This is a genomic window from Caldimonas hydrothermalis, assembly GCF_056746695.1.
Map to the genome: position 1 here is coordinate 1 of NZ_JBWQXA010000012.1, position 54,458 is coordinate 54,458.

A 54,458-nucleotide genomic window follows, 5' to 3' on the forward strand; every position below is an offset into this window, starting at 1 on the left:
TTGACAGCACCAGCAGCGCCGTCGTCTCGGCCAGCGCCTTGTCCTTGCGGCGCACCTCGCGCTCGAGTTCCTTGATGCGCCGCCGGTCTTCCTTGGTGGCCTGCGGGCTCGCGCGTGCTTCCTCGGGCTCGGCCAGCGCCTGCGTGGCGCTGTCTCGCCACTGCTGCAGCTGCTGCCGATACACACCATGCTCGCGGCACCAGGCGTTCTTGGCCGCCTCGTCCATGGCCGCAGTGGCGATCACCGCCTCCAGTCGAGCCGCCGCTGTCCAGCCCCGCTCTCGAGCAGGCCTGGACAGCGCGTCCGCCCGCCAACGCTGCAGCGTGTCGATGCTCACCCCCATCTCACGCGACACCACTTCCAGCGGCGCGCTCTCCGGCGGCAGCAGCCTGGCCACCGCCCGGTCCTTGAATGCTTGTCCGTATCGAGCCAACTCGTTCTTCCATCCTCGCCCCCAGGTTCATCGTTCTATCGGGGCGACAACTATTCTGACGCAGGGGGTCGGCCATGGGCTGCGCGATGTGCTTTCCGGCACTGGCCAGCATCGGCGCGGCTGTCGGCTTGGGTTTTCTGTCCCAGTGGGAGGCGGTTTTTGTCGGTACCTTGTTGCCCTTGTTTGCCGTCATTGCCTTGCTGGCGAATGCCTTGGGCTGGTTCAGTCACCAGCAATGGGATCGCAGCGTGCTGGGCATGATCGGCCCGATCCTGGTGTTGATCGGACGTTACACCTTCGTCAGTAGCGTGCTCTACGTGGGACTTGCATTGATGCTGGGCGTGGCGGTCTGGGATCTGCTATCGCCAGCAAAACGTCGCTGCGGGCCGGATGGCTGCGGACTGCCGGCAAAACGTGGCTGACGTTTCGAGCACACGCCATTTGAAGAGTAAGAATTCATGGCACATTTGAAAATCACCGGCATGACCTGCGACTCCTGCGCCGCTCATGTCAAAGCGGCGCTGGAAAACGTCCCGGGCGTGCGGGCGGCCGAAGTCTCCTATGCCCAGGGCAGCGCCTGGCTCACGATGGAGCCCAACACGTCAACCGAGGCCCTGATTGCCGCCGTCACCGGACTTGGCTATCGCGCGACGCTGGCTCATGCCCTCTCTAGTCCCGCAAAGAGCGGACTGCTCAACCGCGTGCGGGAATGGGTTGGCGGCGGCGGTAAGGTCGGCCACGACAGCGGACTGCATATCGCCGTCATCGGCAGCGGCGGTGCCGCGATGGCGGCGGCGCTGAAAGCCATCGAGCAAGGCGCGCGGGTGACGCTGATTGAACGCAGCACCATCGGCGGCACCTGCGTCAACGTCGGCTGCGTGCCCTCGAAGATCATGATCCGCGCCGCCCATATCGCCCACCTGCGCCGCAAAAGCCCGTTCGATGCCGGCCTGCCGCCCACGCCGCCGGCGATCCTGCGTGAGAAGCTACTGACCCAGCAGCAGGCGCGCGTCAATGAGCTGCGCCATGCCAAGTACGAAAGCCTCCTCGATGGCAACCCGGCGATCACAGTCTTGCAAGGCGAAGCGCGCTTCAAGGACGGCCATAGCCTCACGGTGCTTTTGCCCGATGGCGGCGAGCGCGCCGTGAGCTTCGACCGCTGCCTGATCGCCACCGGCGCGAGCGCGGCCGTGCCGCCGATTCCCGGCCTCAAGGACACACCCTACTGGACGTCGACGGAAGCGTTGGTGAGCGACGCCATCCCCGAGCGGCTGGCCGTGATCGGCTCGTCGGTGGTGGCGGTCGAACTGGCGCAAGCCTTTGCCCGGCTGGGGAGCCGGGTCACGATCCTGGCACGCAGCACGCTGTTCTCCCGCGAAGACCCGGCCATCGGTGAAGCACTGACGGCGGCGTTCCGCGCCGAGGGCATCGAAGTGCTGGAGCACACGCAGGCGAGCCAGGTTGCGCATACGAATGACGAGTTCGTGCTGACGCTCCCGAGCGGTGAACTGCGCGCCGACCGGCTGCTCGTCGCCACCGGTCGCGTACCCAACACCCACAGCCTGAACCTCGAAGTGGCGGGCGTCGCGGTGAACAAGCAGGGGGCCATCGTCACGGACCAGGGGATGCGTACCAGCGCACCGGACATCTACGCCGCCGGTGACTGCACCGACCAGCCGCAATTCGTCTACGTGGCAGCGGCGGCTGGCACGCGCGCCGCCATCAACATGACGGGCGGCGATGCGATGCTCGACCTCACCGCCATGCCGGCGGTGGTGTTTACCGATCCGCAGGTGGCCACGGTGGGCCTTTCCGAGCAGGAAGCACATTTGAAGGGCATCGAAACCGACACCCGCCTGCTCACACTCGACAACGTGCCGCGTGCGCTCGCCAACTTCGACACGCGCGGTTTCATCAAGCTGGTGATCGAGGAAGGCAGCCACCGGCTGATCGGCGTGCAGGCGGTCGCGCCGGAAGCTGGCGAACTGATCCAGACGGCGGCGCTCGCCATCCGGGCGCGGATGACGGCGCAGGAACTGGCCGAACAGTTGTTCCCGTATCTGACCATGGTCGAGGGCCTGAAGCTCGCGGCGCAGACCTTCAGCAAGGACGTGAAGCATTTGTCCTGCTGCGCGGGATAGGGCGAGGAAGTAGGTGTCTTTTGTGAGCACCTACACGGTATCGAAGCTGGCCCAGGACGCGGGCGTCAGCGTCAGCCTGATGCGCGACCATGTGCTGCGCTTCGTGCGCGCCCTGTTCGAGGCCGGGATTGGTCTGGGTGAAACGGTGCCGGCGTTATGCCCCGTCAATTGGTGCAGCCGTCTTCTGAAAACGATATCAGCGGCGTCTGGCCTGCCGCACGCCCGGGACCTGGGCCACCACGCCCAGCACCTGGGCCAGGCGCGCGGAATCGGCCACCTCCACGGTGAAGGTCATCCACGCCGTGCCGCGCACGGTCTGGGTGTTCACGCCGATGACGTTCATCTTCTCCTTGGCGAACACTTCGGAGATGTCGCGCAGCAGCCCCTGACGGTCGATGGCCTCGACCGCCACGTCCACCGGATAGACTGGGATCCTGTCGCCAGTGGGTTGGCCCCAGGTCACCGCGATCACCCGCTCCGGGTGACGCCCGGCAATCTGGCGGAAGGTCGAGCAGTCGGCGCGGTGCACCGCCACCCCTTTGCCCTTGGTGACGTAGCCGCCGATCGCGTCGGGCGGTGCGGGCTTGCAGCAGCGCGCCAGCGTGGTCAGCAAGGACTCCACGCCCACCACGAGCACACCGCCCTTGCCGCTGCCGGAGTCGCTGCGTGGCTTGCGCAGGGCAATCTGGTCATCGGCCGTCGTTGCGGGATCGGACGGACGCAACAGGTTCTCGATGTGGCGCAGCGAGTACTCGTCCTTGCCGACCACGTCGAACAGGGCATCGGCATTGCGAAAGCCCAGTTGCGTGGCCAGGTCCTCGAGCTTGATCGCAGTGCGCCCCTCCCGCTGGAGAAGCTTTTCCACCAGCTCGCGTCCGCGGGCGATGGTCTGCTGCTGGGCCAGGGCGTTGAACCAGGCCCGCACCTTGGCCTTGGCCCGCGCGCTGCGCAGGTAGCCCAGCTCGGGGTTGAGCCAATCCATCGACGGGCCACCTTCCTTGGCCGCCACCACTTCGACGGTCTGGCCGCTTCGCAGGGGCGTGTTCAGCGGCACCATGGCGCCATCGACCCGGGCGCCGCGACAGCGGTGGCCCAGGTCGGTGTGCACGGTGTAGGCGAAGTCCACCGGCGTGGCACCGGCGGGCAGCTCCACGATGGCTGCCTGCGGCGTGAAGACATAGATGCGGTCGTCGAAGACCGCGCCCGAGGTCTGCGTGGCCTGGCCAACGAAATCGCGCTCCCAGGCCAGCAACTGGCGCAGCACGGCCTTGCGGGCCTCGGCCACCTGGGCTTCGAAATCGCCGGCCGCGCTCACGCCCGCATAGCCGCGGGTACCGGCCTCCTTGTAGGCCCAGTGGGCCGCCACGCCGTGCTCGGCATGCTCGTGCATCGCCTGCGTGCGGATCTGGATCTCCAGGCTGCGCCCTTGTTCGTCGTAGACCACGGTGTGCAGCGACTGGTAGCCGTTGGGCTTGGGTTTGGCGATGTAGTCGTCGAACTCCTCAGGCAGCGGCCGGTAGAGCTCATGGACCAGGCTGAGTGCGGCGTAGCAATCGGGCACGCCGGGCACGATGACACGCAGGGCCCGCAGGTCGTAGACGTGGTCGAAGTCGAGCTGCTTGCCCCGCATCTTCTTCCAGATGCTGTAGATGTGCTTGGGCCGGCCTTGCACCTGTGCGGCGATGCCGTGCTCACGCAATTGGGCGCTCAGGCGCTGACGGGCCTGCTCCACGACCTGCTCGCGCTCGATACGCTTTTCGTCGAGCTGTCGGGCAATCGCCTTGTACTGCTCGGGTTCGAGGAAGCGGAAAGACAGATCCTCGAGCTCCCATTTGATCTGCCAGATGCCCAGGCGGTTGGCCAGCGGCGCGAACACGTGCAGCGATTCGCGCGCCAGCACCAGCGGACATTCGCGTTTGGATTGGGCGTAATAGCGCAGCGTCTGCAGGCGCGAGGCCAGGCGGACCAGCACCACACGCAGGTCGCGCGAGAACGCCAGCAGCATCTTGCGCACACGCTCGGTCTGCTCGGCGCGCATCTCCTCGTCGATCAGGGCGTCGCGGGCGTTGCGCTGGATCTGCACCAGCTTGCGCGTGGCCGCCACCAGGCTGGCATACGATGCACCGAAGGCCTTGCCGATCACCTCCTCGGGCTTGTTCAGATATTCGCCCACGTAGACGAGGTAGACCGCCGCGAGCAGCGAGGGCGAGGCGCCGATGGAGCGCAGGATCGAGGCCACGCCGGCGGCGTGGTCCAGCGCATCCTCGCCGGTGTCGAGCCGCTGGCCGGCCAACAGGGGTTCGGCAAAGGCGCGCGCGCGCTCCAGGCGCGCCGTCTCCTGGGCCAGGGCCTCGGCCATGCCGGGCCCGCGCAGCGAAGCCGCCGCGGCGGGCGAGTCCATCTCGCCGGCCAGTTGCACGATGGGCGCGGCCACCTCGGCCGCGTCCTGGGACATCGTCTTCATGCTGTCGTCAGAAACTCCCGGACCACGGCCACCTGGGCCGGATCCACCAGCGTGGGTGCATGGCCCACGCCTTCGAACTCCACCACGGTTGCCCGCGGCCCGCGCTCGGCCATGGCCTGCGCCGTCTGCGCCGTGAGCAGGTCCGACTGCGCGCCGCGGATCACCAGCGTGCGGGTGCGCAGGCTGTCATAGCGCTGCCACAGCAGGGCCTGCGCGGCCGCTGCCATCTCGGGCGTGGCCGCATGGAAAGGCACGGCGATCTTCGGATCGTAGTGCGGGATGTAGGCCACGCCCCGTTCGTCCTCGATCCGGCGCAGCATCGGCCGTGTCAGAGCGAGCCACTGCTCGTGCGTGTGCGGGCCGAAGCCTTCCGAAATCGAACGGAAGTAGTCGGCCGCGGCCTCCACGGTGTCGAAACGAGGGAGCTGCCCCAAATAGGTGCCGATGCGCTGCAAAGCCGCCGGCTCGATCGTGGGCCCTACGTCGTTGAGCACCAGGGAGCGCACCGGAGCCCCCTTCAGCGAGGCCAGGCCCAGACCGATGAGTCCGCCCATCGAGGTGCCCACCCAGTCCACCGTCTCGGCCCGCACCCGCGCGAGCAGGGTGACCATGTCGGCCACATAGGTCGGGATCTGGTAGCCCATCGGGTCGTCGAGCCAGTCCGAGCGGCCGCGGCCCACGACATCGGGGCAGACCACGCGGTAGTGGTCGCACATCGCCTGGGCCAGCACGTCGAAGTCGCGGCCCTGGCGCGACAGCCCGTGCACGCACACCAGCACCCGGCCGTTGGACGGGTCGCCCCATTCCCAATAGGCCATGCGGTGCAGGCCGTGGGGGTCGAGGCATTGCACGAAATCCAGGCGCGGCTGCGTCATCGGGGCCCTCCTCTCTGATAATCCAGGGGCTTGTCGCTGATTCTCCCTGAACCTTAGCAAAGAGGACTCCATATGTTGAAAGGCAAGACCGCCCTGGTCACGGGTTCGACCAGCGGGATCGGCTTGGGGGTGGCCCTGGCACTGGCACGCCAAGGTGCCGACGTGGTGCTCAACGGTTTCGGCGACGTCGAGGCGGCCAAGGCCGAACTGGCCCGGACCGGCGTGCGGGTGGGCTACCACGGCGCCGACATGAGCCAGCCGGCGCAGATTGCCGAGCTGATGGCCTATGCCGCCCAGGACTTCGGCGGCGTGGACATCCTGGTCAACAACGCCGGCATCCAGCACGTGGCCCCGGTGGAGGACTTCCCGCCCGAGAAGTGGGATGCGATCATCGCGATCAACCTCAGTTCGGCCTTCCACACCACCCGCCTGGCCCTGCCCGGTATGAAGCGACGCAACTGGGGCCGCGTGATCAACATCGCCTCCACGCACGGCCTGGTGGCCTCGGCGCAGAAATCGGCCTATGTCGCCTCCAAGCATGGCATCGTGGGTTTCACCAAGGCCGTGGCGCTGGAGACCGCCACCACCGGCGTGACGGTCAACGCGATCTGCCCGGGCTGGGTGCTCACCCCCCTGGTGCAAAAGCAGATCGATGCCCGTGCCGCCCAGGGTGGCATCTCCTTGGAGCAGGCCCAGCGCGAACTGCTGGGCGAAAAGCAGCCCTCGCTGCAGTTCACCACGCCCGAGCAACTGGGCGCGCTGGCCGTGTTCCTGTGTTCCTCCGCCGCCGACAACGTCCGCGGCGTGGCCTGGAACATGGACGGCGGCTGGGTGGCCCAGTAAGCCATCGAGCCAGCAGGCGCCGAGCGTGCGGCCCGGCCCCTGCGCGGGCCGGGCGGGTGGGTGGCAGCGCGAAACGCGCAGGCCCTACTTCAGCACCACGCTGCCACTGACCGTCACCGTCACGAGCGCCTTGCCGGCCTCCACCGGCAGGGGAGCCGCCTCGGCGGCCATCACATCGGCTTTGGCGCGCATCATCAGGGGCACCGGGATCACACCGGGCTCCTGGGTCGAGACGTTGATCTCGCGCAGCTCATAGCCGCCGAAGCCGAAGAGCTTGGCCAGTTCCTGCGCTTTGGCGCGGTACTGGGCCACGGCCTGGGCCTGCACGGCGGCCTCATGTTTCTCGCGGGCCTGGCGTGACAGCCCCTGCGACACGCGCGCCACGCTCAGCGTCTGGATGCGTGCGGCCGTCTGGGTGATGCGCGCGATGTCCGTGCCTTCCAGCACGACCTCGGCCGTGCCTTGCCAGCCGGAGATCCGCCCCTGACTGGCATAGCGCGGGTAGACCGAGAAGTGGCCGGTGCGTACTTCCATCGCGCCAGGCTGCGCGGCGGGCCGGGCCTGGACCAGGGCGGCCTCCACCGCCTGCTGCAGCGCCTTCTGGACCGTGGCGGCATCGCCGGCTTCCCGCGTGGTGTTCAGCGTCAGGCTCAGGAAATCCTGCGGGACTTCCACGCTGGCGCTGGTGGCAAAACTCACCACGTTGGCCGCCGCCGGCTGGGCCAGGACGGAAGGAGTTGCCAACGCGGTAGCAAGGCACAGACCGGGCAGAACGAAGCGTCGCTTCATGGGATCCTTTCCTGAGGTAACAAGAGGCTCGACGTGACAGGCTAACGCAAGCCCGCGTCGAAACGACGACGGCCGGTGCCGCCTTTGCCCAGGCTTTACATGCGCTTCACCCGTCTTCACACGGGGATTTGCGGCCTCGGGCCCCGAGTGGCAATATTTGTAACACTTGGTCAAAACGACCGTTTTCGGCGGTTGCTCACCCGCACAATCCCGCGTTGTTACAAATTCGGGAGTCCCCATGACCACAGCCCCCCAGACCCCCGCGCCGCGCCCCGACCAGATCGTGGTGGTGGACGATGATGCCCGCATCCGCGACCTGCTGCGCCGCTACCTCACACAGGAAGGCTTCGAAGTCTTCCTGGCCGAGGATGCCAAGGCGCTGAACCGGGTGCTGACGCGCGAGACCGTCGATCTGATCGTGCTCGACCTGATGCTGCCCGGCGAGGACGGCCTGTCGATCTGCCGCCGGCTGCGCGCGGCCAACGACCAGACACCCATCATCATGCTCACCGCCAAGGTCGAGGACGTCGACCGCATCGTGGGCCTGGAGGTGGGCGCCGACGACTATCTGCCCAAGCCTTTCAACCCCCGCGAGCTGCTGGCGCGCATTCATGCGGTGCTGCGCCGCCGCCCTGCGATGGAGGCCCCTGGCGCCCCCACCAAGGAGCCGCAGACCGTGGTGTTCGGCCCCTTCGAATTCGACCTCGCCCAGCGCCGCCTGACCCGGGACGGCGAAGCCATACCGCTGACCACGGGAGAGTACTCGATGCTCAAGGCCCTGGTGCGCCATCCGCGCCAGCCGCTGTCGCGTGACAAGCTGGCGCAACTGGCCCGCGGCCGCGAGTTCGAGCCCTTCGACCGCAGCCTGGACGTGCAGATCTCGCGCCTGCGCAAGATGATCGAGCCTGACCCCGCCCAGCCCCGCTATATCCAGACGGTGTGGGGCGTGGGCTATGTCTTCGTGCCCGACGGCGCGACCTGACCCCGCCCGGCCGGACGCTGCGCGCCAGACCCCCGGGTCTGGCGTTTTTTCATCACCGATGACGCTGTCCCGCGCCTGCGGGCGGCATACTGCGGGGCGCATCCAGCCCCTGCCCTGTCCGACAAGCCCCGATGGTCCGCAAACGTGTCACCCTGAGCCTGTTCTGGCGCACCTTCATGCTGCTCGGGGCCTTGCTGGGGTTTGGCATCTTCGCCTGGGTGCAGACCTTCCGCGCCCTGGAGTTCGAGCCCCGGGCCGTGCAGGCGGCCCAGCAACTGGCCAGTCTGGTGAACCTCTCACGGGTGGCACTGCGCTACACCGACAGCATCAACCGCGTCACCCTGCTCAAGACCATCACCGAGCAGGAAGCCATCCGCGTGCAACCGCGCGAACCTGGCGACGCCTACGTGCCCTTCGACACCGACCGCTTCTCGCGGCGCATCGCCGAGGAATTGCGCACCCGCCTGGGCCCCACCACCGTGGTGGCCTCCAGCGTGAACGGGCGGCCGGGCCTGTGGATCGACTTCGCCATCGAGACCGACCGCTACTGGCTGCAGGCCGATCCGCAACGCCTGGAGCCCGTCACCGGCAAGACCTGGTTCGTCTGGGTGGGCATCGCGCTGCTGGCCACCGTGATCGGCTCGGCCACCGTGGCGCGGCTGATCAACCAGCCCCTGCGCCAGCTCTCGTTCGCCGCCAGCCGCATCCGCGAAGGCGAGTACGAATCCCGCCTGGACGAGAACACGATGACCAGCGAGATCCGCGAGGTCAACAAGGGCTTCAACCGCATGGCCCGCGAGCTGGCCAAGGTGGAGGAAGACCGCGCCGTGATGCTCGCCGGCATCTCGCACGACCTGCGCACGCCGCTGGCACGTCTGCGCCTGGAAGTCGAGATGAGCGTGCAGGACGAGGAGGCCCGCCGCTACATGGCCGCCGACATCGACCAGCTCGACGCCATCATCGACAAGTTCATGGACTACGCCCGCCCCAGCGAAGTCAAGCTGGTGCCGGTGCACCTGTCGGGTGTGATCGACCGGGCCGCCGCGGCCTTCCGCGACGCCAGCCAGATCCGCATCGAGTCGCGCGTGGCCATCGACACCATGGTGCTGGCCGACGAAACCGAGCTGGGCCGCGTGATCGGCAACCTCTTCGAGAACGCACGCCGCTATGGGCGCAGCAGCGACACCGGCATTGCCCTCGTGCAGGTGACCTATGCACGCACCGGCCCGTGGGTGATCATCAGCGTGCGCGACCACGGGCCCGGCGTCTCGCCCGAGAAGCTGCCCCAGCTCACCACGCCCTTCTTCCGCGGCGATGCGGCGCGCACCGCCGCCACCGGCGCCGGCCTGGGCCTGGCCATCGTCGAGAAAACCATCATCCGCATGGGCGGCACCTTCGAGCTGAGCAACGCGCCTGCGCCCGACACGGGACTGATCGCCCGCATCCGGCTGCGCAAAGCCCCCTGATCAGGCGCGCCGCAGCAGGCACACCGCGCGCGCCTCGATCGATTCCTGCCGGCCCACGGGCCCGAGCTTCTCGGCCGTCTTGGCCTTCACGTTGACCTGCTCCACCCCGCACCCGAGGATGGCGGCAATGCGCTGGCACATGGCCGGGATGTGCGGCGCCATCCTGGGCGCCTGGGCGACGATGGTGGCATCCAGGTTGACGAGCTCGTAGCCGCGCTCGCGCACCCGGCGCATCGCCTCGGCCAGCAGCACCGAGGAATCGGCGTCGCGCAGGCGCTCGTCGGTGTCGGGAAAGTGGCGGCCGATGTCCCCCAGGGCTGCCGCCCCCAGCAGTGCGTCGGTGATGGCATGCAGCAAGGCGTCGGCATCCGAGTGGCCCTGCAGGCCCAGATGGTGCGGGATCTCCACGCCGCCGAGGATGAGCTTGCGGCCAGCCACCAGTGCGTGCGTGTCCCAGCCTTCTCCGATGCGGATGTCCATCAGCGTATCCTCAGCAGTCGCTCGGCCAGGACGAAGTCCTGGGGATAGGTGATCTTGAAGTTCTCCAGCGCGCCAGGCACCAGCTTGGGCCGGTGGCCCAGGGCCTCGACGGCGCTGGCCTCGTCGGTGACCGTCTCGCCCGCATGCACCATCGCGCTGTGGAGCAGGCCCAGGCGGAACATCTGCGGCGTCTGGGCCTGCCATTTGGCGCGCCGGTCCAGCGTCCCCGCGCAGCGGCCCGCAATCTCTTCCTTGAGCGTGTCGGCCACCGGCAGGGCCAGCAAGCCGCCGACCTCGTCATTGAAGCAGGCCTCGATCAAGGCCTCGACCCACTCGGGGCGCAGCAGGCAACGTGCGGCGTCATGCACCAGCACCCAGTCGTGCGGCTGAACGCCGCGCTCGCGCAGCGCGACCAGGCCGGCTGCCACCGACGCCGCCCGGCTGGGCCCGCCCACGCGGGCCACCCAGCCCGGATAACCTGGAGCCGCCTGCTCGAACTGCGTGTCGTCGGGGGCCAACACCACCAGGGTGCCGGCCAGCCTCGGTACGGCGGCCAGGGCCGCCAGCGTGTGCGCCACCACGCTGCGCCCGGCCACGAGCTCATATTGCTTGGGGCCGGCGGCCCCGGCGCGGGCACCTATCCCTGCGCAGGGAACCAGCGCATAGCAGCGGGGAGCCTCGAAGGAGATCTGCATGAAAGGCCGGGCTATGGGGAAGCGGATTCTATAATCCGGGCATCCGTTCGCCCCGGGGGAGCGCCCTTTCGGGGCGATTTGCTTTTGCCAGGCCGCCTCTCATGCAGATCCCGTCCCTGTCCCCCGGCAAGCGCTACACCCTGCCCCGGCCGCCGGGTTCGGCCGATGCCTTGCTGCTCGCGCGTTTCGCCCGTGAACAGACTCAGGCCGGACGCCTGACGGCCGTCATCACCGCCGAACCCGCCGATGCCCAGCGGCTGCACGACGAGATCGCCTTCTTCGACCCGGCCTTGCGCTGTGCGGTGTTCCCCGACTGGGAGACCCTGCCCTACGACACCTTCTCGCCTCACCAGGACCTCATCTCCGAGCGCCTGGCCACGCTATGGCGCGTGCTGCGCAAGGACGTGGACGTGGTGCTGCTGCCGGCCTCCACGGCCTTGGTGCGCCTGGCGCCGCCGTCGTTCCTGGCGGCCTATACCTTCCACTTCAAGCAGAAGGAAAAGCTCGACGAAGCCTCGCTGAAGGCCCAGCTGACCCTGGCCGGCTACACCCATGTCAGCCAGGTGGTCTCGCCGGGCGAATATGCCGTGCGCGGCGGGCTGATCGACCTCTTTCCCATGGGCTCGCCGGTGCCCTACCGCGTGGACCTCTTCGGCGACGAGGTCGATTCCATCCGCACCTTCGACCCCGACAGCCAGCGCAGCCTCTACCCTGTGCCCGAGGTACGCCTGCTGCCCGGGCGCGAGTTCCCGATGGACGAGGAGGCCCGCGCGAAGTTCCGCGCCCGTTGGCGCGAGCGCATCGAGGGCGACCCGAGCAAGGCGCGGGTCTACAAGGACATCGGCAACGGCATCGCCACCGCCGGCATCGAGTACTACCTGCCGTTGTTCTTCGACGAGACGTCCACAATCTTCCAATACCTGGGCGAGGCCGCCGTCCTGGCCCTGCATGGCGAGATCGACGAAGCCCTGAAGCGCTTCTGGAGCGACACCCGCGAGCGCCATCGCTTTTTGCAGCACGACCCCGAACGCCCGCTGCTGCCGCCCGAAGACCTCTTCCTGCGCCCCGAGGACTTCTTCAGCCTGGCCAATGCCCATGCCCAGCTCGCGCTGCGCGGCCACGAGCCGGTGGACTGGGCCCGCCCCCTGCCCGACCTCTCGGCCGAACGCGGCGCCCCCGAGCCGCTGAAGCGGCTACAGGTGCATGTGGGCACCACGCCGCACCGCGTGCTGATCGTGGCCGAATCGCCCGGCCGCCGCGAAAGCCTGCTGGAGCTGCTGCGCGACAACAGGATCGAGCCGCCCACGATCGATTCGCTGGCCGCCTTCGAGGCCGGTGAGGCCCACTTCGCGATCACCGTGGCCCCGCTGGCCGGTGGCTTTCACTGGGCGCGCCCCGAGCCCGCCCCGGCCATCCAGTTCGTCACCGAGACCGAGCTCTTCGCGGTGGCGCCCACGGCACGCCGCCGGCGCAAGCAGGAGCAGGTCAGCAACGTCGATGCACTGATCAAGGACCTGTCGGAGCTGAAAGTGGGCGACCCGGTGGTGCATGCCAACCATGGCATCGGCCGGTATCAGGGCTTGCTGAACATCGACTTGGGCGATGGTCCGAGCGAATTCCTGCACCTGGAGTATGCCGACAAGGCCACGCTCTACGTGCCGGTGTCGCAGCTCCACCTCATCAGCCGCTACACCGGTGTGAGCTCCGACGAGGCGCCGCTGCACCGCCTGGGCTCGGGCCAGTGGGAGAAAGCCAAGCGCAAAGCGGCCGAGCAGGTGCGCGACACGGCGGCCGAGCTGCTGAACCTGTACGCCCGCCGCGCCGCGCGCGAAGGCCATGCCTTCCGCTTTTCGCCGCACGATTACGAGGCCTTCGCCGCCAGCTTCGGCTTTGAGGAAACCCCCGACCAGAACGCCGCCATCCACGCCGTGATCCAAGACATGGTGAGCCCGCGCCCCATGGACCGCCTGGTGTGCGGCGACGTGGGCTTCGGCAAGACCGAGGTGGCCCTGCGCGCGGCCTTCGTGGCGGTGACGGGTGGCAAGCAGGTGGCGCTGTTGGCGCCCACCACCCTGCTGGCCGAGCAGCACTACCAGACGCTTTGTGACCGCTTTGCGCAGTGGCCGGTCAAAATCGCCGAACTTTCGCGCTTTCGCACCGGCAAGGAAGTGCGCCAGGCCCTCGACGGACTGGCCGACGGCACGGTGGACATCGTCGTGGGCACCCACAAGCTGCTCTCGCCCGACGTGAAATTCGCCCGCCTGGGCCTGCTCATCATCGACGAGGAGCACCGCTTCGGCGTGCGCCACAAGGAGGCCATCAAAGCCCTGCGCGCGGAGGTGGACGTGCTCACGCTCACCGCCACGCCCATCCCGCGCACGCTGGGCATGGCGCTGGAGGGCCTGCGCGACCTGTCGGTGATTGCCACCGCGCCGCAGCGGCGCCTGGCCATCAAGACCTTCGTGCGCAACGAAAGCAGTGGCGTGATCCGAGAGGCCGTGTTGCGCGAGCTCAAGCGCGGCGGGCAGGTCTACTTCCTGCACAACGAGGTCGAGACCATTCAGAACCGCCGCGAGAAACTGGCCGAGCTGCTGCCCGAGGCCCGCATCGCCGTGGCCCACGGCCAAATGCACGAGCGCGAGCTGGAGCGCGTGATGCGCGACTTCGTGGCCCAGCGCTACAACGTGCTGCTGTGCTCGACCATCATCGAGACCGGCATCGACGTGCCCACGGCCAACACCATCGTCATCAGCCGTGCCGACAAATTCGGCCTGGCCCAGTTGCACCAGTTGCGCGGCCGTGTCGGCCGCTCGCACCACCAGGCCTATGCTTACCTGTTGGTGCCCGATGTCGAAGGCCTGACCAAGCAGGCTGCGCAACGGCTGGAAGCCATCCAGAGCATGGAGGAGCTGGGCTCGGGCTTCTATCTCGCCATGCACGACCTGGAGATCCGGGGCGCCGGCGAGGTGCTGGGCGACAGCCAGAGCGGCAACATGCAGGAAGTGGGCTTCCAGCTCTACAACGACATGCTGGCGCAGGCCGTGCGCGACCTGAAGGCCGGCCGCGAGCCCGACCTGCTCTCGCCGCTGAACGTCACCACCGAGATCAACCTGCACGCCCCTGCGCTGCTGCCCGAGAGCTACTGCGGCGACGTGCATGTGCGCCTGAACCTCTACAAGCGCCTGGCCACCACCGAGAAGACCGACCAGATCGACACCCTGCTCGAAGAGATCACCGACCGCTTCGGCAAACTGCCCCCGCAGGGCCAGACCCTCTTCGACGTGCACCGCCTGCGTGTACTGGCCAAGCCCTACGGCGTGCTCAAGATCGACGCTGCGCCCACGGGCATGAGCATCACCTTCCGCCCCAACCCGCCCATCGATGCAATGCGCATCATCGAGCTGGTGCAGAAGAACCGCCACATCAAGCTGGCCGGCAACGACAAGCTGCGCATTGACAAGGCCCTGCCCGAACCCAAGGATCGCGCCCAGTTCATCCGCGACGTGCTGCGCTCGCTGGGCGCGCCGGTGGCAACCCCGGCCTGAGCCCGACGCAAGAGACTGCCCTCCCCTTCTCCTGCCATGACCACCTTCATCGAATACGCCCCCGGGCTCGTCATCCGCGGCTTCACCCCGCCGCTGCGCCTGGCTGACTACAAGGCCATCGCCTTCGACATGGATTCCACGCTGATCAACATCGAGTGCATCGACGAGATCGCCGACGCCGTGGGCAAGAAGGCCGAAGTGGCCGCCATCACCGAAGCCGCGATGCGCGGCGAGATCACCGACTTCAAGGACAGCCTGCGCCGCCGTGTGGCGCTGCTCAAAGGGGTGCCCGAAGACGCGCTGATGGAGGTCTACACCCAGCGCCTGCGCCTGAACCCGGGTGCGGCCGAACTCATCGCCGCCTGCCGCGCCGCGGGCTTGCGCACCCTGCTCGTGTCGGGCGGCTTCACCTTCTTCGCCGACCGCGTGCGCGAGCGCTTGGGGCTGGACCACGCCCATTCGAACGTGCTGGAAATCGAGAACGGCCGGCTCACCGGTCGAGTGGTGGGCGACATCGTGGACGGCGAAGAAAAGAAGCGCCAGCTCCTGGCCCTGTGCCAACGCCTGGGCTGCCCGCCCTCACAAGCCATCGCCGTGGGCGACGGCGCCAACGACCTCCTGATGATGGCCGCCGCCGGTCTGAGCGTGGCTTACCACGCCAAGCCCAAGGTGCGCGAGCAGGCGATGGTGGCGATCAACCTTGGCGGTCTGGATCGCTTGCTGGACGTGCTGCATTGAAGCGCCAAGCCCGCATCGGTTGGTCCGTGCGGGCTGAATGTCAGCCTCGTGCCGGCATCACCACGATGCCGTCTTCGTCGGCGAACAACCATTCGCCCGGACGCACCCACACGCCCTGCACTTGCACCGGCACATCGCGCTGGCCCTGGTGGCGGCGTTCGGTAGGCATGGGGTTGAGGCCCAGGGCACGGATACCGACGTCGCATGTGCGAATCTCAGCCAGGTCGCGCACGCAGCCGTTCACCACCACACCGGCCCAGCCGTTCTTCGCCGCCGCGGCGGCGATGTTGCCGCCCACCAGCGCGCGGGCCAGCGAGGCGCCGCCGTCCACCACCAGCACCTGGCCGTGGCCCGGTCCTTCCAGCAAGGCTTTCACCTCGGTGTTGTCCTCATAGCACTTCACCGTGCGCACCGGGCCGGCAAAGCGGGCCTTGCCGCCGTAGCTGTGGAACACGGGCGGCAACACGCGGAAGGCGCCGTCGGTGTCGGCCTTGTGCTCGTCGCACAGATCGCAGGTGGAGAAGGTCTCGAAGTTCATGCGTTGTCGATCTTCTTGATGGGCGGTTTGACGTCCTCGGGCCGGGCCGGCAGCATGGGCTGGTGCTCGCGCGCCGCGTTGAGGATGATGGAGGTGGAAGTTTCCGTGAGCAAGCAGAACTTCGTCACCACCGCATCGAGGTGGGCGACGTCGATCACCGCGATTTCCAGGATCCAACTGTCCTCGCCGGTCACGTTGTAGGCGTTGATCACCTCAGGCGTCTGCTGGATGAGCTTCACCACCCGGGCGTATTCGGCCCGCCCCACCCGCACGATGGCGCGGATGCCATAGCCCAGTTTGGCGAGGTTCACACTGGCGCGGTAGCCGGTGATGACGCCGGCCGATTCCAGCTTGCGCACGCGCTCGGTGACGGCCGGCTGACTCAGGTGCACGCGCCGGCCCAGCTCGGCCATCGACAGGCGGGCATCGGCCTGCAGTTCGGCCAGGATGCGGGTATCGTGATGGTCCAGTTCCAGGTTCAAAGTCAAGGCAGCTTCCTTCTTTGAGATTCACGGTGGATTGGCTTCATCTCCGTTGAATTCATCTTCATCGGCGCTTCAAGCTTTTCTAGCATAGCGGCTCAACACCTGACGACAACACGCTCATGTCCACCGCCACCTCTTCGCTGCCCTCCGCCCCCGCGCTCAGCCCGATGGTGATGCTCTGCCTCGCGGCCACCTGGCTGGTCTGGGGCTCCACCTACCTGGCCATCAAGTATGCGCTGATCAGCTTCCCGCCTTTTTTCCAGATGGGCACCCGCTTCCTGTTGGCCGGCGTGGTGCTGGCCGCCTGGATGCGCTGGCGCGGCGTGGCCTGGCCCAACGCGCACCAATGGCGCAATGCCCTGGTGGTGGGCACCCTGATGCTGGGCGGTGGCATGGGCGGCACGGCCTATGCCGAGCAGACCGTGGGCTCGGGCCTGGTGGTGGCCTTCATCGCGGTGGTGCCGCTGATGATCGCGGCCCTCAACCTGCTGTGGCGTGTGGTGCCCGCTCGCCTGGAGATGGCTGGCATCGCCGTGGGCCTGGCCGGCGTGCTGATGCTCACCCAGGGCGCCGGCTTCCAGGCCTCCCCCGCGGGGCTGGCAGCGATTGCGATCGCCTGCCTCACCTGGTCGCTGGGCAGCGTGCTCAGCCAGCGCAGCCTGCCGATGGCCCCGGGCGCGATGGGTTTCGCCAGCGAGATGATCTGCGGCGGGCTCGTGCTGATGGCGCTGGCCTGGGCTGCCGGCGAGTCGCCCGCCTGGCCGCCCGAGCCGCTGGCGGTGGGCGCGTGGTTCTACCTGGTGGTGTTCGGCTCGCTGATCGCCTTCAACGCCTACATGTACTTGCTGGCGAACACGAGCGCCGCGCTGGCATCGAGCTACACCTTCGTCAACCCGGTGATCGCGATGGTGCTGGGCGTGACGGTGGCCGGCGAGCACATCACCGGCCCCGAGTGGCTGGCCGCCGGCATCGTGCTCGGCGGCGTGGTGCTGATGCTGCGCGGCACGGCAGCGCGGCGTCGATGAAGACGCAGCATCCGTCGTACTACAATTCCCCATGTTGGTGCTCGCCCGGCGGTCCCGCCGGGCAGTTAAACGGGAAGCAGGAAGCGCCGTCGGCCCCGCCGGCACGCCAACCTGCGCTGCCCCCGCAACGGTAAGCAGACGGGCACGCCTTCGGGTGCGCTCAGCGCCGATCCTCAACCACTGGCCGAGTCCTTCGGGTCGCGGCTGGGAAGGTGATCGGTGTGGATCTGTCAGCCCGGATACCGGCCAACAGGGGAGCGCGTGCGCGCGCTCGATGGGTTCTGGCCTGCGGGGAAGTGGGCTGGAACGATCATTGCCGTTTCAACCATGTCTCTTGCCCGACCCCTCCGTCGCAGCGCGCGATGGATTCTTGCGCCTTCTTGCGCACTTGCGCCGCTGGCTGCCGCTGCCCAAACGCTGCTGGCGCAGGCCCCTACACTGGACACCGTCATCGTCACGGCCACGCGCGTCGAGCAAAGGCTCGACGAGGTGCTCGCAGACATGTCCGTGATCGAGCGAGACACCATCGAACGCAGCGGCGCCACCACGGTGGCGGACCTGCTCTCGCGCACGCCGGGCGTGGAGTTCTCGCGCAATGGCGGGCCGGCGGCCAATACCAGCTTGTTCTTGCGCGGCGGCGACAACCGCTTCACGGCCGTGTTCATCGACGGCGTGCGCGTCGATTCTCAGTCCACGGGGGGCGCCAGCTGGAACGCCTTGCCGGTGGAACAGATCGAGCGCATCGAAATTCTGCGCGGACCGGCCGCCGCCGTTTACGGATCGGACGCCATCTCCGGCGTGGTGCAGATCTTCACGCGCAAGGGCGAGGGTCCTGCCACGCCGAGCATTGGCCTAGGCTTGGGCAGTCACCGTACGCGCAAGGCCGACATCGGCGTGCACGGCAAGAGCGGTGCCCTCGACTATGCCCTGAGCGTAGGGCATGAAGACAGCAAGGGTTTCGACACCCGCCCGGGCGTGGGCTTCGCCGACCGCGACGGCTACGAACGCACCTCCGCCTCTGCCCGCCTGGGCTGGGCCGTGGCCCAAGGGCATCGCCTGGAAGCCTCGGCGCTGGTCAACGACCTCGACTCCCAATACGACGGCTTTGCCAGCACGGCCGACGACCGTGCCTTGTATGACGTTCAAACCCTGGGCTTGACATGGTCGGCGCAGTGGTCGCCAGCCTATCGAATGCGCTTGAGCGCCAACCAAGGGCGCGACCGTTACCGCACCCGCCCCTCGCCGTATCTCACCGACACCAAGGTCGACAGCTATCTGTGGCATCACGAATACCGCATCGGCGCACATCGCCTGACCGCGGCTTTGGAGCGCCGCAAAGACAGCCTGGAGAACTCCGGCCCACCGGCCCTGGACGCCTCGCGCTCGCAAAACGCGCTGGCCTTGGGTTACGGCTGGAGCGATCGCGGCCACACGGTGCAGCTCAATGCCCGCCACGACGACGACAGCGAGTTTGGAGGCAAGACCACAGGGGCCGCCTCCTATGCTTACGCATTCGCACCCGGCTGGCGGGCCACCGTTGCAGCGGGCACGGCCTTCCGCGCCCCCACGCTCTACCAGCGCTTCAGCCAGTACGGCGTGGCCGACCTGAAGCCGGAGTCCTCGCGCAACCTGGAAGCCGGCCTGCGCTACGCGCAGGGCAACAGCCAGTTCGGCGTGGTGGTCTTCCGCAACGAGGTGACGGACCTCATCAACTTCGGTGCCCCCGGCCCCTGCGCCAGCAGCTTCGGCTGCTACGAAAACGCCGGCAAGGCGATCCTGAAAGGCGTGACCCTCTCGGGCGCGCACCGCCTGGGCGCCGTCAACCTGTGGGGCTCGGTCGACTTCCAGAAACCGCTCAATGCCGACACCGACCGCCTCCTGGCCCGCCGCGCCCGCCGCCATGCGCAACTGGGCGCCGATGCCACGCTCGGCGACTGGACCGTGGGCGCCGACCTGAAGCTGGTCGGTGAGCGCTTCGACAACGCGGCCAACACCGTGCGCCTGGGCGGCTACGGGCTCGTGAGCCTGCATGCCAGCCGCACCCTGGCGCAGGACTGGACCGTGCTGGCCCGCGTGGACAACCTGGGCGACAAGGACTACGCGGTGGCCCGTACCTACGCCACCGGCGGACGCATGGTGTTCGTCGGCCTGCGCTGGTCGCCGCGCTGAGCCACTGCGCCTGAAGGCCCATGCGCTTCGTCCGCTCGCTGCCCCTGTTCTATGCCGTGCTGCTGGGCGGGGTGGCCCTCGCCTTGATGCTCGCTCTGGGGCTGGGCAGCCAGCGGCTGGACGCAGCCGAGGTGCTGGCGGCCGTGGCCGGCCGGCTCGAGGGCATCGGGGCGGACATCGTGCTGAATCTGCGCCTGCCGCGCGCGCTGTCGGCCCTGGCCTGCGGCGCCCTGCTGGCGCTGGCCGGCGCGCTGCTGCAAACCCTGCTGCGCAACCCGCTGGCCGACCCGTATGTGCTGGGCATCTCCAGCGGGGCCTCGGTGGGCGCGCTGCTGGCGCTGTGGGCGGGGGCCACCTGGGCCTGGGTCAACCTGGGCGCGGCCATCGGTGCGCTGGTGGCCACGGCGCTGGTCTTCCTGTTGGGCGCGCGGGCTTTCCGCCGCCAGGCCGACAGCACGCGCGCCAGCGTGCAGCTGCTGCTGGTGGGCGTGATCGTGGGCGCGGGTTTTGGCGCCATCGTGGCCTTCATCCTGTCGATCGCGCCCGAGGCACAGCTGCGCGGCATGATCTTCTGGCTGCTGGGCGACCTCAACGGCGCCGACCGCTGGGGCCTGCCGCTGGCCGGCGCTGCCGTGCTGCTGGCCCTGGCCCTCGTGCTGGCGCGCGACCTCAACCTCATGCTGCTGGGCGACGGCCCGGCCTATGCGCTGGGCGTGAACGTGCGGCGCTTGCGCCTGTGCGTGGTGCTGCTGGCCTCGGTGGCCGCCGGCCTGGCCATCACCGTGGCGGGCAGCATCGGCTTCGTGGGCCTGGTGGTGCCACACGCGCTGCGCCTGCTCGTGGGCAATGACCAGCGCGTGCTGCTGCCCGCCTGCGCCCTGGCCGGCGGCGCCTTCCTGGTGCTGGCCGACACCCTGGCTCGCACCGTGCTGGCCCCCATGCAACTGCCCGTGGGCGTGCTCACCGCCTTCATCGGCGTGCCCAGCTTCCTGTGGCTGCTGCTGCGCAATGGGAGGGCGGGATGAGCGCCGATCTGCTGGCCGGCCACCAGCTCACGGTGCGCGCCGGCCAGCGTACCCTCGTGAAAGGTCTGAGCCTGCGTGTGCAGCGCGGCGAACGCTGGGCCTTCCTGGGCCCCAACGGCTGCGGCAAGACCACCCTGCTGCGCACCCTGGCCGGCCTGCTCGACCCGGCCAGCGGCGAGGTCTACATCGACGGTCAACCCCTGCCTCACATCCCCACCCGGGCCCTGGCCCGGCTGCGCGCCTGGTGCCCGCAACACCACCAGGACGTGTTTGCGCTCACGGCGCTCGACGTGGTGCTGGCCGCCCGCCAGCCCTACGCCGGCCGTTTCGGCTGGCTGGCCCCCGACGACGAACGCATCGCCCGCGAACAGCTCGCCGCCCTGGACGTGGCCCACCTGGCCGGGCAGGACGTGCGCAGCCTCTCAGGCGGCGAACGCCAGCGCGTGGCCATTGCCGCCGCACTGGCCCAGGCCACGCCGCTGGTGTTGCTGGACGAACCCACCGCCCACCTCGACGTGCCCCACCAATTGGCCGTGTGCCGCCTGCTGGCCGGCCTGGCCGACCGTGCGGTGCTGCTGTCGCTGCACGACGTGAACCTGGCGCAGCGCTGCTGCACCCACGCCCTGCTCTTTATGCCCCCCGGCGCCGACGGCCAGCCCCGGCTGCTGGCCGGCCCGCTGGCCGAGGTGCTCACCGAAGACCGCCTGAGTGAAGCCTATGGCTGCCCCATGCGCGCCCTCGACGTGGACGGCCTGCGCCACTTCCTGCCGGCGGCCAAGGCCTCCATGCCTGTGTGAACCATGACCGACGCCACCTCCTCTGACGCCGACCCTGGGCTGAACGCACGCCACCGCGAGCGCATGCAGCGCAAGAAAGCCATCGTCGATGCCAAGATCGAAGCCGCCCAGGGCGAGGGTGGCCTCATCCTCGTGCACACCGGTAACGGCAAGGGCAAAAGCTCCAGCGCCTTCGGCATGGTGGCCCGCGCCCTGGGCCACGGCATGAAGGTGGGCGTGGTGCAGTTCATCAAGGGCGCGATGCCTACCGGCGAGGAACTCTTCTTCCGCCGCTTTCCCGAGGAAGTGCGCTTCCACGCCATGGGCGAGGGCTACACCTGGAACACCCAGGACCGCGAGCGCGACGTGGTCAAGGCCCAGGCCGCCTGGGCCCTGGCGCGCGAGATGCTGGCCGATGACACCCTGGGCCTGATCGTGCTGGACGAGATCAACATCGCGCTGAAGTACCGCTACCTCGACGTGCAGCAGGTGATTGCCGACCTCCAGCGACGCCCGCCGATGCAACACGTGGTGCTCACCGGCCGCGCCGCGCCGCCCGAGCTGATCGAGGTGGCCCACACCGTCACCGAGATGGGCCTGGTCAAGCACGCCTTCCAGCAGGGCTTCCGTGCGCAGCGCGGCATTGAGCTGTGAGCCGATGACGCGTGCCCTGCTGATCGCCGGCCCCGCCTCGGGCCAAGGCAAGACCTCGCTCACCTGCGCGCTGGCCCGCCGTTTACGCCAGCAAGGCCAGCGCGTGCGGGCCTTCAAGATCGGCCCCGACTTCATCGACCCCGGCTTCCTGCTTGCGGCCACCGGCGCGCCGGTGCGCAACCTCGACCTGTGGATGGTGGGCGAAGCCGAATGCCGCCGCGAACTGGCCCGCGCCGCCGCGCAGGCCGACTGGCTGCTGGTGGAAGGTGCGATGGGCCTGTACGACGGCGCCCCCAGCGCCGCCGACCTGGCCGCTCGCCTGAGCCTGCCCGTGCTCCTCGTGATCGACGCCGGCGCCATGGCCGAAACCTTCGGTGCGCTGGCGCTGGGCTTGCAGATGCACGGCCGCAAGCGCGGCGTGCAGGTGGTGGGCGCCATGGCCAACCGCGTGGCCAGCCCCGGCCACGCGCGCATGCTGGCCGGCAGCCTGCCCGAAGGGGTGCCCTGGTGGGGCCACCTGGGCCGCGCCACCACTGCCTTGCCCGAACGCCACCTGGGCCTGGTGCAGGCGCAGGAACTGCAGGCCGGCCTCGACGACGCCTGGGCCGCCCTCGATGCCGCCCTGGTGCTGGAGGCCGATGCACTGCAGGCCCTGCCCGCCTGGCAGCCCCCGCTGCTGGAGGCCGCGCCCCTGTTCGAGCCCCTGCTGGCCGGCCACCGCATCGCCGTGGCGCGCGATGCCGCGTTCTCGTTCTGCTACGAAGCCAACCTCGACCTGCTGCGCGCGCTGGGCGCCGAAGTGCGGACGTTTTCACCGCTGGCCGACGAACCCGTGCCGGCCGGCTGCGATGGCGTGTACCTGCCCGGCGGCTACCCCGAACTGCACGCCGCGAAACTGGCCGCTTGCCACCGATTCATGAGCAGCCTGCGCGCCCACCACGCTGCGGGCCGCCCCATCGTGGCCGAATGCGGCGGCATGATGGCGTGCGCCCGCGTGCTGCGCACGCGCGATGGCGCAGAACACCCCATGGCCGGCCTGCTGGATGCCACCGCCGTCATGGGCGAACGCCTTGCCGGCATCGGCCTGCACCACTGGGACACCCCCCTGGGCTCACTGCGCGGGCATGTGTTTCACTACAGCCGCCTCGAAGCCGGCCCCACACTGCGCCCCACCCACCTCACCCAACCCCGCCGCTACGGCGGCCCCGAAGCCGTCTACCAACAAGGCCGCCTCACGGCGAGCTTCTTCCACGGCTACTTCGCGTCGGCGCCAGAGGTGGTGGCGGGGTTGTTTGGGCGGGGGTGAGGCCGGCCAGGCGGGCTTGGCACGCCGCGTCCTCGGCCACACGGCCAGAACGATCAATACCAGCCCCCGGAGGCACTGGCTGCCGCCGCATCGCCCAGGTGGGCTCGCTCGGGCCCCAGGAATCTCAAAATCGATGCGGCGCTTGACGGTGTCGAGCTTGACGTCCTCGACAACCCACGGCGGTTGCAAAAGCCGTGTCCGTGAGCGGCATGGGGCCACAATCAGAAGATGGCGGGGCCTTCAGCCGTTGTGTGCCCCCAATGGTGCCCCCACTTCGGCTTGGCTGTCGAAGAACAGCACGACATCGGAAAACAAAAAAGCCCCGTCTGACGGGGCTCTGTAGAGGGTCTTGCGGTCTGTCGCGGTCATTGCCGCATTTATGGTTGGCGGAGACGGAGGGATTCGAACCCTCGATGCAGGTTTTGCCCGCATACTCCCTTAGCAGGGGAGCACCTTCGGCCTCTCGGTCACGTCTCCAACCGGAAATCGACGAAGGGCTGCATTCTAACCGCGAATGCCGGCCCTGCGCACGGTCTTTTGCAGATTCAGGCCGCGTCCTGATCGAGGTCGAAGGCCTTGTGCAGTGCGCGCACGGCCAGCTCCATGTACTTCTCGTCGATCACCACGCTGGTCTTGATCTCGCTGGTGGTGATCATCTGGATGTTGATGCCCTCTTCTGCCAGCACCCGGAACATGCGGCTGGCCACGCCGGCGTGCGAACGCATGCCGATGCCCACGATCGACACCTTGCAGATCTTCGTATCGCCCACGACCTCGTTGGCGCCCAGGTGGGGCACGACCTTCTCCTTGAGCAGGTCGATGGTCTTGGCGTAGTCGTTGCGATGCACCGTGAACGAGAAGTCGGTCTTGCCGTCATGCGAGACGTTCTGCAGGATCACATCGACATCGATGTTGGCATCGGCCACGGCACCAAGGATCTGGTAGGCGATGCCCGGCTTGTCGGGCACGCCCATCACGGTGATTTTGGCCTCGTCGCGGTTGAAGGCGATACCCGACACAACGGCTTGTTCCATGTTCTCGTCTTCCTCAAAGGTGATCAGCGTGCCCGACTTGGCTTCCTCGTCGAGAGGGATGTCCCAGGGCGTGAAGCTCGACAACACACGCAGCGGCACGCGGTACTTGCCGGCGAATTCGACGGACCGGATCTGCAGCACCTTCGATCCCAGGCTGGCCATCTCCAGCATCTCCTCGAAGCTGATGGTGTGCAGCCGGCGCGCCTCGGGCACGATGCGCGGGTCGGTGGTGTAGACCCCATCCACATCGGTGTAGATCAGGCATTCGGCCGCCTTCATCGCCGCCGCGATGGCCACCGCCGAGGTGTCCGAGCCGCCGCGACCCAGCGTGGTGATGTGGCCTTGGGCATCGATGCCCTGGAAGCCAGTAATGATGACCACCTTGCCGGCGTCGAGGTCGGCACGCACCCGCGTGTCGTCGATGCTCTCGATGCGTGCCTTCGTGTAGGCCGAATCGGTGCGCACCGGCACCTGCCAGCCCGTGTAGCTGATCGCGTCGATGCCTTCGGCCTGCAGTGCGATGGCCAGCAAGCCCACCGACACCTGCTCGCCGGTGGAGGCGATCATGTCCAGTTCGCGGGCGTAGGCGGTGGTATGCGCTGCCGGAGCCAGCTCCTTGGCCAAGCCCAGCAGGCGGTTGGTTTCGCCGCTCATGGCCGAGGGCACGACCACCATCTGGTGGCCGGCACGGTGCCATTTGGCGACGCGCTTGGCAACGTTGCGGATGCGCTCGGTCGAGCCCATCGACGTGCCACCGTACTTGTGAACGATGAGTGCCATGGGAAGTGCTGCGCGGTGTGGATGGTTGGCTGGCTTTTGCGCCGCGGTCGCAAACATGGGATTGTAGCGCCAGCGGCTGAGGGTTTTCCTCCTCTTCGTCCCGTCGGCCATCCCTAGAATCGCGCACCATGAACACGCTGGCCGAGATGCTGCGTCAGTCGAGCTGGGGCCGCAACCTCCCGCTGCCCGAGATGAACCGGGTCATCGCAGAGTCCTCGCAGCGTGAGGTGCCCGCCGGCGGCCATGCTGCCCATGCCGGACAGGTCGTGGAGCACTGGATCGGCCTGATCGACGGCCTGCTGAAGATGTCGGTCACCGCGCCCAATGGCAAGGTGTCCACGCTGACTGGCGTGAGCGCCGGAGGCTGGTTCGGTGAAGGCTCGCTGATCAAGCGTGAAGCGCGCCGGTACGACGTGATCGCTCTGCGCCCTTCGCGCATTGCGCTGGTCCCTTATGCCACCTTCGAGAGGCTGCGGGCCACGCACCTGGGCTTCAACCACTATCTGCACAACCTGATGAACGCGAGGCTGAGCCTGTTCATCGGGCTGCTGGAATACGACCGTCTGCTCGGCAGCGACGCGAAGGTCGCACGCTGTCTGGCCACGCTCTTCAACCCCGACCTCTATCCTTCGCCCAGGCCCTATGTGGATCTCAGCCAGCACGAGATCGGGCTGCTGTGCGGCCTGTCGCGCCAACGGGTCAATGCAGCGCTGCGCACCTTGCACGACGCGGGCCTGGTGCGACTCGAGCACCGGGGGCTAACGGTGCTGGACCTCGAGGGCCTGCGGCACTTCGCGCAAGGACGTTGAGGCATCAGCGGGTCAGCCGCCGGCTTCCCAGCGCAGGCGCCATTGGCGCCGCCCGGCGTCGGCCCAGGCGCGCGCATCCATGCCCAGGCTGGGCACGAAGAGGAGGTGCCCCTGCGCGTCGTACACCAGCGGCCCTTCGCGTGCCCAGACCGGCACCCCGGCCGACTGGAACTGCTTCTTCAAAGTGCGCGGCGGCCTCCCGGTGCCGGCCTGGAACTGCTCGCCGCCGCTGCGGGCGCGAAGTTCGATGCGACGCAGGCGGCTCCAGGGAACGCCGCCCTGGTTCACGGCCTCGACGTGCAGCACGCCGCCCCACCCCGGCAGGGCGACCGCGCCCGCCCCGCGCAGGCTCAGGTGAGCCTCGCGCTCCGCCTGTCGAGCATCATCCTGTCCGGCCATGCTGGGAAACCAGCGCAGCACTCCACGGTACAGCCGCAGCTCGCCGCCGGCCCACTCCCAGCGGGCCATCGCTCTGCCCGGGACTTCGTGCCACAGGCGCTCGAGCAGAGGCATCGACGGCCGCTGGCCGCTGGAGCGCCGGATCCACGCCCGCAAGGCATTGCGGGCCCGTGCGGGTGACAGCCGCAGGCAGGCGCGGATGTCCAGGCCCTGGCCGTGATCCAGCGACGACAGGTCGATCGTCGCCAGTTCATCGAGACAGGCTGACGCTTCCTGGGCCCACGCGGCGGCATCGGCCAGCGCGGCCTCTGCCTGAGGGAAGGCCTCGAGCAAGGCCGGCCACACACGGGCACGCAGGCGGTTGCGGGCAAGGCGCTCGTCGGCATTGCTGTCATCGTCGACATAGCCCAGCCGGTGGTGGCGGACATAGGCCTCGATCTCGCTACGGGGCCGCCCCAGCCAGGGACGCACCCAGACGAGCCCCTCCCGGCAGGCCGAGAGCGGCATGCCTGCCAGGCCGGCCACCCCGGCCCCTCGCAGAGCCTGCAGCACGAAAGTCTCGGCCTGGTCGGTCCGATGGTGGCCCAGCAGCACCACCGTGGCGCCGTGCGCGATCGCCATGCGGCGCAGCGCCTGGTATCGGGCGCGGCGCGCCAAGGCCTCCACACTCTCGCCCGGCGCAGGACGCAGCCCCAGCGATTCCCAGGCCAGACTCACCGGCCAGCCGCGGCGCCGCCAGGTCTCGCATTGCCGGCGGCAGTGTGCGAGCCACTCGTCAGCGCGCGGGTGCAACCCATGGTGGACATGCAAGGCCACCACCTGCCAACCCAAGGGCTTGGCCACCTGCAGCGTGGCAAACAGCAGGGCCGTGGAATCACGGCCCCCGCTGTAGGCGACCGCCACCACGCCGGGCGCGGCAGCCGCAGTCTTCATCAATGTGCTTTGGTGTCGGTGAAGCGGCCGTAGCTCTGCAGCCGCTCGTAGCGGCGGTTGAGCAGCTCCTTGGGCTTGAGGTCGCTGACCTGCCGCAGGGCGTCGTTGAGCGCGCGCTTGAGATAGGCCGCCATCTGCTTCGGGTCACGATGGGCCCCGCCCACCGGCTCATTGACGATCTTGTCCACCAGGCCCAGCGCCTTGAGGCGATGGGCCGTGATGCCCAGGGCCTCTGCCGCTTCGGCGGCGCGGTCGGCGGTCTTCCAGAGGATCGAGGCGCAACCCTCAGGGGAGATGACCGAGTACACCGAGTACTGCAGCATCAGCACCTGGTCACCCACCGCGATCGCCAGGGCGCCGCCCGAGCCCCCTTCGCCGATGATGGTGGCGATGATGGGCACTTCGAGCTGGGCCATCTCGAAGATGTTGCGACCGATCGCCTCGGACTGACCACGCTCTTCGGCTCCGATGCCCGGATACGCACCCGGGGTGTCGACGAAGGTGAAGACCGGCAGGCCGAACTTCTCGGCCAGCTTCATCAGGCGCAAAGCCTTGCGGTAGCCCTCGGGGCGCGACATCCCGAAGTTGCGCAGCGCACGCTCCTTCGTGTCGCGGCCTTTCTGGTGGCCAATGACCATGCAGGGCTGGCCGTTGAAGCGCGCCAGCCCGCCGACGATCGACTGGTCGTCGGCGAAATGCCGGTCGCCATGCAGTTCCTGGAACTCGGTGAAGATCTCCCCCACGTAGTCCAGCGTGTAGGGGCGCTGGGGGTGGCGGGCGATCTGCGTGACCTGCCAAGGGGTCAGGCTCGCGTAGATGTCCTTCGTGAGCTGCAGGCTCTTCTTGCTCAGGCGGTCGATCTCTTCGGAGATGTCCACCGCCGACTCGCTTTGCACATAGCGCAGCTCGTCGATCTTGGATTCGAGCTCGGCAATGGGCTGCTCGAACTCGAGGAAATGTCGTTTGCTCATCCCGGTGATCCCGACGTTGGACGCAGCACCCCGCTGTGGTTGTCGATGTGCGCGAGGCGAACGAAGCCTAGTACTCCACGGGCAGGGGGTCCAGGCTGCGCCAAATGTACCATGTCGCCACCGAGCGAAAAGGGGCCCAGGCGTCGCCGATTTCCCGGGCTTCGGCGCGCGAGACGGGTTCGCCGCTGAAGTAGTTCAGGCTGATGCCCTTGAGCAGGCCCACGTCGTCATAGGGCATGACGTTGGGCCGCATCAGGTGGAAGATCAGGAACATTTCGGCCGTCCAGCGGCCGATCCCGCGGATGGCCACCAGCTCCTCGATGATGGCCTCGTCGTCCATGCCCGCCCACTGGCGCACATGCACGGCCCCTTGGTCGAAATGGGTCGCCAGGTCGCGCAGGTACTCCACCTTGCGGGCCGACAGCCCCGCGGCGCGCAACTGATCGACGGGCAGCGCCAGGACGGCCGACGGGGAGATGCGCGTGGACGGGCCGGGGGTGAGCGCGGCAAAACGATCCCACACGGCCTGGGCGGCCTTGACGGAAATCTGCTGGCCCACGATCGAGCGTGCCAGCGTGGTGAAGGCGTCTCCGCGACTTTGCAGCCGCGCCTCGCCGAACTGCGGGATGAGCTTGCGCATCACCCGGTCGCGCCGGCTCAGGTACTTGCAGGCATCGTCCCAATAATCCGGGGTGACCACACGGCCCATGGTGTTCAGGCCTTCACCCAGGTGGTGCCTTGGGGGGTGTCCTGCAGCACGACGCCGCGGGCCGCCAGGGCGTCGCGGATGCGGTCGGCTTCGGCGAAGTTGCGGGCCTTCTTGGCAGCCGCACGCGCCTCGATCTGGGCCTGGATCTCGGCCTCGTCCAACTCGGCGCCACCTTGCAGATAGGCTCTCGGCGCTCCCTGCAGCAGCCCGAGCGTGCCGCCCAGGGCCTTGAGCAGGCCGGCCACCTGGGGCGAGCCCGTGCGGTTGGTCTCGCTGGCCAGGTCGAACAGAACGGCCACGGCTTCAGGCGTGTTGAAATCGTCGTTCATGGCCGCGCGGAAGCGCGCGGCGTGCGGCTCGCTCCAGTCGATGCCCGCGTCGGCCGGCGTCACCTTGTCCAGCGCGGTGTACAGGCGGCGCAGCGCGTGGCGGGCGTCCTCGAGGTTGGCGTCGCTGAAGTTGAAGGGGCTGCGGTAATGGGTGCGCAGCATGAAGAAGCGCACGGTCTCGCCGTCGAAGCGCTTGAGGACGTCGCGGATGGTGAAAAAGTTGCCCAAGGACTTGGACATCTTCTCGTTGTCGACGTTGAGGAAGCCGTTGTGCATCCACACGTTGACGAAGGTCCGGCCGGTGGCCCCTTCGCTCTGGGCGATCTCGTTTTCGTGGTGGGGGAACTGCAGATCCATGCCCCCGCCATGGATGTCGAAGTGCTCGCCCAGCAAGGCGCAGCTCATCGCCGAGCATTCGATGTGCCAGCCCGGACGCCCGCGGCCGAAGGGGGCGTCCCACTTCGCTTCCTCCGGCTCGCTGTCTTTGGCGGCCTTCCACAGCACGAAGTCCAGCGGGTCCTCCTTGCCATCGGCCACCGCCACGCGCTCGCCGGCGCGCAACTGATCGAGCGACTTGCCCGAGAGCTTGCCGTAGCCGGGAAAGCGCCGCACCGCGTAGTTCACATCGCCACCCGGGGCCCGGTAGGCCAGGCCCTTGGACTCCAGGCGGCCGATCAGGTCGATCATCTCGCGCACGTACTCGGTCGCACGGGGCTCGTGCGTGGGCGGCTCGATGCCCAGTCGGGCGATGTCCTCGTGCATCGCGGCGGTCATCTCGCGGGTCAGCTCGCCGATCGTGATGCCGCGCTCGACCGCCCGCTTGATGATCTTGTCGTCGATGTCGGTGATGTTGCGCACATAGGTGACGCGGTAGCCCAACACCTTCAGCCAGCGCTGCACCACGTCGAAGGCCATCATCATGCGGGCGTGGCCCACGTGGCAGTAGTCGTAGATGGTCATGCCGCACACATACATGCGCACATGACCCGGTTCGATCGGGGAAAAGGGCTCCTGCCGGCGCGTGAGCGTGTTGTAGATGGAAAGCGTCATAGGTGCCGTGAACTCGGGTCGCGGCGCGCTCAAGCAAGGGAAGCCGGCGCAGGCCGCGATAGAATCGAACGAGTATATCCCTGCCACCGTCCAGGCCACCTGCCGCATGCCCCTGCCTGCCTCCGCTGCCCGTCCCCGCCGCTGGCGGTTTGCCGCCGTGGCCGCGCTGGGCCTGTGGGCCGCGGCAAGCTGGAGCCAGCCGGCTGAGCCCGATGCGATCCGACGCCTGTTGCGTGAAGGGCGCACGGCCGACGCCCTGGTCAGCGTTGAACAGGCGCTGCAGGCCCGGCCCCAGGACGTGCAGTTGCGCTTCCTGCGGGCGGTGGTGCTGACCGAGCAGAACAAGCTCGATGAGGCCGCGGCCCAGTACCTGCGTCTCATCGAGGACCGCCCCGACCTGCCCGAAGCCTACAACAACCTCGCGGTGATCTATTCGCGGCAGGAACACTACGAGAAGGCCCGCCAGGCTCTGGAGATGGCCGTGCGCCTGCAGCCGCGCTATCCCCAGGCCCATGAGAACCTCGGCGACATTTACGCCAAACTGGCCGGCCAAGCCTATGCCCGGGCCCTCGAACAGCAACCCGGACACCCGGGCCTGCCCGTCAAACTGGCCCTGGTGCGTGAGCTCTTCACCCCGGTCCGGGTGCCCCCCCGTTGAACGCGGGGTTGCCCGGGCCACCCCACGGCCCGCCCCGAGCGGGACGACAATCGAGCCACGATCCACACGGAGGTTTCCAAGATGATGCAACGCTGCTTCGCCTGGGGGGTGACCCTGGTCCTGGCCGGGGTCCTGGCCCTTCCGGCCTGGGCGCAGACCGTGCGCCTGTCCACCACCCAAGGCGACATCGTGATCCAGCTCGACGCCGCCAAGGCCCCCAGGACCGTCGAGAACTTCCTGGAGTACGTGCGGGCGCGTCACTACGACGGCACCATCTTCCACCGCGTCATCGACGGCTTCATGATCCAGGGCGGCGGCTTCACGCCCGACATGGCTCAGAAGCCCACCCGCGCGCCGATCCCGCTGGAGGCCCGCAACGGCCTGAGCAACCAGCGCGGCACCATCGCAATGGCCCGCACGATGGACCCGAACTCCGCCACGGCGCAGTTCTTCATCAACGTCAGGGACAATCCTTTCCTCGACGCCCCCAACGCGCCGGACCGCCAAGGCTATGCGGTCTTCGGCCGCGTGGTCGCCGGCATGGACGTGGTCGACAAGATCAAGGCCGTGCGCACCACCAGCAAGGGGCCGCACCAAAACGTCCCGGTCGAACCGGTGATCATCCGCCAAGCCACTGTGGAGAAATGAATCATGGCCGTTGAACTGCACACCAACCTCGGGGTCATCCGCATCGAACTCGATGCCGAGAAGGCCCCCCTGTCCACCGAGAACTTCCTGAACTACGTACGCAAGGGCCATTACGACGGCACCGTGTTCCATCGTGTCATCGACGGCTTCATGATCCAAGGCGGCGGCTTTGCGCCCGGGATGAAGCAGAAGGCCACGGATGCGCCCATTCGCAACGAGGCGAACAACGGTTTGAAGAACGACATCTACACCCTGGCCATGGCGCGCACCTCCGACCCGCACTCGGCCACCGCGCAGTTCTTCATCAACGTGGCCAACAACGACTTCCTCAACTTCAAGTCCGAAACCCCGCAAGGCTGGGGCTATGCGGTGTTCGGCAAGGTCGTGGCCGGCACCGAGGTGGTCGACCGGATCAAGGGGGTCCGCACCGGGCGGCGCGGCTTCCATGATGACGTGCCCGTCGACGATGTGGTGATCGAGAAGGCCGTCGAGGTCTGAAGCGCTTGAGCGCGGCCCGCCCGTCTCCTCCTCCTGCCCCGCAGCCGGTACCTGAGCTGCACGCCCCGTCGCGCTGGACGGCGATCGACATCCTGTCGGACCTGCACCTGCAGGCCGGCCTGCCGGGCACGACGGCGGCCTGGGCCCGCCATCTGACCACCACGGCCGCCCAGGCGGTGATCCTGCTGGGGGATATTTTCGAGGTCTGGGTGGGCGACGATGCAGCCGAGCCAGGCAGCTTCGAGGCACACTGTGCAGCCATCCTGCGCGAGGCTTCACGCACGAGGACGCTCTACTTCATGGCCGGCAACCGCGACTTCCTGGTGGGCCCGGACTTTCTTGCGCGCTGCGGCGTGCAGGCCCTGCCCGATCCGACCGTGCTCGTCGCCTTTGGCCGGCGCTGGCTGCTCAGCCACGGCGATGCCCTGTGCCTGGACGATGTCGAGTACCAGGCCTTCCGCCGCCAAGTGCGTGAGCCGTCCTGGCAGCAAGCCTTCCTGGCCCAGCCGCTGGCGCAACGGCGTGAACTGGCGGCCCGCATGCGCTGCGCCAGTGAACAGCGCAAGCGCGAGCACGGTCTGGAGGGCTACGGCGACCTGGACGCGGCAGCCGTCCTGGACTGGCTGCGCGCCTGTGAGGCTGAGGCACTCATCCACGGGCACACGCACCGCCCCGCCGACCACAGCCTGCCCGAAGGACGGCAACGGCATGTGCTGTCCGACTGGGACTTCGACACCCACGGACACCCCCCCCGTGGCGAGGTGCTGCGCCTGCAGGCCCAGGGCCTGCAGCGCTTGGCCGTGCCCGCCGCCCCGTGACGGCCATGGGCGGATGGTGGCAACGCTGGCGGTCATGGCAGGAGGCGCGCGTGCTGGCGCGCCGCGCGATTCCCCATGCGCTGTGGGCCCGGACGCTCGAGCGCTTCCCCTTCCTGGCCGCGCGTTCGGCTGAGGACCTCACGGCCCTGCGCCGGATGGCCACACTGTTCCTCGATCGCAAGGAATTCTCCGGGGCCAACGGCCTTGTCCTCACCGACGAGATGGCCGTGGCGATCGCCGCCCAGGCCTGCCTGCCGGTGCTGCACCTGGGTTTGCAGGCCTATGACGATTTCGTCGGCATCGTGGTCCACCCGGCCGAGGTCCTGGCCCGCCGGGTGGTCACCGATGAAGACGGCGTCGTCCACCACTACGACGAGGTGCTGGCCGGCGAGGCGATGGAAGGAGGGCCGGTGATGCTGTCCTGGGCCGATGTGTCCGAGGCCGGCGAGCTGGCCCAGTGGGGCTACAACGTCGTGATCCACGAGTTCGTCCACAAACTCGACATGGCCGATGGTCAGGCCGATGGCATGCCCCCCCTGCCCGACCGGGCCTCCCGTCAGCAGTGGCGATCGGTGATCGAGCCGGCCTTCGAGGCCTTCTGCCGGGAGGTCGACCTCGGGCTCGACACCTTTCTCGACCCCTACGGCAGCGAGGCCCTCGAGGAGTTCTTTCCCGTGGCGGCCGAGGCCTTCTTCGTGGCGCCCCAGGCCTTCAAGCTGCACCACCCCGAGCTCTACACCTTGTTCGGCGGCTACTTCCGGCAGGACCCGGCTGCGGGCCCCATGGGCTGAAAACACGAACGGGCCCCGCCGGGGGCCCGTCTCGGACGGCAGCGGCGCTCAGGCCGTGGCCGGCTCGGCCCTGGGCTTGTCGCTCTTGCGGTGGGGCTGGATGTCCAGCACCACCTCGCCCTGGGCGTCGAGGTCGACGACGAGCCGCCCTCCATCGACCAGACGACCGAAGAGCAACTCGTCGGCCAGGGCTCGCCGGATGGTGTCCTGGATCAGGCGCTGCATCGGCCGCGCGCCCATCAGCGGGTCGAACCCCTTCTTCGCCAGGTGCTTGCGCAACGCATCGGTGAAAGTGACCTCCACCTTCTTCTCGGCAAGCTGGCTTTCCAGTTGCAGCAGGAACTTGTCGACCACCCGCAGGATGATCTCCTCGTTCAGCGGCCTGAAGCTGACGATGGCATCCAGGCGGTTGCGGAACTCGGGCGTGAACAGCCGCTTGATGTCGGCCATCTCGTCGCCCGCCTCGCGGGCCGTGGTGAAGCCGATCGTTGCCTTGTTCATCGTCTCGGCCCCCGCGTTGGTCGTCATGATGATGATGACGTTGCGGAAGTCGGCCTTGCGTCCATTGTTGTCGGTCAGCGTGCCATGGTCCATGACTTGCAACAGCACGTTGAAGACATCCGGGTGGGCTTTCTCGATCTCGTCGAGCAGCAGCACCGCATGCGGCTTCTTCGTGACCGCCTCGGTCAGCAATCCGCCCTGGTCGAAACCGACATAACCCGGCGGCGCACCGATCAGGCGGCTCACCGCATGCCGCTCCATGTACTCGGACATGTCGAAGCGGATCAGCTCGATGCCCAGGATGTAGGCCAATTGCTTGGCCACCTCGGTCTTGCCCACGCCGGTAGGCCCTGAGAACAGGAACGAGCCGATGGGCTTGTCAGGCTTGCCGAGACCCGAGCGGGCCATCTTGATGGCTGCGGCCAGCGCGTCGATGGCCGCGTCCTGGCCGAAGACCACGCTCTTGAGGTCGCGGTCGAGGTTCTTCAGCCTGGAGCGATCGTCGTTGCTCACGCTGGCCGGCGGGATGCGGGCGATCTTGGCGACGATCTCCTCCACCTCGGCACGGGTGATGGTCTTTTTCTGCTTGCTCTTGGGCAGGATGCGCTGGGCCGCCCCGGCCTCGTCGATCACGTCGATGGCCTTGTCCGGCAGGTGCCTGTCGTTGATGTACTTGGCCGAGAGCTCCGCCGCCGCCTGCAGCGCCCCGAGCGCATACTTGACGCTGTGGTGCTCCTCGAAGCGCGACTTCAGGCCCTTGAGGATCTCCACGGTCTGCTCCACCGAGGGCTCGACCACATCGATCTTCTGGAAGCGCCGCGACAGGGCGGCATCCTTCTCGAAGATGCCGCGGTACTCGGTGAAGGTGGTGGCACCGATGCACTTGAGCGCCCCCGAGCTGAGGGCCGGCTTGAGCAGGTTGCTGGCATCGAGCGTACCGCCCGAAGCCGCGCCGGCGCCGATCAGGGTGTGGATTTCGTCGATGAAGAGCACCGCATTGGGCTGGTCTTTCAGCGCCTTGAGCACCCCCTTGAGGCGCTGCTCGAAGTCGCCACGGTATTTCGTGCCCGCCAGCAAGGCCCCCATGTCCAGTGCGTAGACGGTGGAGTCGGCCAGCACCTCGGGCACCTCACCTTCAGTGATGCGCCAGGCCAGCCCCTCGGCGATGGCCGTCTTGCCCACCCCGGCCTCGCCCACCAGCAACGGGTTGTTCTTGCGACGGCGGCACAGCACCTGGATGACCCGCTCCACCTCGTGCTCACGGCCGATCAGCGGGTCGATCTTGCCATCGCGAGCGAGCTGGTTGAGATTCTGGGTGAACTGCTCCAGCGGCGAGCCCTTGCCCTCGCCCTCGTCCTTTTCCGCCTCGCCATTGCCGGCCTGCCCCTCGCTGGGCTTGGCCGGCTCGGGCGGCTCGGACTTCTTGATGCCGTGCGCGATGTAGTTCACCACGTCCAGGCGCGTGACACCTTGCTGGTGCAGGTAGTAGACGGCGTGCGAATCCTTCTCGCCAAAGATCGCCACCAGCACGTTGGCGCCGGTGACTTCCTTCTTGCCACTGCCGGTGGACTGCACGTGCATGATCGCGCGCTGGATCACACGCTGAAAGCCCAGCGTGGGCTGGGTGTCCACCTCGTCGGTGCCGCCTACCGTCGGGGTGTTTTCCTTGATGAAGTGCGTCAGGCTCTTGCGCAGATCCTCGATGTTGGCGGAGCAGGCACGCAGCACCTCGGCCGCCGAGGGGTTGTCGAGCAGGGCCAGCAGCAGATGCTCCACCGTGATGAACTCGTGGCGCTGCTGGCGCGCCTCGACGAACGCCATGTGCAGGCTGACTTCAAGTTCCTGGGCAATCATGTGGCCTCCATAATGCACTGCAAAGGATGCCCCGCGCGGCGCGCGGCGGCAAGCACCATTTCCACTTTCGTCGCGGCCACATCCTTGGTGTAGACCCCGCACACGCCCCGACCCTCGTGGTGGATCTTCAACATAATGTGCGTGGCCGTTTCCAGGTCGCGGTGAAAGAATTCCTGCAACACCATCACGACAAACTCCATCGGCGTGAAGTCGTCGTTGAGCATGACCACCTGGTACATGCGCGGCGGCTCGACCCGGGAGGCCTGACGCTCCGCTACGACCGAGCCCTGGCCGTCGTCCGGCCGCGGCGGACCGGACGGCGGGGAGGGAGGCGGATTCATCGCGTTTCGGGGCATGGATTCATTCTATCGAGTCACGACCACCCTGTTGTCCCTGCGCCAATCTCGCCCCCCCTTCAGCGGCATCTGCTCACATTTCGAGACAAACCCGTCCAGTCCCAAACCTTGACAAGCCCGGAACGCCAAGCTGAGAATTCCCTTACAAAAGTAGCAAACCGAGGGGGAGTCCCATGGGAATGGGTACCGTCAAATGGTTCAATGACGCCAAGGGTTTCGGATTCATCGAGCCCGAAGGCGGGGGGGACGACGTGTTCGCCCATTTCACCGCCATCCAGATGGAGGGTTTCCGCACCCTCAAGCAAGGCGCCCGGGTGGCTTTCGACCTGGTCCAGGGGCCCAAGGGCATGCTGGCGCAGAACATCCAGCCGCTGGACCCGCCACCGAGCCGTGGGCTGGCGCGCGAGGTTGGCGGTGACCTGCCGGCGATGGAGTCGCAGGCCCGTCCGCCCCGTCAGCGTAGCGCGTCGCACGCCACCGACTGAGCAGCCCCGACGGCCGCGCGCGGGCGCCTCGCCGTCTCGCAGGGCTTGGGTCATCTTCCCGCCGGCGGCTGACAGGGTTGGCAGGCCGGCCAGCCGGATTTCATTTTGACACCCGGGTTCCGGCGGGTCCGAGGCCCCACGGTGCCGGCCGGGCCTCGCCCAGGCCCCATCGGGCGCCCCCGTCAGTCTCAGCCCACCTCATCCCGGCCTGCATCAGCGACAAGGCCCCCGACCCGTGTGACGGGCGGAGGCCTTGGACGGCCCGCCAGGGGCCAACGCGCGGTCTGGGCCGCGGGGGCTTCTTACATGTGGTCGATCATGACCTGACCGAAGCCCGAGCAGCTCACCTGGGTGGCGCCGTCGAGCAAGCGGGCGAAGTCGTAAGTGACCTTCTTGCTCAGGATGGCTTTTTCCATCGAGCTGATGATGAGGTCGGCCGCCTCGGTCCAGCCCATGTGGCGCAGCATCATCTCGGCCGAGAGGATCTCGGACCCGGGGTTGACGTAGTCCTTGCCGGCATACTTGGGCGCGGTGCCATGGGTGGCCTCGAACATGGCCACCGAGTCGGACAGGTTGGCGCCCGGGGCAATGCCGATACCGCCCACCTGCGCGGCCAGCGCATCGGAGATGTAGTCGCCGTTGAGGTTCAACGTGGCGATCACCGAGTACTCGGCCGGACGCAGCAGGATCTGCTGCAAGAAGGCGTCGGCGATGGCGTCCTTGATGACGATGTCCTTGCCCGTCTTCGGGTTCTTGAACTTGCACCACGGGCCGCCATCGATCGGTTCGGCGCCGAACTCCTTCTGGGCCAGGGCGTAGCCCCAGTCGCGGAAGCTGCCCTCAGTGAACTTCATGATGTTGCCCTTGTGAACCAGGGTCACCGAGGGCTTGTCGTTGTCGATGGCGTACTGGATCGCCTTGCGGACCAGGCGCTCGGTGCCTTCGCGCGACACAGGCTTGATGCCGATGCCCGAGGTCTCGGGGAAGCGGATCTTCTTGACGCCCATCTCCTTTTGCAAGAAGGCGATCACTTTCTTGGCCTGCTCGGACTCGGCCGCCCATTCGATGCCGGCATAGATGTCCTCGGAGTTCTCGCGGAAGATCACCATGTCGGTTTTTTCGGGCTCCTTCAACGGCGAGGGCACCCCCTTGAAGTAGCGCACCGGGCGCAGGCAGACGTACAGGTCGAGCTCCTGGCGCAGCGCCACGTTGAGCGAACGGATGCCGCCGCCCACCGGGGTGGTCAGCGGGCCCTTGATCGAAACGACATAGTCCTTCAGGACCTGCAGGGTCTCCTCGGGCAGCCAGACGTCAGGCCCGTAGACCTTGGTGGACTTTTCGCCGGCGTAGATTTCCATCCAGTGGATCTTGCGCTTGCCGCCGTAGGCCTTGGCCACCGCCGCATCCACCACCTTGATCATCACGGGCGTGATATCGAAGCCGGTGCCATCGCCCTCGATGTAGGGAATGATGGGGTTGTCGGGCACGTTGAGCGAGAAGTCCTTGTTGACGGTGATCTTCTGCCCGCCCTCGGGCACCTTGATGTGCTGGTACATGTCGCAAGCTCCGCGCAAAACCGAATGGAAAACTCGGGGTGAGGGTGTGTTTTAGACGTTCGATTCTAAGCCAGCGCGTGCCTGGCCGACGGGGTGCGCCACCGGGCCGGCGCGGTGTCCAGGCGCCATTCGCACAGACTCATCGGCACACCGGTGCGCCAAAGCTCATCCACAGGCCATGCCCCAGCGCCCAGGCCGAGGTGGCGGCCAGGATCGCGCCGGCGGCACGCACCGCCCAGGTTCCCCGGACCGCCAAGGCTTGTCCGCGCAGGCGCTGCCAGGCCAGCGCCACGGCCTGCAGGCCCAACGCGGAACCCAGCGCGAAGGCCAGCATCACCGCGGCCCCTTCGGCCACGGAGGACCCAAGGGCCGCCACCATCAGGGCCGAGTACAGCAAGCCGCAGGGCAGCAGCACCCACAGCAGGCCGGCAGCCAGCGGAACGGCTGCGCCGTGCGCGAGCCACCCTCCCAGGCTGGCGTGGCGCAGGCGCTGCCAGACGCGATGGGCCAGAGCGTCGAGCCAATACGGCTGACGGCCCCGCCACAGCAGGGCCAGCCCCAGCGTGATCACCGCCACATGGAACATGGCCCAGAAGGGCTTGAGCACGCTGACCTGCGCAGCCCCCCACTGCAAGGCCTGCACCGCGCCGGCCGCCAGCGCGCCAGCCGCGCCATAGCCCAGCAGGCGCCCGGCCTGGAACGCCCACAGACGCGCTCCGGTGCGACCGATGGCCAGCGTGGCGGCACCGCACATCGCCGTGCAGTGCACGCTGCCGGCCAGGCCCATCAGCCAGGCGCTGAACAGCAAGGCGGAGTTCATCCTCAAATGATGCGTGAAAAGCGCTCGCGGCTGCGTTCGGCCTGCAGGTATTTGTCAAAGACCATCGCAATGCCGCGCACGACGTACCACCCGGCCGGTGACACGTGGAGGCCGTCGGCTTCGATGCGCAACAGCCCCTGTTCGGCCATCGGCTCGAGCTGGGCCAGCTCGGCGGCGAAATAGCGGCGGAAGTCGATCAGGTAGGACAGCTCGATCGACTCGAAGGCGACGTGGCCCTGGCACATCAGCGCCATGATGACCGCCCGGCGTACGAGGTCGTCGCGGGTGAGTGCCAGGCCGCGCGCCACCGGAAACTGGCCCTGGCGCAGGGCATCGTAGTACTCGGGCAGGGTTTTCGCATTCTGGCTGTAGTGGCTGCCCAGCCGGCCGATCGCCGACACGCCCAGGGCGATCAGGTCGGAATCGGGCTGGGTGCTGTAGCCCTGGAAATTGCGGTGCAGCCGGCCCTGGCGTTTGGCCACGGCGAGTGCATCGGTGTGCAGGGCAAAGTGATCCATGCCGATGTAGTCGTAGCCGGCCCGGGCAAAGCTCGCGATGGCCGCAGACAGCATGGCCAGCTTGTCCGCCGCACCGGGCAGCTCCGCGGCCTGGATGCGCCGCTGCGGCTTGAAGCGCGCCGGCAGGTGGGCATAGCCGTACAGTGCGATGCGGTCGGGGCGCAATTGGCCGATGAGCTCCAGCGTGCGGGCAAAGGAGGCCGCGGTCTGACGAGGCAGCCCGTAGATCAGGTCGGCGTTGACCGATTCGATGCCGAGCTCGCGCGCGCGCTCGATCAGCCCGGCGACGCTGTCGAAGGCCTGCACGCGATGCACCGCCTTCTGTACCTCGGGATCGAAATCCTGGACGCCCAGGCTGATGCGGTTGAAGCCGAGGGATACCAGGCGGGACAGCCGCTCAGGCGAGACGGTGCGGGGATCGACCTCGATGCTGTACTCTCCGCCGGGTACCAGCCGGAAGGCCGAGCGCAGGCTCTGCATCAGCCTTGCCAGCTCCTCGTCGCTGAGAAAGGTGGGCGTGCCCCCACCGAGGTGAAGCTGGCTGACCGGCTGCTCACGACCCAGGGCGTCGACATACAGCCCGATCTCGCGCTCCAGGGCATCGAGGTATTCGGCCGCCCGCTCGTGATGGCGGGTGATGATCTTGTTGCAGGCGCAGTAGTAGCACACCGACTCGCAAAACGGAATGTGCACGTACAAAGACAACGCCGCCCGCCGCCCGCCCAGGGGGCCCACCCCACCCGCCCGTTGGGCCAGGGCCTGCTCGAGCTGGGCCGGCCCGAAGGCTTCGACGAAGCGGTCGGCCGTGGGGTAGGAGGTGTAACGGGGCCCGGGAACGTCGAAACGTTGCAAGACGTCGGGGGAGATCGGCAGGGCGGGGTCGGGCGTCATGGCGGCACTGTGCCAGAGCCATCGGCGCGGGACTTGATCTTGCTCAAGTCCCTGCCGGGGGGGCTCCTGAACAATCGGTTGCATTGCCTGAGGAGCATCAATCATGTCGCTCGACACGACCCCCGACACCGGCCTGGCGCCCTTCTGGGCCCCCTCGGCCTGCGCCACCGCCCGGACTTCGCGACCTGCCGGCGGGAACATCCGGTCCCGAAGCGTGTCTGGGGACGCCCAGGGGTCCATAATGAACGTCAAGGAGAGGCCGACGCGCATGATCAAACTCGAAACCCTCAAGGTCGCCTGCTCGAGCTGCAATTTGCGCGAGCTGTGTCTGCCGGTGGGCCTGTCACGCCCCAACCTCGAGAAGCTGGATCACATGGTGGCCTCGCGCCGCAGCGTCAAGCGCGGCGAGGCTCTGTTCCATGCCGGCGACCCATTCCAGTCGCTGTATGCCGTGCGTACGGGCTTCTTCAAGACACGGGTGTCCTCGGAGGACGGGCGCGACCAGGTCACGGGCTTCCAGATGGCCGGGGAGCTGCTGGGGCTGGATGCCATCAGCCAGGACCGGCACACCTGCGACGCGGTGGCGCTGGAGGATTCGCAGGTCTGCGTGATCCCCTACCAGCAGCTCGAACATCTCTCACGTGAGTTCACGGAGTTGCAGAGTTCGTTCCACAAGATCATGAGCCGTGAGATCGTGCGCGACCATGGCGTGATGCTGCTGCTGGGCAGCATGCGCGCTGAGGAGCGGCTGGCGGCCTTCCTGCTCAACCTCACGCAGCGCCTGCAGGCGCGAGGCTTTTCACCCTCCTCGCTGATTCTGCGCATGACCCGCGAGGAGATCGGCAGTTACCTGGGCCTGAAGCTGGAGACGGTCAGCCGCACCTTCTCGAAGTTTCAGGAAGACGGCCTGCTGGAGGTCAAGCAGCGCCAGATCCGCATCCTGGACGAGGACGGTTTGCGCCGCCTCATCAACCACAGCACCTGCTGAGCCGCGCGCGCCGGGTTCAGGCGCCCTCGCGCCCTCGCTCCGGCGGGCGGGCCAGCATCTGCATCATCGCGCCGGCCACAATGAAGGCTGCCCAGAAGAAAAAGAAGGCCAGCGAATAGACCGCCGAGGCCGAGAGGTCGACCGGGGCGCCGCCGAACCAGTGCAGGTCCTGCGGATCGACCATCGCGAACACCACCATCTCGACGACGCCGGCCATCAGGAAGGCTGGCCAGAGGATGCTCATCCAGGACAGTTTCATCGCCCGCTCGCCTTGCCGGGGGAAAGAGTGCGCCACCGGCCGTCTCATTCGCCTCGGCCCGGCAGGGCCGAGACGGGCGTGGCGGTGTGGTTGCGTGCCTGGTGCGCGGGCATCAGCCTGAGGTCGCCCTGCCCGCCAGTGCCAGCGCCGGAAGCCGCGGTCGCGGCGGGCCCGCGCTGCAGCACCGGGTCGGGGTGCCCGATGGCCAGGATGATCGTGACGACACAGGCGGCTACGACGGCCAGCGGCCCGCCAACCACCAGCCACATCGTCGGTTCACGCCACCACGGCGCAGCCGGCGGCCGGGGGTCGGGATGCTTGGCAAGTGGTCGGCGCATGGGATTCTCCTCGGGTGGGCCACTCAACGCGGCACCAGGAACGTGGATCGCTCATTCACGCTGCGCTCGGGCTCGTCGCCCTGGGCCAGGCGATCGATGCGGAACTCGATCGGACTGGAGCGGCCGCGCAGCGGCTCGGCATGGTGCGGCGGCAACTGGACGCGCACGGCCAGCCAGCGCGCGGCCGCACTGTCCACCTCGATTTGCGGTTCGGAGACCACGCGCAGGCCTTCCAGGCCGGACACGCTGACCCGGTATCGCTGAGGCTGCTCGAGCGCGTTCATGATCTGCAGACGATAGACGTTTTCGATGTAGCCGTCCTCGACGATGCGCGCCAGCGCCCCGCGATCGCGGATCACGTCCACCTTGAAGGGGCTGCGCAGCACCAGGCTGCCGACGAAGGCGGCGCTGATGAGTGCGAGGATGGCGGTGTAGACGAGCACCCGCGGGCGCAGCACCCGCCTGAACATCTGGGCCCGCGTCCAGCCTTGGGCCATGCCGTTCTGGGTGGAGTAGCGGATCAGCCCACGCGGGTAGTTCATCTTGTCCATCACGCCGTTGCATACATCGATGCAGGCAGCGCAGCCGATGCACTCGTACTGCAGGCCCTTGCGGATGTCGATGCCGGTGGGGCAGACTTGAACGCACAGGGTGCAGTCGATGCAGTGGCCCAGTCCGAGCTGCTTCGGATCGGCCTTGCGGGGGCGCGAGCCACGCGGTTCGCCTCGGGCCTCATCGTAGGTGATGATCATGGTGTCCCGGTCGAACATCGCACTCTGGAAGCGCGCGTAGGGACACATGTACTTGCACACCTGCTCGCGCAGGTAGCCGGCATTGCCGTAGGTGGCCAAGCCGTAGAAAAGGATCCAGAACCATTCCCAGGGCCCCAGGCCCAGGCTGAGGACCGACGCGCCGAGCTCCCGGATCGGCGTGAAGTAGCCGACGAAGGTGAAGCCGGTCCACAGGCCGATGGCGATCCACACGGCCTGCTTGGCGGTCTTGCGCCAGAGCTTTTCGAGGGTCCATGGGCCCTGGTCGAGCCGCATGCGCGCGGTGCGGTCGCCCTCGATCCTGCGCTCCACCCACATGTAGATCTCGGTGTACACCGTCTGCGGGCAGGCATAGCCGCACCACAGTCGCCCGCCCACCGCCGTGAAGAGGAACAGCGCGTAGGCGCTGATGATCAGCAGCGCCGCGAGGTAGATGAAGTCCTGAGGGTACAGGACCAGTCCGAAGATGTAGAAGCGCCGTGCAGCCAGGTCGAAGAGCACCGCCTGTCGTTCGTTCCATTCCAGCCAGGGCAGCCCATAAAAGACGAGCTGGGTGATCCACACCAGCGCCCAGCGCCACGCGGCAAACCAGCCGTGGACGGCGCGGGCGTAGATCTTCTCCTGCTTCTGGTACAGCGACACCATCTGGCTGGCGGCGTCGCCGTCCTCGGGCGCGGGCTGGATCGGGATGACCCGTGATTCGGTGCTGCTCAAGGAAGGGAACCGTCGATGCGAGGGGTCAGCGGGATGAGGCGGCGCCGGTGCGTGACAGGCCCCAGACGTAAGCGGCCAGCACGTGAATCTGCGGCTCGGTGAGTTTGCCGGCATGCGGCGGCATCACATTGGTCTTGCCGTTGGTGATGATGTTCATGATGGCCTGCTCTCCCCAGCCGTGCAGCCAGATGCGGTCGGTGAGGTTGGGGGCCCCCATGGTGGGGTTGCCCTTGCCGTCGGCGCCGTGGCAGGCAGCGCACACGCCAAACTTGGCGCGGCCGAGCTGGGCGGCGATGGGGTCGTGCGGGCTGCCCGACAGGCTCATCACGTAGTGGGCCACGTTGCGCACGTTCTCGCCGCCGCCCACGGCCTGCCCCATCGGGGGCATCACCCCCGTGCGGCCCTGGGCGATGGTGGTCTTGATGGCCTCATGCGAGCCTCCCCACAGCCAGTCCCCATCGGTGAGGTTGGGGAAGCCCCGACTGCCGCGGGCGTCAGACCCGTGGCACTGGGCGCACCAGTTCACGTACAGGCGCTCGCCGATGCCCATGGCCTGCGGATCGGCCACAAGTGCCTCGGCCTCCTTGCCTTCGAACTGGGCATACACGGGCTCGAGCTGGGCTGTTGCCTTGGCCATCTCGCTCTCGTACTGGCCGGCCTGCGACCAGCCCCAGGTGCCCGGGTAGCTGCCCAGGCCCGGATAGAAGACCAGATAGACCGCCGAGAACACGATGGTGATGACGAACAGACCCATCCACCAGCGCGGCAGAGGATTGTTCAGCTCCTTGAGGTCGCCGTCCCAGACATGGCCGGTCGTGTTGTCATGGGCCATGACCTTGCGCTTGGACGCCACCAGCAGCAGCACCAGGCAGGCGACGATGCTGACGATGGTGGTGACGGCGATGAAGGTCGACCAGCCGTCGTTGAAGAAATCGCTCATGTTGACGTCCCGGCTTGGGCTATTCGGATTGGAAGGGCAGTCGGGCGGCCTCGTCGAAGCGCTCCCGGTTGCGGCGGGCATAGGCCCAGCCGCAGATGCCGATGAAGGTCAGTAGCGACACCACCGTCACGATGATGCGCAGGTCGTTCACGTCGATGTCCATCGTCGGTCCCTCACTTCATGGCGGTGCCGAGCACCTGGAGGTAGGCGATCACGGCATCCATCTCGGTCTTGCCCTTGAGCTCGTCGCTCGACTTGGCAATTTCCTCATCGCTGTAGGGCACGCCCAGGCGGCGCAGGGCGCGCATGCGAGGCGCAGCGTCCTGGGGGTCGAGCACGGTCTTGTCCAGCCAGGGGTAAGCAGGCATGTTGGACTCGGGCACCAGGTCGCGCGGGTTGATCAGGTGGATGCGGTGCCATTCGTCGCTGTAGCGGCCGCCCACGCGGTGCAGGTCGGGGCCGGTGCGCTTGCTGCCCCACTGGAAGGGGTGGTCGTAGACGAACTCGCCGGCCGTGGAGTACGGACCGTAGCGCAGCGTCTCGGCGCGGAAAGGGCGCACCATCTGCGAGTGGCAGCCATAGCAGCCCTCGCGGACGTAGATGTCGCGGCCCACCAGTTGCAGCGGGGTGTAGGGCTTCAGGCCCTCGACCGCCTGGGTGGTGGAGCGCTGGAAGAACAGCGGCACGATCTCGACCAGGCCGCCGACCGACACCACCAGGATGATCAGCACGATCATCAGGAAGTTGTTGGTCTCGATTCTTTCGTGGGTGAAGAAGCCGGGCTTGTTGTGGGAGTCAGCCATGATGATTCCTTGTTCTCTTGGGTCCGGGCCTCAGGCCGCCGCAGGCTTCATCGCCGGAATGGCGACCTCGGACGGACGGCCGTTGCGCACGGTCATCACCACGTTCCAGGCCATCACGCCCATGCCGGCGAGGTAGAGGATGCCGCCCAGCAGCCGGATCACGTAGAAGGGATAGGTGGCCTTCACGCTTTCGACGAAGCTGTAGGTGAGCGTGCCGTCGGGGTTGACGGCGCGCCACATCAGGCCCTGCATGACGCCGGCGATCCACATCGCCGCGATGTAGAGCACGATGCCAATGGTGGCGATCCAGAAGTGCAGCTCGATGGCGCGCACGCTGTACATCTGCTTGCGGCCGAACAGGCGCGGCACGAGGTAATACAACGAGCCCATCGTGATCAGGCCCACCCAACCCAACGCGCCGGAGTGCACGTGACCCACCGTCCAGTCGGTGTAGTGGCTCAGTGCATTGACGGTCTTGATCGACATCATCGGGCCCTCGAAGGTGCTCATGCCGTAGAAAGACAGCGAGACGATCAGGAACTTCAGAATGGGGTCGTCACGCAGCTTGTGCCAGGCTCCCGAGAGGGTCATGATCCCGTTGATCATGCCGCCCCAGCTGGGCGCCAGCAGGATGAGCGAGAACAACATGCCCACGCTTTGCGCCCAGTCGGGCAGCGCGGTGTAGTGCAGATGGTGGGGGCCCGCCCACATGTAGGTGAAGATCAGGGCCCAGAAGTGCACGATGGACAGTCGGTAGCTGTACACCGGGCGCTCGGCCTGCTTGGGGATGAAGTAGTACATCATCCCGAGGAAGCCGGCCGTCAGGAAGAAGCCCACGGCGTTGTGGCCGTACCACCACTGCACCATGGCGTCTTGCACGCCAGCGTACGCCGAATAGCTCTTCATGAAACTCACCGGCATGGCCGCGCTGTTGACCAGGTGCAGCAAGGCCACGGCCAGGATGAAGCCGCCGAAGAACCAGTTGGCCACATAGATGTGGCGCACCTTGCGGATGCCGATGGTGCCGAAGAACACCACGGCGTAGGCCACCCACACCAGGGTGATGAGGATGTCGATCGGCCATTCCAGCTCGGCGTATTCCTTGCCGCTGGTGTAGCCCAGGGGCAGCGAGACCGCCGCGGCCACGATGACGGCCTGCCAGCCCCAGAAGGTGAAGGCCGCCAGCTTGTCGGAGATCAGCCGCACCTGGCAGGTGCGCTGCACGATGTAGTAGCTGGTGGCGAACAGTGCGCTGCCGCCGAAGGCAAAGATCACTGCATTGGTGTGCAGCGGACGCAGCCGGCCGTAGCTGAGCCAGGGGATGCCGAAGTTCAGTTCCGGCCAGGCCAGTTGGGCGGCAATCCACACGCCCACCAGCATCCCGACCACGCCCCACACGATGGCGGCAATGGAAAACTGCCGCACCACGGTGTCGTTGTAGTTCGCCGCCTGGGCCGCGGAGAACGTCGATGAAGAAGACATGAGGCCTCTCTCCTGGAAGTCAGTAGGGTCATTGTTCCGGACGGATCGTTGCCGCAGCTTGATCGGCATCAACCGCCTTCGTGGCAGGGGGCGCGTCATCCCAGAGGATGCGTTCGCCTTCGCGCTCCACGTTGTCGAACTGGCCGCTGTGCAGGGCCCAGGCAAACAGGCCCAGGATGAGCAGCACCAGCACGACCGACAGGGGCACGAGGAGGTAAAGGATGTCCATGGCGAGTCCTCAGGAGCCGGTGGCGGGGGCCGGCGCGATGGCCAGCGGCACCGGGGGCTCGGCCCTGCCGTCGGGACGGCTCAGGCGCCAGGCGTTGGCGACCACGAGGACCGAACTGGCGGCCATCCCCAGACCGGCCAGCCAGGGAGGCATCCAGCCGAGCGCCGCCATCGGGATGCCAACGGCGTTGTAGGCCGCCGCCCAGGCGAGGTTCTGGCGGATGATGCGCACGGTGCGCCGCGCCATCGACCAGGCGGCCACGATGTCGGCCAGGCGTCCGCTCATCAGCGTGAGGTCGGCCTGGGCTCTCGCCAGGGCCGCCCCCTGCCCCATCGCCAGGGAGACATCGGCCTGGGCCAGCACCGGGCCGTCGTTCACGCCATCGCCCACCATGGCCAGCTTGTGGCCTTGGGCCTGGGCCTGGCGCACCAGTGCGAGTTTGTCCTCCGGCCGGGCCCCACCATGCCAGCGGTCCATGCCCAGTGCGTGGGCCAAGGCCTGCGCCGCCTCGGGCCGGTCGCCCGAGAGCAGGACGGTTTCCAGGCCCTGCGCGCGCAGGGCGGCGATCGTGGCGTGGGCATCGGGCCGCAGGCGTTCGCTCAGCTCGAAGCGGGCCACGAGCGTCCCGTCAACGCTCAGCCAGGCTTCGGGCCCCGCGCCGGCGCGGCCGGGTGCAGCGGGCGAGGCCGGGTCTGCCGCGCGCGCATGGCTGAGCGAGCCCAGGCGCCAGGCCCGGCCCTGCGCATCATGCCCCTCCAGCCCGCAACCGGCCCGCTCGCGAACGTCGCGCAGGCTGGCAGCGCGGCCGTCGGGCCCGGCGGCCTCGACCAAGGCCCGCGACACCGGGTGCAGCGAGGCCTGGGCCAGGGCCGCCGCATGGGCCAGGGCCTGTTCGCGCGACCAGCGCCCGTCGAGCACGTCGCAGCGGTCCAGTTCGAGACGGTCCTCGGTGAGGGTGCCCGTCTTGTCAAAGACGAAGACCCGGGCCTCGGCCAGCGCCTCCAGGGCCTGGAGCCGCTGCAACAGCACCCCGCGGCGTGCCAGTGCGCCGGCGGCGCTGAGCAGCGCCGACGGCGTGGCCAGCGACAACGCGCACGGACAGGTGACGATGAGCACGGCCACGGCCACCCAGACGCTGCGGCCGGGGTCGATGAAGGCCCAGGCGAGCGCACACAGGGCGGCCGCTGCCAGCACCGCCCACAGGAAGGGCCCGGCGATGCGATCGACGGCCTGCACGAAGGCCGGGCGCTCGGTGGCGGCGCGCTGCATCAACTCGACGATGCGGGCATAGCGGGTGTCGCGCCCCACCCGTTCGACGCGCACCCACACCGGGGCCGAGAGGTTGAAGCTGCCGGCCACGACCGCTTGCCCCGGCCCACGCTCCTGCGCGGCGGATTCTCCGGTCAGCAGGGCCTCGTCCACCCAGGCCGTGCCGGCCTCGATGTGACCGTCGGCCGGGAAGGCCTGGCCGGCACGCACCCGCACCCGGTCTCCGGCTTGCAGGCGCGACACTGGCAGTGTTTCCAGGCGGCCATCGGCCGACTCGCGCTCCACGGTCTCGGGCAGGCGCTGCATCAAGGCCTCCAGGGCCCCGGCCGTGGCGCTGTGGGAGCGCAGCACCAGGTAGCGCCCGCCCAGCAGGAAGAAGACGAACATCGTGAGCGAGTCGAAGTAGACCTCCTCGCCGAACAGGCCGCCGGGGTCGAAGGTTGCGCCGGTGCTGGCGATGAAGGTGACGACGATGCCCAGGGCCACCGGCACGTCCATGCCGATGCGCCGTGCACGCAGGTCGCGCCAGGCACCTTGCAGGAAGGGCCCGGCAGAAAACAGCAGGACCGGGATGCTCAGCAGCCAGCTCGCCCATTGCAGCAACTGCCAGATGTCGCCGCTCATGTCCTGGCTGCCGCTGGGTGCCACCCCATAAGTGGGCACCGCATACATCATCACCTGCATCATGCAAAAGCCGGCGACGAAGAGCCGCCACAGCGCCAGTCGCTCCTCGCGGCGGCGGTCGGCCTCGGCCTGCACCGACATGGCGGGGTAGGCGCGGTAGCCGGCATCGGCGACCGCCCGGGCGATCATGGAGGCTTGTACGCGGTCGGGGTCCCACAGGACGCTCGCACGGCGCGAGGCGGGGTTGACCTCGGCGTCGATCACGCCGGGCAGGCGCAGCAGAGCCTGCTCGACCTGGACCGAGCAGGCCGCACAGTCCATGCCCTCGATGATCAGCGCCGAGCGCCGGCGGCCCGGCCCGCCGGCCTGATCGGGCACGGCTTGGGTGAAGCGCGCCTGCTCCAGCGGATCGTCCCAGGCCACCGCTTCCTGGTCGGGAAGGACACACGCGGCAGGAGGCGGGTGGGCGGGGTCGTCGGCGCTGGACATCTCGGCTGGATCCATGACCCGCAGGTCGACATCGGCTGCAGGCACGACGACAATCTAGGGTCTTTCCACCGTGCGCATCATGATCCAGATCAAGTTGCCTGCCTTGCAAGCCCACCCAGTCCCGGCCTGGCGGCGTTTCGCTGCGGGCCTCGTCGGCCTGGCCCTGGCCGCGACGGCCTGGGCCCAGGAGGCCGGCCAGAAGTTGCCCAGCGTGCCGCTGCGCGCGGGCTTCCATGCGATCTCGGCCGAAGTCGCGCGCACGCCCGAGCAGCGCGCGATTGGCTTGATGCACCGCAAGGAGATGGCCCCCCACGAGGGCATGCTCTTCGTCTTCGAGACCCCAGCGGTGCAGTGCTTCTGGATGAAGAACACGCTGATCCCGCTGTCGATCGCCTTCCTGGCCGACGACGGGCGCATCGTCAACATCGCCGACATGCAGCCGCAAACGCTCGACTCGCACTGCTCCGACGAGCCGGTGCGGCTGGCACTGGAGATGAACCAGGGCTGGTTCGCCCGGCGCGGCATCAAGCCGGGCATGCGCATCCAGGGCGGGCCGATCGCACCACCGGCGCGCTGAACGTCAGCGCTTTCCTAGCCGCGGCTGGCAAGGGGCAGCCAAACGCGAAAGCGTGTGCCCTCGAATTCGGGGCGGCTGTGCAGTTCGATGCGGCCGCCCATGGCGTGCACCACGTCCCTGACGATCGCCAACCCCAGACCGGCGCCTTCCGAACCTCGCGTGTCGGAGCGCTCGGCCCGCCAGAAGGGCTCGAAGACGAGCTCGCGCTGATCGGCCGGGATGCCGGGGCCGTCGTCGAACACCTCGATGCCGACCCCGCCGGGCTCAGCCTGCACGGCCAGGCGCACGTGCACGCCGCCATGGCGCAGCGCGTTGTCCAGCAGGTTGGAGACCACCTCGCCCAGCCACACGGGGTGAGCCCGGGCTCGACAGGCCTGGGCCGGCACCTGCAGGTCGAACACGCGCCCCTCGCGGCTGGCCCGCAGCGCCAGAGGTTCGGCCGCCTCGCGCACCGCCGCCACGACGTCCACGGACTCCAGGGCCGCCGGACCGTCGCGCAAGGCCGACTCCGAACGGGCAAGGTTGAGCAGCTGCGAGACGAGCCGCCCCATGCGCTCGCTGCTGGCCACGAGTTCACGCAGCAGCCCGGGCGCCGCCTCGCCGCCGCTGCGCCATTCGTGCTGCAGCGCCTGGGCCAGAACGCGCACCCCGGCCACAGGGGTGCGCAACTGGTGGGCCGCATCGGCCACGAAGCGGCGCTGCTGCCGGACCGCACGATCGACGTTGGCCAGCAGCACGTTGATGCGCTCGATCAGCGGCACGGCCTCGGCCGGCACGCCCTGCAGCGGCAGGGGTTGCAGGTCGCGCGGGTCACGCGCCTCCACGGCCGCGGCCACGCGCCGCAGCGGGGCCACCCCGCGGCGGATGCCCCAGTGCAGCAGCCCGAAGGTCAGCAGGCCCAGCGCCACGGTGGGCAGCAGCACGGCCAGTTGGATCTCGCGTTCGAGCTCCCGCCGACGCCGGCGCGTCTCGACGACGACGATGGACACCACCTGGTCGAGCATGGGCGAGCGGATCGAGTAGATCGCGCCGCGCACGGGTTCGCCGAGATAGCTGGCATCGAAAAGCTGGGGGGCTGTGAAGCTGGCATCGATGTTCTCGGGCATGGGCAGGTTGCTCGAACCGGCCAGGATCTGACCCATCTCGTCGATCACCATGTAGGCATTGCGGTCGGCACTGTCGCGTGCCAGCAGTTGCTGGGCCTGCACGCTCAGTTCGAGCAAGGGGCCGCGGTCGGTCCAGTAGACCTGGGTGGCGATCGCGCCGGCCTCGTCCTGAAGGGTCTGGTCGTAGGCGGTGTCGCCGGCAAACTGCGCGAGCCGGTAGGCCCCCCAGGCAGCGATCAGGGCCACCAACAGCCACCCCCACATCAGCGGCCGCAGCAACTGGGCACGCAGGCTGCGGTTGGGCTTGACCGGGGCTGTCGGCTCGCGCCCCAGGCTGGGCGGGTCGGGAATGCCCACGGTCTCAGGCCGGCGGCGCCTCGGGCGCGGCCGCTTCGATCTCCATCAGGTAGCCGAAGCCGCGCACGGTGCGGATCACCACGCCCAGGTCGGCAAAGCGCTTGCGCAGGCGGTGGATGTAGACCTCGACCGAGTTCTCGCTGAAATCGGTCTCCCAGCTCGACAGCGTGGAGACGATGTGCTCCTTGGGCACCACGCGGCCGGCACGGGCCATCAGCAGCTCGGTGAGGGCCTGCTCGCGCGGGCTCAGGTGCACACGCTGGCCGCGGTAGCGCAACTCGCGATGGCGCACGTCCAGCTCGAGCTCGCCCAGCACGAGGCGGTCGTCGATGCGGCCCGCGGCCCGGCGCTGCAGCGCGCGGATGCGAGCGACCAGCTCGGGCACGTCGAAGGGTTTGACGAGGTAGTCGTCGGCTCCGCCATCCAGGCCCTGGAGGCGATCGGACAGCTCATCACGGGCGCTGAGGATGAGCACGGGCAGGTGCGCCCCGCGGCCGCGCCAGGTGCGCAGCACCTCCATGCCGTCACGACGGGGCAGGCCCAGGTCCAGCACGGCCAGGTCGTACTGGTCGATCAGGCCCTCGGCAGAGGCGGCCGCGCCGTCGCCCAGGGTGTCCACATGCCAGCCCTCGCGCTGCAGCGCGCGGGCCACTCCCAGCGACAGGGCCGGGTCGTCTTCGACCAGCAGGATTCTCATCGTCGTGCAAAGGGCAGGAAACGCAGGGCTCGAGCCCCGTATTGTGCGCCGTCAAGCGAAAGAGCCGGCCCGCGGCCGGCTCTTCCAGGCAGCAGGCAACGGCCTCAGGCGAAGTTGGCTTCGGCGAAGTCCCAGTTGGCCAGCGAGCTCAGGAAGGTCTCGACGAACTTCGGGCGCAGGTTGCGGTAGTCGATGTAGTAGGCGTGTTCCCACACGTCGATCGTGAGCAGGGCCTTGTCGGCGGTGGTCAGCGGGGTGCCGGCATTGCTGGTGTTGACGATGTCGACGCTGCCGTCGGGCTTCTTGACCAGCCAGGTCCAGCCCGAGCCGAAGTTGCCCACGGCCGCCTTGGTGAAGGCGTCCTTGAACGCGGCAAAGCTGCCCCACTTGGCGTTGATCGCCTCGGCCAGCTTGCCCTTGGGTTCGCCACCACCACCCGGCTTCATGCTGTGCCAGAAGAAGGTGTGGTTCCAGATCTGGGCCGCGTTGTTGAACACGCCCCCACTGGACTTGCGGATGATGTCCTCCAGCGACATCGACTCGAACTCGGTGCCCTTGATCAGGTTGTTCAGGTTCACCACGTAGGCGTTGTGATGCTTGCCGTGGTGGAACTCCAGCGTCTCCTTGCTGATGTGGGGAGCCAGGGCGTCGATCGCATACGGGAGCGCGGGCAGGGTGTGTTCCATCGTGTCGTCCTTTCGGTTTGTGGGAGATGTTGTCGGGGGACTGGGTTCAAGGATTGTAGGCACTGCAGGGTCTGCCCGCTGCCGCCCTCGGGTGCAACCGCACGAGGCGCGGGGTCAGGGCTGGCGCTCGCGCACCTGCGAGACCAGCCGGCCGTCGGCGAGCACCGCATGCACCATGTCGCCCACCTGGACCTGCTGCACCGACACCAGCGCCCTGCCCCGCGGATCGGTGAGATAGGCATAGCCTCGCTGCAGCACGCGCTGCGGATCGAGGGCCACCAGCCGGGCCTGCAGCGCGGCCAGCCGCTGCACGGCCGCCTGGCAGCGCACGTCCACGGCACGCGCCAGACGACGCGCCAGCGGGCCTTGGCGCTCGCGCGCCAGGCGCAGGTGCTGACCGGGCGCTGCGGCCAGACGCTGGCCAAGCACGTCCAGTTGCGAGCGCCGGCGCGCCAGCACCTGGCCGGGGCGGGCCAGGCGCAAGGTGGCTTGGTCCAGGCGCTGGGCGAGCGCCTCCAGCCGCCGGCCCAGCCCCGAGCGCAAACGGTGTGCCAGGCCCGCCAGTTGGGCGAGGCATTCGTCGCGCGAGGGCGCCACCAGCTCGGCCGCGGCGGTGGGTGTGGGCGCCCGCAGGTCCGCCGCGAAGTCGGCGATGCACACATCGGTCTCGTGCCCCACGGCGCTGACCACCGGGATGGGGCTGGCCGCGATCGCACGCGCCAGGCCTTCGTCGTTGAAGGCCCACAAGTCCTCCAGTGACCCGCCGCCACGGCCGACGATGAGCACGTCCACCTCGCGGCGGCGCGACGCCAGCGCCAGCGCCTGCACCAGCTCGCGCGCCGCGGCCTCGCCCTGCACGGCGGCCGGATAGACGATGACCTCGACATGGGGGGCCCGGCGCCGCAGGGCCGTGAGCATGTCGTGCAGCGCCGCAGCGCCCAGCGAGGTCACCAGCCCCACGCGCGAGACGAAACGAGGCAGCGGTCGCTTGCGCGCCGCATCGAACAGACCCTCGGCCTCCAGGCGGGCCTTCAGGCGCAGGAACTGCTCGTACAGCGCGCCCTGCCCGGCCGGGCGCATGCTCTCGGCCACGAGCTGCAGGTCGCCCCGGGCGTCGTAGACGGCCAGCCGGCCACGGATCTCCACCCACTGCCCTTCCCGTGGCTGGAAATCGAGCATCGCGGCTGCGCGACGGAACATCGCCCCGCGGATCAGGGCCGGCTCGGGCGAGTCGTCGTCCTTGAGGGCGAAATAGCAATGCCCACTGGGCGCGCGCGTGAAGCTGGACAGTTC

The 54,458-nt window shown here is 68.2% G+C and carries 53 protein-coding genes, 1 tRNA gene, 1 pseudogene and 1 riboswitch (1 of these 56 running past the window's edge); of the genes and pseudogenes, 23 read left to right on the forward strand and 32 right to left on the reverse strand.

The window, feature by feature from the left end; translation table 11 throughout:
- Nucleotides 1-433 (reverse strand): transposase (locus AC1ECW_RS13885; RefSeq protein WP_481202060.1); only part of this gene is annotated, 433 nt, incomplete at its 3' end.
- 74 nt (nt 434-507) lie between these two features.
- On the opposite strand from AC1ECW_RS13885, the gene merC reads away from it, so the two are divergent.
- The 3 genes and pseudogenes from merC to AC1ECW_RS13900 form a co-directional block, all read left to right on the forward strand.
- Nucleotides 508-855 carry an organomercurial transporter MerC gene (gene merC / locus AC1ECW_RS13890; RefSeq protein WP_481202061.1) on the forward strand — a complete coding sequence of 116 codons (348 nt, stop codon included), beginning with the start codon at nt 508-510 and terminating at the stop codon, nt 853-855.
- 36 nt (nt 856-891) lie between these two features.
- A complete protein-coding gene (gene merA, locus AC1ECW_RS13895) occupies nt 892-2,574 on the forward strand; it encodes a mercury(II) reductase (RefSeq protein WP_481202062.1) in 1,683 nt (560 codons plus the stop codon).
- 22 nt (nt 2,575-2,596) lie between these two features.
- Nucleotides 2,597-2,785: pseudogene (locus AC1ECW_RS13900) on the forward strand (hypothetical protein); the annotation flags it as partial.
- On the opposite strand, the gene AC1ECW_RS13905 reads toward AC1ECW_RS13900, so the two are convergent.
- Entirely contained in the window at nt 2,771-5,038 is a 2,268-nt protein-coding gene (locus tag AC1ECW_RS13905) for a RelA/SpoT family protein (protein ID WP_409703279.1), read from the reverse strand. The pseudogene AC1ECW_RS13900 and the gene AC1ECW_RS13905 overlap by 15 nt on opposite strands.
- Nucleotides 5,035-5,913, reverse strand: coding sequence for an alpha/beta fold hydrolase (locus AC1ECW_RS13910; RefSeq protein WP_409703276.1), 879 nt, complete (start codon nt 5,911-5,913; stop codon nt 5,035-5,037). The genes AC1ECW_RS13905 and AC1ECW_RS13910 overlap by 4 nt, the downstream gene beginning before the upstream one ends.
- Nucleotides 5,914-5,985: 72 nt before the next feature.
- Here AC1ECW_RS13910 and AC1ECW_RS13915 point away from each other — a divergent pair, with 72 nt between their 5' ends.
- On the forward strand, nt 5,986-6,756 hold the full coding sequence (locus tag AC1ECW_RS13915; protein WP_409703273.1) for a 3-hydroxybutyrate dehydrogenase: 771 nt from the start codon (nt 5,986-5,988) through the stop codon (nt 6,754-6,756).
- A gap of 84 nt (nt 6,757-6,840) precedes the next feature.
- Here AC1ECW_RS13915 and AC1ECW_RS13920 read toward each other — a convergent pair whose 3' ends face one another.
- Entirely contained in the window at nt 6,841-7,545 is a 705-nt protein-coding gene (locus AC1ECW_RS13920) for an SIMPL domain-containing protein (protein WP_409703270.1), read from the reverse strand.
- Nucleotides 7,546-7,783: 238 nt separating this feature from the next.
- On the opposite strand from AC1ECW_RS13920, the gene ompR reads away from it, so the two are divergent.
- Together ompR and AC1ECW_RS13930 are read left to right on the forward strand one after the other, a co-directional pair.
- A complete protein-coding gene (ompR, locus tag AC1ECW_RS13925; protein WP_481202063.1) occupies nt 7,784-8,527 on the forward strand; it encodes an osmolarity response regulator transcription factor OmpR in 744 nt (247 codons plus the stop codon).
- Nucleotides 8,528-8,658: 131 nt separating this feature from the next.
- Nucleotides 8,659-9,993 (forward strand): ATP-binding protein, encoded by a 1,335-nt coding sequence (locus tag AC1ECW_RS13930; protein WP_409703264.1) that lies wholly within the window; start codon nt 8,659-8,661, stop codon nt 9,991-9,993.
- Here AC1ECW_RS13930 and ispF read toward each other — a convergent pair whose 3' ends face one another.
- Together ispF and ispD are read right to left on the reverse strand one after the other, a co-directional pair.
- Nucleotides 9,994-10,473, reverse strand: coding sequence for a 2-C-methyl-D-erythritol 2,4-cyclodiphosphate synthase (gene ispF, locus AC1ECW_RS13935; protein ID WP_409703261.1), 480 nt, complete (start codon nt 10,471-10,473; stop codon nt 9,994-9,996).
- Nucleotides 10,473-11,168: a 2-C-methyl-D-erythritol 4-phosphate cytidylyltransferase gene (gene ispD / locus AC1ECW_RS13940; RefSeq protein ID WP_481202064.1), complete on the reverse strand. Its 696-nt coding sequence runs from the start codon at nt 11,166-11,168 to the stop codon at nt 10,473-10,475. Before ispD ends, ispF begins: the two co-directional genes overlap by 1 nt.
- A gap of 101 nt (nt 11,169-11,269) precedes the next feature.
- Here ispD and mfd point away from each other — a divergent pair, with 101 nt between their 5' ends.
- The gene (mfd, locus tag AC1ECW_RS13945; protein WP_409706795.1) at nt 11,270-14,713 is read left to right on the forward strand and encodes a transcription-repair coupling factor; all 3,444 of its coding nucleotides are present in this window, start codon (nt 11,270-11,272) and stop codon (nt 14,711-14,713) included.
- 36 nt (nt 14,714-14,749) lie between these two features.
- Nucleotides 14,750-15,451, forward strand: coding sequence for a phosphoserine phosphatase SerB (serB, locus tag AC1ECW_RS13950; protein ID WP_409706798.1), 702 nt, complete (start codon nt 14,750-14,752; stop codon nt 15,449-15,451).
- A 40-nt stretch (nt 15,452-15,491) separates the two neighbouring features.
- Here the strand turns inward: serB and rraA are convergent, their stop codons facing one another.
- Nucleotides 15,492-15,989 carry a ribonuclease E activity regulator RraA gene (rraA, locus tag AC1ECW_RS13955; RefSeq protein WP_409706801.1) on the reverse strand — a complete coding sequence of 166 codons (498 nt, stop codon included), beginning with the start codon at nt 15,987-15,989 and terminating at the stop codon, nt 15,492-15,494.
- Complete coding sequence (locus AC1ECW_RS13960; protein WP_481202065.1) at nt 15,986-16,477, reverse strand: Lrp/AsnC family transcriptional regulator; 492 nt, start codon at nt 16,475-16,477, stop codon at nt 15,986-15,988. Before AC1ECW_RS13960 ends, rraA begins: the two co-directional genes overlap by 4 nt.
- A 116-nt stretch (nt 16,478-16,593) precedes the next feature.
- Between AC1ECW_RS13960 and AC1ECW_RS13965 the strand changes: the two genes are divergently transcribed.
- The 6 genes from AC1ECW_RS13965 to AC1ECW_RS13990 all read left to right on the forward strand — a co-directional run bounded on the left by AC1ECW_RS13965 (nt 16,594) and on the right by AC1ECW_RS13990 (nt 23,429).
- Nucleotides 16,594-17,499 carry an EamA family transporter gene (locus AC1ECW_RS13965; RefSeq protein ID WP_481202066.1) on the forward strand — a complete coding sequence of 302 codons (906 nt, stop codon included), beginning with the start codon at nt 16,594-16,596 and terminating at the stop codon, nt 17,497-17,499.
- An 18-nt stretch (nt 17,500-17,517) separates the two neighbouring features.
- Nucleotides 17,518-17,764, forward strand: a riboswitch (cobalamin riboswitch).
- A gap of 62 nt (nt 17,765-17,826) precedes the next feature.
- The gene (locus tag AC1ECW_RS13970) at nt 17,827-19,668 is read left to right on the forward strand and encodes a TonB-dependent receptor domain-containing protein (protein ID WP_409706810.1); all 1,842 of its coding nucleotides are present in this window, start codon (nt 17,827-17,829) and stop codon (nt 19,666-19,668) included.
- Nucleotides 19,669-19,688: 20 nt separating this feature from the next.
- Nucleotides 19,689-20,693 carry a FecCD family ABC transporter permease gene (locus tag AC1ECW_RS13975; RefSeq protein WP_409706813.1) on the forward strand — a complete coding sequence of 335 codons (1,005 nt, stop codon included), beginning with the start codon at nt 19,689-19,691 and terminating at the stop codon, nt 20,691-20,693.
- Nucleotides 20,690-21,490 carry an ABC transporter ATP-binding protein gene (locus tag AC1ECW_RS13980; RefSeq protein WP_481202067.1) on the forward strand — a complete coding sequence of 267 codons (801 nt, stop codon included), beginning with the start codon at nt 20,690-20,692 and terminating at the stop codon, nt 21,488-21,490. The genes AC1ECW_RS13975 and AC1ECW_RS13980 overlap by 4 nt, the downstream gene beginning before the upstream one ends.
- A 3-nt stretch (nt 21,491-21,493) precedes the next feature.
- A complete protein-coding gene (gene cobO, locus AC1ECW_RS13985; RefSeq protein ID WP_481202068.1) occupies nt 21,494-22,123 on the forward strand; it encodes a cob(I)yrinic acid a,c-diamide adenosyltransferase in 630 nt (209 codons plus the stop codon).
- A 4-nt stretch (nt 22,124-22,127) separates the two neighbouring features.
- Nucleotides 22,128-23,429 (forward strand): cobyrinic acid a,c-diamide synthase CobB, encoded by a 1,302-nt coding sequence (locus tag AC1ECW_RS13990; protein WP_481202069.1) that lies wholly within the window; start codon nt 22,128-22,130, stop codon nt 23,427-23,429.
- Nucleotides 23,430-23,813: 384 nt separating this feature from the next.
- On the opposite strand, the gene AC1ECW_RS13995 is transcribed toward AC1ECW_RS13990, so the two are convergent.
- Both AC1ECW_RS13995 and AC1ECW_RS14000 read right to left on the reverse strand, forming a co-directional pair.
- Nucleotides 23,814-23,906: transfer RNA gene (locus tag AC1ECW_RS13995), tRNA-Ser, on the reverse strand.
- A gap of 68 nt (nt 23,907-23,974) precedes the next feature.
- Nucleotides 23,975-25,243 (reverse strand): aspartate kinase, encoded by a 1,269-nt coding sequence (locus AC1ECW_RS14000; protein ID WP_409709849.1) that lies wholly within the window; start codon nt 25,241-25,243, stop codon nt 23,975-23,977.
- A gap of 128 nt (nt 25,244-25,371) precedes the next feature.
- Here AC1ECW_RS14000 and AC1ECW_RS14005 point away from each other — a divergent pair, with 128 nt between their 5' ends.
- On the forward strand, nt 25,372-26,052 hold the full coding sequence (locus AC1ECW_RS14005) for a Crp/Fnr family transcriptional regulator (protein ID WP_481202070.1): 681 nt from the start codon (nt 25,372-25,374) through the stop codon (nt 26,050-26,052).
- 12 nt (nt 26,053-26,064) lie between these two features.
- Here AC1ECW_RS14005 and tilS read toward each other — a convergent pair whose 3' ends face one another.
- The 4 genes from tilS to cysS form a co-directional block, all read right to left on the reverse strand.
- A complete protein-coding gene (gene tilS, locus AC1ECW_RS14010) occupies nt 26,065-27,384 on the reverse strand; it encodes a tRNA lysidine(34) synthetase TilS (protein ID WP_481202071.1) in 1,320 nt (439 codons plus the stop codon).
- Nucleotides 27,384-28,355, reverse strand: a complete 972-nt coding sequence (locus tag AC1ECW_RS14015) for an acetyl-CoA carboxylase carboxyltransferase subunit alpha (RefSeq protein ID WP_481202072.1) — start codon at nt 28,353-28,355, stop codon at nt 27,384-27,386. The genes tilS and AC1ECW_RS14015 overlap by 1 nt, the downstream gene beginning before the upstream one ends.
- 67 nt (nt 28,356-28,422) lie before the next feature.
- Nucleotides 28,423-29,064 (reverse strand): DNA-3-methyladenine glycosylase family protein, encoded by a 642-nt coding sequence (locus AC1ECW_RS14020; RefSeq protein WP_481202073.1) that lies wholly within the window; start codon nt 29,062-29,064, stop codon nt 28,423-28,425.
- Nucleotides 29,065-29,069: 5 nt separating this feature from the next.
- The gene (gene cysS, locus AC1ECW_RS14025) at nt 29,070-30,443 is read right to left on the reverse strand and encodes a cysteine--tRNA ligase (protein WP_481202074.1); all 1,374 of its coding nucleotides are present in this window, start codon (nt 30,441-30,443) and stop codon (nt 29,070-29,072) included.
- A gap of 106 nt (nt 30,444-30,549) precedes the next feature.
- Here cysS and AC1ECW_RS14030 point away from each other — a divergent pair, with 106 nt between their 5' ends.
- From AC1ECW_RS14030 to AC1ECW_RS14050, 5 genes are all read left to right on the forward strand, one after another.
- Nucleotides 30,550-31,101 (forward strand): tetratricopeptide repeat protein, encoded by a 552-nt coding sequence (locus AC1ECW_RS14030; RefSeq protein ID WP_481202075.1) that lies wholly within the window; start codon nt 30,550-30,552, stop codon nt 31,099-31,101.
- An 84-nt stretch (nt 31,102-31,185) separates the two neighbouring features.
- Nucleotides 31,186-31,749: a peptidylprolyl isomerase gene (locus tag AC1ECW_RS14035; RefSeq protein WP_409704633.1), complete on the forward strand. Its 564-nt coding sequence runs from the start codon at nt 31,186-31,188 to the stop codon at nt 31,747-31,749.
- Between the two features lie 3 nt (nt 31,750-31,752).
- Nucleotides 31,753-32,247 carry a peptidylprolyl isomerase gene (locus AC1ECW_RS14040; protein ID WP_409704599.1) on the forward strand — a complete coding sequence of 165 codons (495 nt, stop codon included), beginning with the start codon at nt 31,753-31,755 and terminating at the stop codon, nt 32,245-32,247.
- Between the two features lie 5 nt (nt 32,248-32,252).
- A complete protein-coding gene (locus tag AC1ECW_RS14045; RefSeq protein ID WP_409704601.1) occupies nt 32,253-33,065 on the forward strand; it encodes a UDP-2,3-diacylglucosamine diphosphatase in 813 nt (270 codons plus the stop codon).
- 5 nt (nt 33,066-33,070) lie between these two features.
- Nucleotides 33,071-33,856: a M90 family metallopeptidase gene (locus tag AC1ECW_RS14050; RefSeq protein ID WP_481202076.1), complete on the forward strand. Its 786-nt coding sequence runs from the start codon at nt 33,071-33,073 to the stop codon at nt 33,854-33,856.
- A 48-nt stretch (nt 33,857-33,904) separates the two neighbouring features.
- Here the strand turns inward: AC1ECW_RS14050 and clpA are convergent, their stop codons facing one another.
- Together clpA and clpS are read right to left on the reverse strand one after the other, a co-directional pair.
- Nucleotides 33,905-36,211, reverse strand: a complete 2,307-nt coding sequence (clpA, locus tag AC1ECW_RS14055; protein WP_481202077.1) for an ATP-dependent Clp protease ATP-binding subunit ClpA — start codon at nt 36,209-36,211, stop codon at nt 33,905-33,907.
- Nucleotides 36,208-36,567: an ATP-dependent Clp protease adapter ClpS gene (gene clpS, locus AC1ECW_RS14060; protein ID WP_409704607.1), complete on the reverse strand. Its 360-nt coding sequence runs from the start codon at nt 36,565-36,567 to the stop codon at nt 36,208-36,210. The genes clpA and clpS overlap by 4 nt, the downstream gene beginning before the upstream one ends.
- 179 nt (nt 36,568-36,746) lie before the next feature.
- Between clpS and AC1ECW_RS14065 the strand changes: the two genes are divergently transcribed.
- The gene (locus AC1ECW_RS14065) at nt 36,747-37,052 is read left to right on the forward strand and encodes a cold-shock protein (protein WP_481202078.1); all 306 of its coding nucleotides are present in this window, start codon (nt 36,747-36,749) and stop codon (nt 37,050-37,052) included.
- 302 nt (nt 37,053-37,354) lie between these two features.
- Here the strand turns inward: AC1ECW_RS14065 and icd are convergent, their stop codons facing one another.
- The 3 genes from icd to hemN all read right to left on the reverse strand — a co-directional run bounded on the left by icd (nt 37,355) and on the right by hemN (nt 40,837).
- Nucleotides 37,355-38,608, reverse strand: coding sequence for an NADP-dependent isocitrate dehydrogenase (gene icd / locus AC1ECW_RS14070; RefSeq protein ID WP_409704611.1), 1,254 nt, complete (start codon nt 38,606-38,608; stop codon nt 37,355-37,357).
- Nucleotides 38,609-38,747: 139 nt separating this feature from the next.
- Nucleotides 38,748-39,428, reverse strand: a complete 681-nt coding sequence (locus AC1ECW_RS14075) for a sulfite exporter TauE/SafE family protein (protein WP_481202079.1) — start codon at nt 39,426-39,428, stop codon at nt 38,748-38,750.
- A gap of 2 nt (nt 39,429-39,430) precedes the next feature.
- Nucleotides 39,431-40,837: an oxygen-independent coproporphyrinogen III oxidase gene (hemN, locus tag AC1ECW_RS14080; RefSeq protein ID WP_481202080.1), complete on the reverse strand. Its 1,407-nt coding sequence runs from the start codon at nt 40,835-40,837 to the stop codon at nt 39,431-39,433.
- A gap of 241 nt (nt 40,838-41,078) precedes the next feature.
- Between hemN and fnr the strand changes: the two genes are divergently transcribed.
- A complete protein-coding gene (fnr, locus tag AC1ECW_RS14085; protein ID WP_409704617.1) occupies nt 41,079-41,825 on the forward strand; it encodes a fumarate/nitrate reduction transcriptional regulator Fnr in 747 nt (248 codons plus the stop codon).
- Nucleotides 41,826-41,841: 16 nt separating this feature from the next.
- Here fnr and AC1ECW_RS14090 read toward each other — a convergent pair whose 3' ends face one another.
- The 9 genes from AC1ECW_RS14090 to AC1ECW_RS14130 form a co-directional block, all read right to left on the reverse strand.
- Complete coding sequence (locus AC1ECW_RS14090; protein WP_409704619.1) at nt 41,842-42,084, reverse strand: hypothetical protein; 243 nt, start codon at nt 42,082-42,084, stop codon at nt 41,842-41,844.
- A gap of 44 nt (nt 42,085-42,128) precedes the next feature.
- Complete coding sequence (locus AC1ECW_RS14095; protein ID WP_409704621.1) at nt 42,129-42,422, reverse strand: hypothetical protein; 294 nt, start codon at nt 42,420-42,422, stop codon at nt 42,129-42,131.
- Between the two features lie 23 nt (nt 42,423-42,445).
- On the reverse strand, nt 42,446-43,837 hold the full coding sequence (gene ccoG, locus AC1ECW_RS14100) for a cytochrome c oxidase accessory protein CcoG (protein WP_409704635.1): 1,392 nt from the start codon (nt 43,835-43,837) through the stop codon (nt 42,446-42,448).
- A gap of 94 nt (nt 43,838-43,931) precedes the next feature.
- Nucleotides 43,932-44,846 (reverse strand): cytochrome-c oxidase, cbb3-type subunit III, encoded by a 915-nt coding sequence (ccoP, locus tag AC1ECW_RS14105; protein ID WP_481202081.1) that lies wholly within the window; start codon nt 44,844-44,846, stop codon nt 43,932-43,934.
- 19 nt (nt 44,847-44,865) lie between these two features.
- On the reverse strand, nt 44,866-45,003 hold the full coding sequence (locus AC1ECW_RS14110) for a cbb3-type cytochrome oxidase subunit 3 (RefSeq protein WP_409704637.1): 138 nt from the start codon (nt 45,001-45,003) through the stop codon (nt 44,866-44,868).
- A gap of 16 nt (nt 45,004-45,019) precedes the next feature.
- Nucleotides 45,020-45,649 carry a cytochrome-c oxidase, cbb3-type subunit II gene (gene ccoO / locus AC1ECW_RS14115; RefSeq protein WP_481202082.1) on the reverse strand — a complete coding sequence of 210 codons (630 nt, stop codon included), beginning with the start codon at nt 45,647-45,649 and terminating at the stop codon, nt 45,020-45,022.
- A 30-nt stretch (nt 45,650-45,679) separates the two neighbouring features.
- Nucleotides 45,680-47,131, reverse strand: a complete 1,452-nt coding sequence (gene ccoN / locus AC1ECW_RS14120) for a cytochrome-c oxidase, cbb3-type subunit I (RefSeq protein ID WP_409704627.1) — start codon at nt 47,129-47,131, stop codon at nt 45,680-45,682.
- Between the two features lie 28 nt (nt 47,132-47,159).
- Nucleotides 47,160-47,360 carry a cbb3-type cytochrome oxidase assembly protein CcoS gene (gene ccoS / locus AC1ECW_RS14125; protein ID WP_481202083.1) on the reverse strand — a complete coding sequence of 67 codons (201 nt, stop codon included), beginning with the start codon at nt 47,358-47,360 and terminating at the stop codon, nt 47,160-47,162.
- A gap of 9 nt (nt 47,361-47,369) precedes the next feature.
- Entirely contained in the window at nt 47,370-49,757 is a 2,388-nt protein-coding gene (locus tag AC1ECW_RS14130; protein ID WP_481202109.1) for a heavy metal translocating P-type ATPase, read from the reverse strand.
- A 64-nt stretch (nt 49,758-49,821) separates the two neighbouring features.
- Here AC1ECW_RS14130 and AC1ECW_RS14135 point away from each other — a divergent pair, with 64 nt between their 5' ends.
- Nucleotides 49,822-50,319: a DUF192 domain-containing protein gene (locus tag AC1ECW_RS14135; RefSeq protein ID WP_409709558.1), complete on the forward strand. Its 498-nt coding sequence runs from the start codon at nt 49,822-49,824 to the stop codon at nt 50,317-50,319.
- Between the two features lie 14 nt (nt 50,320-50,333).
- On the opposite strand, the gene AC1ECW_RS14140 is transcribed toward AC1ECW_RS14135, so the two are convergent.
- From AC1ECW_RS14140 to xseA, 4 genes are all read right to left on the reverse strand, one after another.
- Nucleotides 50,334-51,782, reverse strand: coding sequence for a sensor histidine kinase (locus AC1ECW_RS14140; protein WP_409709546.1), 1,449 nt, complete (start codon nt 51,780-51,782; stop codon nt 50,334-50,336).
- Between the two features lie 4 nt (nt 51,783-51,786).
- Nucleotides 51,787-52,479 carry a response regulator gene (locus AC1ECW_RS14145; RefSeq protein ID WP_409709549.1) on the reverse strand — a complete coding sequence of 231 codons (693 nt, stop codon included), beginning with the start codon at nt 52,477-52,479 and terminating at the stop codon, nt 51,787-51,789.
- A 104-nt stretch (nt 52,480-52,583) separates the two neighbouring features.
- Complete coding sequence (locus tag AC1ECW_RS14150; RefSeq protein ID WP_409709552.1) at nt 52,584-53,165, reverse strand: superoxide dismutase; 582 nt, start codon at nt 53,163-53,165, stop codon at nt 52,584-52,586.
- Nucleotides 53,166-53,279: 114 nt separating this feature from the next.
- A protein-coding gene (gene xseA, locus AC1ECW_RS14155; RefSeq protein WP_481202084.1) for an exodeoxyribonuclease VII large subunit crosses the window boundary here: on the reverse strand, nt 53,280-54,458 show its 3' portion. Its footprint extends 120 nt past the window's final position; 1,179 of the gene's 1,299 nt are visible here — the last part of the coding sequence; the start codon falls outside the window, past its right edge; it ends in the stop codon at nt 53,280-53,282.

Bases quoted from the DNA above. Each gene is read 5' to 3' on its own strand.
- AC1ECW_RS14130 (WP_481202109.1), bottom strand. From the start codon at position 49,757: ATGGATCCAGCCGAGATGTCCAGCGCCGACGACCCCGCCCACCCGCCT.
- AC1ECW_RS14090 (WP_409704619.1), bottom strand. From the start codon at position 42,084: ATGAAACTGTCCTGGATGAGCATCCTCTGGCCAGCCTTCCTGATGGCC.
- AC1ECW_RS14015 (WP_481202072.1), bottom strand. From the start codon at position 28,355: ATGAGCAAACGACATTTCCTCGAGTTCGAGCAGCCCATTGCCGAGCTC.
- AC1ECW_RS13910 (WP_409703276.1), bottom strand. From the start codon at position 5,913: ATGACGCAGCCGCGCCTGGATTTCGTGCAATGCCTCGACCCCCACGGC.
- ispF (WP_409703261.1), bottom strand. From the start codon at position 10,473: ATGGACATCCGCATCGGAGAAGGCTGGGACACGCACGCACTGGTGGCT.
- AC1ECW_RS14075 (WP_481202079.1), bottom strand. From the start codon at position 39,428: ATGAACTCCGCCTTGCTGTTCAGCGCCTGGCTGATGGGCCTGGCCGGC.
- AC1ECW_RS14145 (WP_409709549.1), bottom strand. From the start codon at position 52,479: ATGAGAATCCTGCTGGTCGAAGACGACCCGGCCCTGTCGCTGGGAGTG.
- clpA (WP_481202077.1), bottom strand. From the start codon at position 36,211: ATGATTGCCCAGGAACTTGAAGTCAGCCTGCACATGGCGTTCGTCGAG.
- mfd (WP_409706795.1), top strand. From the start codon at position 11,270: ATGCAGATCCCGTCCCTGTCCCCCGGCAAGCGCTACACCCTGCCCCGG.
- AC1ECW_RS14150 (WP_409709552.1), bottom strand. From the start codon at position 53,165: ATGGAACACACCCTGCCCGCGCTCCCGTATGCGATCGACGCCCTGGCT.
- clpS (WP_409704607.1), bottom strand. From the start codon at position 36,567: ATGCCCCGAAACGCGATGAATCCGCCTCCCTCCCCGCCGTCCGGTCCG.
- tilS (WP_481202071.1), bottom strand. From the start codon at position 27,384: ATGAAGACTGCGGCTGCCGCGCCCGGCGTGGTGGCGGTCGCCTACAGC.
- AC1ECW_RS13920 (WP_409703270.1), bottom strand. From the start codon at position 7,545: ATGAAGCGACGCTTCGTTCTGCCCGGTCTGTGCCTTGCTACCGCGTTG.
- AC1ECW_RS14050 (WP_481202076.1), top strand. From the start codon at position 33,071: ATGGGCGGATGGTGGCAACGCTGGCGGTCATGGCAGGAGGCGCGCGTG.
- rraA (WP_409706801.1), bottom strand. From the start codon at position 15,989: ATGAACTTCGAGACCTTCTCCACCTGCGATCTGTGCGACGAGCACAAG.
- AC1ECW_RS13980 (WP_481202067.1), top strand. From the start codon at position 20,690: ATGAGCGCCGATCTGCTGGCCGGCCACCAGCTCACGGTGCGCGCCGGC.
- AC1ECW_RS13965 (WP_481202066.1), top strand. From the start codon at position 16,594: ATGTCCACCGCCACCTCTTCGCTGCCCTCCGCCCCCGCGCTCAGCCCG.
- ispD (WP_481202064.1), bottom strand. From the start codon at position 11,168: ATGCAGATCTCCTTCGAGGCTCCCCGCTGCTATGCGCTGGTTCCCTGC.
- AC1ECW_RS14065 (WP_481202078.1), top strand. From the start codon at position 36,747: ATGGGTACCGTCAAATGGTTCAATGACGCCAAGGGTTTCGGATTCATC.
- AC1ECW_RS14135 (WP_409709558.1), top strand. From the start codon at position 49,822: ATGATCCAGATCAAGTTGCCTGCCTTGCAAGCCCACCCAGTCCCGGCC.
- AC1ECW_RS13905 (WP_409703279.1), bottom strand. From the start codon at position 5,038: ATGAAGACGATGTCCCAGGACGCGGCCGAGGTGGCCGCGCCCATCGTG.
- AC1ECW_RS13930 (WP_409703264.1), top strand. From the start codon at position 8,659: ATGGTCCGCAAACGTGTCACCCTGAGCCTGTTCTGGCGCACCTTCATG.
- AC1ECW_RS14035 (WP_409704633.1), top strand. From the start codon at position 31,186: ATGCAACGCTGCTTCGCCTGGGGGGTGACCCTGGTCCTGGCCGGGGTC.
- AC1ECW_RS14040 (WP_409704599.1), top strand. From the start codon at position 31,753: ATGGCCGTTGAACTGCACACCAACCTCGGGGTCATCCGCATCGAACTC.
- ccoN (WP_409704627.1), bottom strand. From the start codon at position 47,131: ATGTCTTCTTCATCGACGTTCTCCGCGGCCCAGGCGGCGAACTACAAC.
- AC1ECW_RS13990 (WP_481202069.1), top strand. From the start codon at position 22,128: ATGACGCGTGCCCTGCTGATCGCCGGCCCCGCCTCGGGCCAAGGCAAG.
- AC1ECW_RS14095 (WP_409704621.1), bottom strand. From the start codon at position 42,422: ATGCGCCGACCACTTGCCAAGCATCCCGACCCCCGGCCGCCGGCTGCG.
- cobO (WP_481202068.1), top strand. From the start codon at position 21,494: ATGACCGACGCCACCTCCTCTGACGCCGACCCTGGGCTGAACGCACGC.
- hemN (WP_481202080.1), bottom strand. From the start codon at position 40,837: ATGACGCCCGACCCCGCCCTGCCGATCTCCCCCGACGTCTTGCAACGT.
- merC (WP_481202061.1), top strand. From the start codon at position 508: ATGGGCTGCGCGATGTGCTTTCCGGCACTGGCCAGCATCGGCGCGGCT.
- cysS (WP_481202074.1), bottom strand. From the start codon at position 30,443: ATGACGCTTTCCATCTACAACACGCTCACGCGCCGGCAGGAGCCCTTT.
- ccoO (WP_481202082.1), bottom strand. From the start codon at position 45,649: ATGGCTGACTCCCACAACAAGCCCGGCTTCTTCACCCACGAAAGAATC.
- ompR (WP_481202063.1), top strand. From the start codon at position 7,784: ATGACCACAGCCCCCCAGACCCCCGCGCCGCGCCCCGACCAGATCGTG.
- ccoS (WP_481202083.1), bottom strand. From the start codon at position 47,360: ATGGACATCCTTTACCTCCTCGTGCCCCTGTCGGTCGTGCTGGTGCTG.
- fnr (WP_409704617.1), top strand. From the start codon at position 41,079: ATGAACGTCAAGGAGAGGCCGACGCGCATGATCAAACTCGAAACCCTC.
- AC1ECW_RS13970 (WP_409706810.1), top strand. From the start codon at position 17,827: ATGTCTCTTGCCCGACCCCTCCGTCGCAGCGCGCGATGGATTCTTGCG.
- AC1ECW_RS14030 (WP_481202075.1), top strand. From the start codon at position 30,550: ATGCCCCTGCCTGCCTCCGCTGCCCGTCCCCGCCGCTGGCGGTTTGCC.
- merA (WP_481202062.1), top strand. From the start codon at position 892: ATGGCACATTTGAAAATCACCGGCATGACCTGCGACTCCTGCGCCGCT.
- ccoG (WP_409704635.1), bottom strand. From the start codon at position 43,837: ATGGTGTCGCTGTACCAGAAGCAGGAGAAGATCTACGCCCGCGCCGTC.
- icd (WP_409704611.1), bottom strand. From the start codon at position 38,608: ATGTACCAGCACATCAAGGTGCCCGAGGGCGGGCAGAAGATCACCGTC.
- AC1ECW_RS13915 (WP_409703273.1), top strand. From the start codon at position 5,986: ATGTTGAAAGGCAAGACCGCCCTGGTCACGGGTTCGACCAGCGGGATC.
- AC1ECW_RS14000 (WP_409709849.1), bottom strand. From the start codon at position 25,243: ATGGCACTCATCGTTCACAAGTACGGTGGCACGTCGATGGGCTCGACC.
- AC1ECW_RS14020 (WP_481202073.1), bottom strand. From the start codon at position 29,064: ATGGGCCGTGTGGTCACCCCGGATTATTGGGACGATGCCTGCAAGTAC.
- AC1ECW_RS13975 (WP_409706813.1), top strand. From the start codon at position 19,689: ATGCGCTTCGTCCGCTCGCTGCCCCTGTTCTATGCCGTGCTGCTGGGC.
- ccoP (WP_481202081.1), bottom strand. From the start codon at position 44,846: ATGAGCGATTTCTTCAACGACGGCTGGTCGACCTTCATCGCCGTCACC.
- AC1ECW_RS14005 (WP_481202070.1), top strand. From the start codon at position 25,372: ATGAACACGCTGGCCGAGATGCTGCGTCAGTCGAGCTGGGGCCGCAAC.
- serB (WP_409706798.1), top strand. From the start codon at position 14,750: ATGACCACCTTCATCGAATACGCCCCCGGGCTCGTCATCCGCGGCTTC.